Annotated in this window: 49 protein-coding genes, 1 tRNA gene and 1 other RNA gene (1 of these 51 only partly in view); 31 read left to right on the forward strand and 20 right to left on the reverse strand. The window is 68.8% G+C overall.

Annotation, left to right across the window (positions count from 1 at the left end):
• The 3 genes in view from FU260_RS06075 to FU260_RS06085 are tightly spaced (at most 7 nt apart) and all read left to right on the forward strand, a layout consistent with a single transcriptional unit that may run on beyond the window.
• On the forward strand, positions 1–203 hold the final stretch of the coding sequence (locus FU260_RS06075) for an ABC transporter ATP-binding protein (protein WP_147916246.1). It extends 763 nt beyond the left edge of the window; 203 of the gene's 966 nt are visible here — the last part of the coding sequence; its start codon lies beyond the left edge, outside the window; the stop codon is at positions 201–203.
• On the forward strand, positions 200–1,423 hold the full coding sequence (locus FU260_RS06080; RefSeq protein ID WP_147916247.1) for an ABC transporter permease: 1,224 nt from the start codon (positions 200–202) through the stop codon (positions 1,421–1,423). Before FU260_RS06075 ends, FU260_RS06080 begins: the two co-directional genes overlap by 4 nt.
• A 7-nt stretch (positions 1,424–1,430) precedes the next feature.
• Positions 1,431–2,666: an MFS transporter gene (locus tag FU260_RS06085; protein ID WP_147916248.1), complete on the forward strand. Its 1,236-nt coding sequence runs from the start codon at positions 1,431–1,433 to the stop codon at positions 2,664–2,666.
• 21 nt (positions 2,667–2,687) lie between these two features.
• Here FU260_RS06085 and FU260_RS06090 read toward each other — a convergent pair whose 3' ends face one another.
• The gene (locus FU260_RS06090) at positions 2,688–4,502 is read right to left on the reverse strand and encodes an ABC-F family ATP-binding cassette domain-containing protein (protein ID WP_147916249.1); all 1,815 of its coding nucleotides are present in this window, start codon (positions 4,500–4,502) and stop codon (positions 2,688–2,690) included.
• Positions 4,503–4,708: 206 nt separating this feature from the next.
• On the opposite strand from FU260_RS06090, the gene FU260_RS06095 reads away from it, so the two are divergent.
• From FU260_RS06095 to FU260_RS06115, 5 genes are all read left to right on the forward strand, one after another.
• Positions 4,709–5,215, forward strand: a complete 507-nt coding sequence (locus FU260_RS06095; RefSeq protein ID WP_147916250.1) for a hypothetical protein — start codon at positions 4,709–4,711, stop codon at positions 5,213–5,215.
• Positions 5,216–5,405: 190 nt separating this feature from the next.
• Positions 5,406–5,861, forward strand: coding sequence for a hypothetical protein (locus tag FU260_RS06100; protein WP_147916251.1), 456 nt, complete (start codon positions 5,406–5,408; stop codon positions 5,859–5,861).
• Positions 5,862–5,979: 118 nt separating this feature from the next.
• Positions 5,980–6,711 carry a TetR/AcrR family transcriptional regulator gene (locus FU260_RS06105; protein ID WP_147916252.1) on the forward strand — a complete coding sequence of 244 codons (732 nt, stop codon included), beginning with the start codon at positions 5,980–5,982 and terminating at the stop codon, positions 6,709–6,711.
• On the forward strand, positions 6,711–7,982 hold the full coding sequence (locus FU260_RS06110; protein WP_147916253.1) for a glycosyltransferase: 1,272 nt from the start codon (positions 6,711–6,713) through the stop codon (positions 7,980–7,982). The genes FU260_RS06105 and FU260_RS06110 overlap by 1 nt, the downstream gene beginning before the upstream one ends.
• 98 nt (positions 7,983–8,080) lie before the next feature.
• Positions 8,081–8,539 (forward strand): hypothetical protein, encoded by a 459-nt coding sequence (locus FU260_RS06115; protein WP_147916254.1) that lies wholly within the window; start codon positions 8,081–8,083, stop codon positions 8,537–8,539.
• An 84-nt stretch (positions 8,540–8,623) separates the two neighbouring features.
• Here the strand turns inward: FU260_RS06115 and FU260_RS06120 are convergent, their stop codons facing one another.
• Positions 8,624–9,118: a MarR family winged helix-turn-helix transcriptional regulator gene (locus FU260_RS06120; RefSeq protein ID WP_147916255.1), complete on the reverse strand. Its 495-nt coding sequence runs from the start codon at positions 9,116–9,118 to the stop codon at positions 8,624–8,626.
• A gap of 154 nt (positions 9,119–9,272) precedes the next feature.
• The gene (locus FU260_RS06125; RefSeq protein ID WP_147919347.1) at positions 9,273–9,890 is read right to left on the reverse strand and encodes a TetR/AcrR family transcriptional regulator; all 618 of its coding nucleotides are present in this window, start codon (positions 9,888–9,890) and stop codon (positions 9,273–9,275) included.
• A 208-nt stretch (positions 9,891–10,098) separates the two neighbouring features.
• Here FU260_RS06125 and FU260_RS06130 point away from each other — a divergent pair.
• The 7 genes from FU260_RS06130 to mfd all read left to right on the forward strand — a co-directional run bounded on the left by FU260_RS06130 (position 10,099) and on the right by mfd (position 20,353).
• A tRNA-Gln gene (locus FU260_RS06130) sits at positions 10,099–10,170 on the forward strand.
• 212 nt (positions 10,171–10,382) lie between these two features.
• The gene (gene glmU / locus FU260_RS06135) at positions 10,383–11,873 is read left to right on the forward strand and encodes a bifunctional UDP-N-acetylglucosamine diphosphorylase/glucosamine-1-phosphate N-acetyltransferase GlmU (protein WP_147916256.1); all 1,491 of its coding nucleotides are present in this window, start codon (positions 10,383–10,385) and stop codon (positions 11,871–11,873) included.
• A 54-nt stretch (positions 11,874–11,927) separates the two neighbouring features.
• Positions 11,928–12,908 carry a ribose-phosphate diphosphokinase gene (locus FU260_RS06140; RefSeq protein WP_147916257.1) on the forward strand — a complete coding sequence of 327 codons (981 nt, stop codon included), beginning with the start codon at positions 11,928–11,930 and terminating at the stop codon, positions 12,906–12,908.
• Between the two features lie 436 nt (positions 12,909–13,344).
• The gene (locus FU260_RS06145; protein ID WP_147916258.1) at positions 13,345–13,980 is read left to right on the forward strand and encodes a 50S ribosomal protein L25/general stress protein Ctc; all 636 of its coding nucleotides are present in this window, start codon (positions 13,345–13,347) and stop codon (positions 13,978–13,980) included.
• A gap of 14 nt (positions 13,981–13,994) precedes the next feature.
• The gene (pth, locus tag FU260_RS06150) at positions 13,995–14,597 is read left to right on the forward strand and encodes an aminoacyl-tRNA hydrolase (RefSeq protein WP_147916259.1); all 603 of its coding nucleotides are present in this window, start codon (positions 13,995–13,997) and stop codon (positions 14,595–14,597) included.
• A gap of 92 nt (positions 14,598–14,689) precedes the next feature.
• Positions 14,690–16,510 carry a hypothetical protein gene (locus FU260_RS06155; RefSeq protein WP_147916260.1) on the forward strand — a complete coding sequence of 607 codons (1,821 nt, stop codon included), beginning with the start codon at positions 14,690–14,692 and terminating at the stop codon, positions 16,508–16,510.
• A gap of 162 nt (positions 16,511–16,672) precedes the next feature.
• Entirely contained in the window at positions 16,673–20,353 is a 3,681-nt protein-coding gene (mfd, locus tag FU260_RS06160) for a transcription-repair coupling factor (protein ID WP_147916261.1), read from the forward strand.
• A 96-nt stretch (positions 20,354–20,449) separates the two neighbouring features.
• Here the strand turns inward: mfd and FU260_RS06165 are convergent, their stop codons facing one another.
• The 3 genes from FU260_RS06165 to FU260_RS06175 form a co-directional block, all read right to left on the reverse strand.
• Entirely contained in the window at positions 20,450–22,093 is a 1,644-nt protein-coding gene (locus FU260_RS06165) for an ABC transporter permease (RefSeq protein WP_147916262.1), read from the reverse strand.
• Positions 22,090–23,088 (reverse strand): ABC transporter ATP-binding protein, encoded by a 999-nt coding sequence (locus tag FU260_RS06170; RefSeq protein WP_147916263.1) that lies wholly within the window; start codon positions 23,086–23,088, stop codon positions 22,090–22,092. The genes FU260_RS06165 and FU260_RS06170 overlap by 4 nt, the downstream gene beginning before the upstream one ends.
• Before the next feature lie 161 nt (positions 23,089–23,249).
• On the reverse strand, positions 23,250–23,930 hold the full coding sequence (locus tag FU260_RS06175; protein WP_147916264.1) for a TetR/AcrR family transcriptional regulator: 681 nt from the start codon (positions 23,928–23,930) through the stop codon (positions 23,250–23,252).
• A 239-nt stretch (positions 23,931–24,169) separates the two neighbouring features.
• Between FU260_RS06175 and FU260_RS06180 the strand changes: the two genes are divergently transcribed.
• Complete coding sequence (locus tag FU260_RS06180) at positions 24,170–25,180, forward strand: NADP-dependent oxidoreductase (RefSeq protein ID WP_147916265.1); 1,011 nt, start codon at positions 24,170–24,172, stop codon at positions 25,178–25,180.
• Between the two features lie 41 nt (positions 25,181–25,221).
• Here FU260_RS06180 and FU260_RS06185 read toward each other — a convergent pair whose 3' ends face one another.
• From FU260_RS06185 to FU260_RS06205, 5 genes are read right to left on the reverse strand one after another with little or no spacing between them, the layout of a single operon-like run.
• Complete coding sequence (locus tag FU260_RS06185) at positions 25,222–26,391, reverse strand: cysteine desulfurase family protein (RefSeq protein WP_147916266.1); 1,170 nt, start codon at positions 26,389–26,391, stop codon at positions 25,222–25,224.
• Between the two features lie 4 nt (positions 26,392–26,395).
• Positions 26,396–27,265: a carboxylating nicotinate-nucleotide diphosphorylase gene (gene nadC, locus FU260_RS06190; protein WP_147916267.1), complete on the reverse strand. Its 870-nt coding sequence runs from the start codon at positions 27,263–27,265 to the stop codon at positions 26,396–26,398.
• On the reverse strand, positions 27,265–28,968 hold the full coding sequence (locus FU260_RS06195; protein ID WP_147919348.1) for an L-aspartate oxidase: 1,704 nt from the start codon (positions 28,966–28,968) through the stop codon (positions 27,265–27,267). Before FU260_RS06195 ends, nadC begins: the two co-directional genes overlap by 1 nt.
• A 2-nt stretch (positions 28,969–28,970) precedes the next feature.
• Positions 28,971–30,254, reverse strand: a complete 1,284-nt coding sequence (gene nadA / locus FU260_RS06200) for a quinolinate synthase NadA (RefSeq protein ID WP_147916268.1) — start codon at positions 30,252–30,254, stop codon at positions 28,971–28,973.
• Complete coding sequence (locus FU260_RS06205; protein ID WP_147916269.1) at positions 30,251–31,018, reverse strand: NUDIX hydrolase; 768 nt, start codon at positions 31,016–31,018, stop codon at positions 30,251–30,253. The genes nadA and FU260_RS06205 overlap by 4 nt, the downstream gene beginning before the upstream one ends.
• Positions 31,019–31,193: 175 nt before the next feature.
• Here FU260_RS06205 and FU260_RS06210 point away from each other — a divergent pair, with 175 nt between their 5' ends.
• Complete coding sequence (locus tag FU260_RS06210) at positions 31,194–31,766, forward strand: hypothetical protein (protein ID WP_147916270.1); 573 nt, start codon at positions 31,194–31,196, stop codon at positions 31,764–31,766.
• Between the two features lie 42 nt (positions 31,767–31,808).
• Here the strand turns inward: FU260_RS06210 and FU260_RS06215 are convergent, their stop codons facing one another.
• Entirely contained in the window at positions 31,809–32,321 is a 513-nt protein-coding gene (locus FU260_RS06215) for a GNAT family N-acetyltransferase (RefSeq protein WP_210418213.1), read from the reverse strand.
• Positions 32,322–32,548: 227 nt separating this feature from the next.
• Here FU260_RS06215 and FU260_RS06220 point away from each other — a divergent pair, with 227 nt between their 5' ends.
• Positions 32,549–34,630, forward strand: coding sequence for a heavy metal translocating P-type ATPase (locus tag FU260_RS06220; protein ID WP_235912222.1), 2,082 nt, complete (start codon positions 32,549–32,551; stop codon positions 34,628–34,630).
• A gap of 141 nt (positions 34,631–34,771) precedes the next feature.
• Here FU260_RS06220 and ehuA read toward each other — a convergent pair whose 3' ends face one another.
• Genes ehuA through FU260_RS06240 form a run of 4 tightly spaced genes read right to left on the reverse strand, consistent with a single transcriptional unit; the run spans position 34,772 to position 37,832 of the window.
• A complete protein-coding gene (gene ehuA, locus FU260_RS06225) occupies positions 34,772–35,572 on the reverse strand; it encodes an ectoine/hydroxyectoine ABC transporter ATP-binding protein EhuA (protein ID WP_280527388.1) in 801 nt (266 codons plus the stop codon).
• Complete coding sequence (locus tag FU260_RS06230; RefSeq protein WP_147916273.1) at positions 35,559–36,209, reverse strand: amino acid ABC transporter permease; 651 nt, start codon at positions 36,207–36,209, stop codon at positions 35,559–35,561. The genes ehuA and FU260_RS06230 overlap by 14 nt, the downstream gene beginning before the upstream one ends.
• Before the next feature lies 1 nt (position 36,210).
• Positions 36,211–36,924 carry an amino acid ABC transporter permease gene (locus tag FU260_RS06235; RefSeq protein ID WP_147916274.1) on the reverse strand — a complete coding sequence of 238 codons (714 nt, stop codon included), beginning with the start codon at positions 36,922–36,924 and terminating at the stop codon, positions 36,211–36,213.
• An 11-nt stretch (positions 36,925–36,935) separates the two neighbouring features.
• Complete coding sequence (locus FU260_RS06240; RefSeq protein ID WP_147916275.1) at positions 36,936–37,832, reverse strand: transporter substrate-binding domain-containing protein; 897 nt, start codon at positions 37,830–37,832, stop codon at positions 36,936–36,938.
• Positions 37,833–38,336: 504 nt separating this feature from the next.
• Between FU260_RS06240 and FU260_RS06245 the strand changes: the two genes are divergently transcribed.
• Both FU260_RS06245 and FU260_RS06250 read left to right on the forward strand, forming a co-directional pair.
• Positions 38,337–38,921: an HhH-GPD-type base excision DNA repair protein gene (locus FU260_RS06245; protein WP_147916276.1), complete on the forward strand. Its 585-nt coding sequence runs from the start codon at positions 38,337–38,339 to the stop codon at positions 38,919–38,921.
• Positions 38,922–39,301: 380 nt separating this feature from the next.
• Entirely contained in the window at positions 39,302–40,690 is a 1,389-nt protein-coding gene (locus FU260_RS06250; protein WP_235912223.1) for a multidrug effflux MFS transporter, read from the forward strand.
• 249 nt (positions 40,691–40,939) lie between these two features.
• Here the strand turns inward: FU260_RS06250 and FU260_RS23520 are convergent, their stop codons facing one another.
• Both FU260_RS23520 and FU260_RS06260 read right to left on the reverse strand, forming a co-directional pair.
• Positions 40,940–41,077 (reverse strand): putative transporter small subunit, encoded by a 138-nt coding sequence (locus tag FU260_RS23520; protein WP_168211677.1) that lies wholly within the window; start codon positions 41,075–41,077, stop codon positions 40,940–40,942.
• A gap of 30 nt (positions 41,078–41,107) precedes the next feature.
• Positions 41,108–42,799, reverse strand: a complete 1,692-nt coding sequence (locus tag FU260_RS06260; protein WP_147916277.1) for a sodium:solute symporter family protein — start codon at positions 42,797–42,799, stop codon at positions 41,108–41,110.
• 407 nt (positions 42,800–43,206) lie between these two features.
• Here FU260_RS06260 and FU260_RS06265 point away from each other — a divergent pair, with 407 nt between their 5' ends.
• The 11 genes from FU260_RS06265 to FU260_RS06315 all read left to right on the forward strand — a co-directional run bounded on the left by FU260_RS06265 (position 43,207) and on the right by FU260_RS06315 (position 55,129).
• Entirely contained in the window at positions 43,207–44,697 is a 1,491-nt protein-coding gene (locus FU260_RS06265; protein WP_168211678.1) for an aldehyde dehydrogenase family protein, read from the forward strand.
• 56 nt (positions 44,698–44,753) lie between these two features.
• A complete protein-coding gene (gene prfB / locus FU260_RS06270) occupies positions 44,754–45,866 on the forward strand; it encodes a peptide chain release factor 2 (protein WP_147916279.1) in 1,113 nt (370 codons plus the stop codon).
• A gap of 275 nt (positions 45,867–46,141) precedes the next feature.
• On the forward strand, positions 46,142–46,831 hold the full coding sequence (gene ftsE / locus FU260_RS06275; RefSeq protein ID WP_147916280.1) for a cell division ATP-binding protein FtsE: 690 nt from the start codon (positions 46,142–46,144) through the stop codon (positions 46,829–46,831).
• Positions 46,832–46,842: 11 nt separating this feature from the next.
• Positions 46,843–47,757, forward strand: coding sequence for a permease-like cell division protein FtsX (gene ftsX, locus FU260_RS06280; RefSeq protein WP_147916281.1), 915 nt, complete (start codon positions 46,843–46,845; stop codon positions 47,755–47,757).
• Between the two features lie 5 nt (positions 47,758–47,762).
• Positions 47,763–49,148 (forward strand): M23 family metallopeptidase, encoded by a 1,386-nt coding sequence (locus FU260_RS06285; RefSeq protein WP_147916282.1) that lies wholly within the window; start codon positions 47,763–47,765, stop codon positions 49,146–49,148.
• 78 nt (positions 49,149–49,226) lie between these two features.
• Positions 49,227–51,020 carry a glycerophosphodiester phosphodiesterase gene (locus FU260_RS06290; protein ID WP_147916283.1) on the forward strand — a complete coding sequence of 598 codons (1,794 nt, stop codon included), beginning with the start codon at positions 49,227–49,229 and terminating at the stop codon, positions 51,018–51,020.
• A 93-nt stretch (positions 51,021–51,113) separates the two neighbouring features.
• A complete protein-coding gene (gene smpB / locus FU260_RS06295) occupies positions 51,114–51,635 on the forward strand; it encodes an SsrA-binding protein SmpB (protein WP_147916284.1) in 522 nt (173 codons plus the stop codon).
• A gap of 86 nt (positions 51,636–51,721) precedes the next feature.
• Positions 51,722–53,566, forward strand: coding sequence for a DUF2207 domain-containing protein (locus tag FU260_RS06300; protein ID WP_147916285.1), 1,845 nt, complete (start codon positions 51,722–51,724; stop codon positions 53,564–53,566).
• A 105-nt stretch (positions 53,567–53,671) separates the two neighbouring features.
• Positions 53,672–54,082, forward strand: a complete 411-nt coding sequence (locus FU260_RS06305) for a DoxX family membrane protein (protein ID WP_147916286.1) — start codon at positions 53,672–53,674, stop codon at positions 54,080–54,082.
• A 115-nt stretch (positions 54,083–54,197) separates the two neighbouring features.
• Positions 54,198–54,569: a transfer-messenger RNA gene (gene ssrA, locus FU260_RS06310) on the forward strand.
• 182 nt (positions 54,570–54,751) lie between these two features.
• Positions 54,752–55,129: an ankyrin repeat domain-containing protein gene (locus FU260_RS06315; RefSeq protein ID WP_147916287.1), complete on the forward strand. Its 378-nt coding sequence runs from the start codon at positions 54,752–54,754 to the stop codon at positions 55,127–55,129.
• Positions 55,130–55,243: 114 nt separating this feature from the next.
• Here FU260_RS06315 and FU260_RS06320 read toward each other — a convergent pair whose 3' ends face one another.
• Complete coding sequence (locus FU260_RS06320) at positions 55,244–56,755, reverse strand: catalase (RefSeq protein ID WP_147916288.1); 1,512 nt, start codon at positions 56,753–56,755, stop codon at positions 55,244–55,246.
• A gap of 17 nt (positions 56,756–56,772) precedes the next feature.
• Positions 56,773–57,213, reverse strand: a complete 441-nt coding sequence (locus FU260_RS06325) for a Fur family transcriptional regulator (protein WP_147916289.1) — start codon at positions 57,211–57,213, stop codon at positions 56,773–56,775.
• Positions 57,214–57,281: the final 68 nt, after the last annotated feature.

Below are 57,281 nucleotides of genomic sequence, written 5' to 3' on the forward strand. Positions count from 1 at the left end.
TCGTCCAGCTCACCGGAGGCCAGCCGGGAGTGGAGCAGCCGCTGTTGCGGGCGGCGGTCGCCGCGGGCGAGCTGCGCGAGTTCAGCCAGGTGCGGCCTACCCTCACCGAGCTCTTCCGAGACGTGGTCAGCGATACCGACGAGAGCGCAGGCGACGATGAGCCCCCCGAGCCAGGTCGCCCCGACGGGAAGGAGGCGGCGTGAGCCGGCCGCAGGAGCCAGCCCCCGCCACGGGCGCGCTGACCACGATCGCACTGGTGGCCAGGCGGGAGTTCCGGGCCCGCTTCCTCACCAAGTCCAACCTCATCTCGCTCGCGGTGATGGTGGTGGTGATCGTCGCCGGTGTCCTGGTGGCGAACTACTTCGTCAACCAGGACGACGGCAGCGCCGACTACACCGTCGGCGTCGCCGCCGAGGTCGAGGACCTGGGGACTCAGCTCGAGGCCGAGGGTGCGGCAGCCGGCAGCACCATCGACGTGCAGGTGATGACCCGCGACCAGGCAGAGCCTGCGCTGGCGGAGGACCTGGACGCATTCCTGGCCGGAGATCCGGCGCGGCCGGAGATGCTTGTCGAGGAGACCGCCGATGGGCAGCTGCTCTCTCTGGTGAGCAGTGCGGTCCGGGCGCACGTGCTCGCCAGCGCGGTGGCCGAGCTCGGCGGCGACCCGGACGAGGTCTCCCAAGCGGTGAACAGTGCGGCGCCGCAGGTCGAAGCGATCTCCACCGACGGTCCCTCCGGACAGTTCGGCCCCGCCTACCTGATCGCCATGGTGACGATCGCCCTGATGCTGTTCGCGCTGATCAGCACCGGTTCGCTGATCGCGATGGGAGTGGTGGAGGAGAAGACCTCACGAGTCGTGGAGATCCTGCTCGCCACGATCCGCCCGTCCCACCTGCTGGCCGGGAAGATCCTCGGGATCGGACTCGTGGGCCTGACCCAGGTGGTGCTGCTGGGCGCCGCCGCCGCGGTTCCGACCGCGCTGACCGGCCTGCTCTCCGGGTTCGAGATCAACCTCGGGGTCACGATGCTGCTGCTGGTCGTGTGGTTCCTGCTGGGCTTCGCCGTCTACGCACTGCTCTTCGGTGGGTTCGCCGCGCTCGTCTCCCGGCAGGAGGAGATCGGCGCGGTCACCACCCCGCTGATGCTGCTGATGTTCGTGCCGTTCTACGTGTCGATGTTCCTGGTCACCAACAATCCCGACGGCATCGCGGTCAGGGTGATGTCGCAGATCCCGTTCTTCTCCCCGTTCATGATGCCGGTGCGCGGCGTCTTCGACGCGGTGGCGGTCTGGGAGCTGCTGCTTGCCATCGTGATCGCGTTGGCGACCATTCCTGTGCTGGTCTGGCTCGCCGCCCGGGTCTACCACCGCGGGGTGCTGCACACCGGCGCCCGGATGAAGCTGCGCGAAGCGCTGCGGAGCTGAACCGTCGATGACCTCTGTTCTCCGGCGCCGCAATGCGCTGTGCCTGCTCTTCCTGCTGCCCGGTCTCGGGATCTCCTCCTGGGTGACTCGCACCCCGGACATCCGGGATCAGCTCACCGCCTCGACGGCACAGATGGGCTTCATCCTGTTCGGCCTGTCCGTCGGGTCGATGATCGGCATCCTCGGCGCTGGCTCGCTGGTGGCGCGGTGGGGCACCCGCCGGGTGATCGGAGCCGGGATGCTGGCGAACGTGCTCGGCGTCGCCGTGGTCGGCCTCGGTGCGTCCGCCGGTGAGGGTGTGCTGGTGGCAGTCGGGCTGGCGATCTTCGGCTTGGGCATGGGTGGCGGCGAGGTCGCGCTGAACGTCGACGGGGCCGAGGTGGAGCGCCTCTTCTGCCGGTCGGTGATGCCGGTGATGCATGGCTTCTTCAGCCTCGGCACGGTGATCGGTGCCTGCGCGGGGATGGTGCTGACCGCCGCTGACTTTCCAGTGGCCGCGCATCTGGTGATCGCCAGCGCGCTGATGGCCGGCGGCCTGGCGGTGGCGCTGCGAGGTATCCCTGCCGGGTTCGGCCGCCGTCGCGCCGTGACCTCGGCGCAGGTCACCGGCAGCACTCGGCCGGCGGTCTGGCGGGACGGGCGGCTGCTGCTGCTCGGCTGCGTCATCCTTGCCCTGGCGATGGCCGAGGGTACGGCGAACGACTGGCTACCGCTGGTGATGGTGGACGGGCACGGCTTCGACGCCGCCTGGGGGTCCGGAGTGTTCGCGGTGTTCGCCGCCTCGATGACGCTCGGCCGGTTCACCGGCGGCCGGTTCGTGAACCGGTACGGGCGCACCGCGGTGCTGGTCGCCAGTGCGCTGGTCGGTGCGGTCGGGATCGCCGGTGTGGTCTTCCTCGACCACGGCGGTGCGGCTGTCGGTGCGGTGGTGCTCTGGGGGCTCGGTGCCTCGCTCGGCTTCCCGGTGGCGCTCTCCGCTGCCGGCGCCGGGGCTACCGACCCCAGTCAGGCCGCCGCCCGGGTGTCCTTCGCCGCGACGATCGGGTACATCGCCTTCCTCGTCGGACCGCCGGTGCTCGGCGTGCTCGGCGAGAACCTCGGGCTGCGCCAGGCGCTGATCCTGGTGCTGGTCCTGGTGGCGCTGTCCGCTGTGCTCGCCGCTCTGGCGCGCACCCCGGGCACGGCTCGCGAGCCCGGCGCTGCCGAGGGGGAGCCACAGGCCGCCGAGCGCAGCGGCCGCTGACCACTGCGGGGCCGATGGCCCTCAGCCGACCTGGTCGGAAACCTCCAGCCACTGCTCCTCCAGCTCGGCCACCTCGCTCTCCAGGGCCCGCAGCTCCTCCGTGCGGGTCTGCAGCCCGGCGTAGTCGCTCTGGTCGTGCGCAGCGAGCACCTCGTGCTGGCCGGCGATCTGCCCGGAGAGCTTGTCCAGCCGGCGCTCGATCGAGGTGAGCCGCTTCTGCGCCGCGCGCAGCGCCGCGCCGGTGAGCCCCTCACCGGCTGGACCGGCATCGGCGGTGGCAGCCCCAGACGAGGCCTGATCAGGGCGAGTGGACCGATCCGGCCGCGCTGCGCCGTCGTCGGCCCGGAGCCTGAGGTACTCGGCGACTCCGCCGGGCACGTGCCGCAACCGCCCGCCGAGGATCGCGTATTGCTGGTCGGTGACCCGTTCGAGCAGGTACCGGTCGTGGCTGACCACGATCAACGTGCCCGGCCAGGAGTCCAGCAGGTCCTCCATCGCGGCGAGCATGTCCGTGTCCACATCGTTGGTGGGCTCGTCCAGGATCAGCACATTCGGCTCGGAGAGCAGCACCAGCAGCAGCTGCAACCGGCGCCGCTGGCCGCCGGAAAGGTCGGCCACCCGGGCGGAGAGGTGCGCGCGGGAGAAGCCGAGGCGCTCGAGCAGCTGCGCCGGAGTGAGGTCCTTGCCGTCGACGGCGAAGGTCGTCTTGGTCCGGGCCAGCACCTCCCGTACCCGGTCGGTGGCGATATCGGCGAGCTCGGTGAACTGCTGGTCCAGGATCGCCACCTGCACGGTCTTGCCCCGTTTGACCCGCCCGGTGGTGGGGGCCAGAGTGCCGGCCACCAGGGAGAGCAGCGTGGACTTGCCGGCTCCGTTGGCGCCGAGGATGCCGGTGCGCTCCCCGGGGCCGATCCGCCAGGTCACGCCGCAGAGCACTTCGTGCTCGCCGTAGGAGACGGAGACGTCCTCCAGGTCCACCACGTCCTTGCCGAGGCGGGCGGTGGCCATCCGGGTGAGCTCCAGCCGGTTGCGCACCTCCGGGACGTCGGCGATCAGAGTGTTCGCGGCGTCGATACGGAACTTCGGTTTGGACGTGCGGGCGGGTGCACCGCGGCGCAACCAGGCGAGCTCTTTGCGCATCAGGTTCGCCCGCTTGGCTTCCACAGTGGCGGCCTGTCGGTCCCGTTCCACCCGCTGTAGCACGTAGGCCGCATAGCCACCATCGAACGGTTCCACGATCTGGTCGTGCACCTCCCACATCGCGGTGCAGACCTCGTCCAGGAACCAGCGGTCGTGGGTGATCACCAGCAGGGCCCCGGCAGTGGCCGGCCAGCGGCGCTTCACATGGTCGGCGAGCCAGGCGATGCCCTCGACGTCCAGGTGGTTGGTGGGCTCGTCGAGCGCGACCACGTCCCAGTCCTGCACCAGGAGTACGGCCAGGGCCACCCGGCGGCGCTGCCCGCCGCTGAGGTCACCGATGCGCGTGGCCCAACCGATGTCGCTGACCAGCCCGCTGATCACATCCCGGATCCGGGCGTCGCCGGCCCACTCGTGTTCCGGGGTGTCACCGACGATCGCATCACCGACCGTGGACTCGGGGTCCAGGTCGTCGCTCTGGCTGAGCAGGCCCAGGCGCAGGCCGCCGCGGTGGGTGACCCGGCCGCCGTCCGGCTCCAGCCGTCCGGCGAGCAGGTTCAGCAGGGTGGATTTGCCGTCTCCGTTGCGGCCGACGATGCCGATCCGCATTCCCTCCTCGACGCCGAGGGTCACCGAGTCCAGGACCACACGGGTCGGGAACTCCAGGTGCAGGGATTCAGCGCCGAGTAGATGAGCCACGGGTCTAGCCTAAGTTCGCGGCACCGGTGCCTCGACACCTCGACGTGCCACGCATTGACTGGCGCACGTGTGCCCAGCAGACTGGACGCTGCCAACTGAAGGGGAAGGCGGCCGGCCCAGGGGGGCACAGGCCGCAGGGGACCGCCTGGGCGCTGCGCCCGGGCTGGTGCGCCGCGGAGCCGGTCGCACGAACGAAGGAGCTTGTCATGTCCGAGCCACACCCGTACCAGCAACCGCCAGGGCCACATCCGTATCAGCCCGCGCCCGGGCCGCACCAGCAACGGCCAGGCCCACCCGCGGGATACCGCACCCTCTACGGTCCGTTCGCGATCGCAGGCCTCCTGCTGAGTACCACCCAGCTGTACACACGGCAGGTGACCGAGGGGTACCAGGAACGCCAAACGCTGTGGACGCTGCTGTCCGACCCCAACTGGGCGGGCACCTCAGCGATCGCGCTGATGCTGATCTTCATGCTGGTCGGGCTCGCCGTCGGCGGGGCAGTGCGGAATGTGCGCACGATCGCGCTGCCGATCACCGTGGCGGTGCTCTCCCTGCTCGGGGTGGTGATGCTCGCGGCCAAGATCGGATACTCCGACCCGGCCCCGCCCTTCGATGACGGCGGAGCCATGCTGGTCGCGCTCGCCGGGGCCGGGATACTGCTCGGGCTTGTGCACACCGTGCACCTGGTTCTCTGGCGGACGCGCAACCGCTGATCGAACGGGTGCCCGCGGGTCCGGGTCCCACGTCGGCGCCAGCCCGGTGCTCGAACGGGATGGTGAGCCGGCGCCGGACGGCAGACAGCTGTTCGTCGTCGACCCCGGCAGTTGTCCCGTTGACACCTCGCACCGGTCCGGACACCTTGTGCGTGTCCGGGGGAGACAGCACAGAAGGGAAACGCTTGCAATGACCGCAGCTCAGGAACATGACCATGCCGACCCGCTGCCACGGTACGGGAGCCTGTACGGGCCGCTCGGTGTGCTGGCGCTGGCGCTCAGTGGAACGAACCTCTTTCTGGTCTATGACTCCGACGGCCAGGTCGATCGGGACTCGCTCTGGGACATGCTGCACACCAGCTGGGGAACCGAGATCGGCTTCATCTCCCTGCTGCTGATCTTCGTCCTGGCGGGACTGTGCGCCTACGCCGCGGTGCGCCCGGTGCGCAGCATCGCCTTGCCAGTGGTGATCGCGGGTCTGGCCTTCCTCGGTGCTCTGATGCTGATGTTCAAGATCGGCTGGGGCGATCGGAATCCGCCGTTCGACGACGGCGCGATCATGCTGATCAGCACCGCCTGGGGTGCCGTGCTGCTCGGGCTCGTGCACGCCATCCACCTGGCGATCTGGCGGCGACACAACCACTGACCGGTTGCCCGGACCAATCAGCGCGGGCGGGTAGCGCATCAGCGGATGGGGCGCGTGAGTGGTGAGCAACTCGCCAGCACTGATGCAAATAGCGTCCGATGGACGCTATTATTGTTCGATGGTCACGGATACCAGTCCCGGTCGCGGTGGCGCAGGTCGTGCCCTGGCACAACTGTGGGGTGTGACGCCGGCGGCGCGACCGGGTCCCAAGCCGAAGCTCTCGATCGACGCCATCGTCGACGCCGCCCTCGGGATCGCCCGCAGCGACGGGCTGGCGGCGGTGACCATGCAGCGCGTCGCCGAGGCGGCCGGATGCGCGAAGATGGCGCTCTATCGGCACGTCAGCGACCGCAGCGACCTGCTGGCCGCCGCACTCGATACCGCGCTCGGCGAACCGCCCGCCCTCCTCGGGGGATGGCGCGAGCGGTTCGCGATCCTCTGGGAGGGCCTGGCGGACCTCTATCGCCGAGATGCCTGGTTGCTCGATCTTCCGCCGGACCTCGACGCGCTCACACCGCGAAACGTTGCCTGGATCGACGCGGGGCTGTCGCTGTTCGACACGACCGGCCTATCCTCCGGCGAGCGGTGGGGCCTCGTGCTGCTGATCACGGAGAACGCACGTTTTGTCGCCCGGCAGCAGCGTTCGGCGGGCAGCCCCATCGATGATCTCGACCGCCTTCTGCTGACCACAGCATCGGCCGGTGCGCAGTTGCCGGCTGCACGTTATCCGCACGTGGCGAGGGCTGCGGCCGCTGTCCGATGCGATCCGGAGACCATCGGGTCGGCTGGTCTGGTGCGCGAGGCGATGGTCCGCGCCATCGCGATCTACTTCCCACCGGAGGTGCCGTGATGGCTGCCGATCACCCGCTTCGCATCCTGTTCGCACCGGAGACGTTCAATCTCGGTGAGACCTCCCGTGCGGTCGAGGTCGCCAAGCACCTCACCCGGTGGGGCCATGACGTGCTGTTCATGGGCTACTCGAGGCGATTCGCCGATTACGTCCGTCGTGCCGGCTTCACCCTGGAATTCCTCGATCCCGAGCTCAGCGAGCGCCAGGCCGACCAGCTGATCGCTGCCGATCAGGGCCGCAGCCTGCGCCACCCGTTCTCCACCGACATGGTGCGACGCCGAGTCGCGAGCGAACGAGCACTGATCGAACACTGGCAGCCGGACTGCGTGGTGATCGGAACCACGCTCACGCTGTTCATCTCTGCCCGAGCTGCCGCAATACCGCTGGTCTACGTCCGGCCCTATGCGATGAGCAAGGGACACCTCGCTCAGATGCGCACCTTCCCGCTGTGCCAGGGGAATTCACGGCTCGGCGAACGGGTGAACCGCATCGCGGGGCGAGTCGTGCGAACCGTCGTCCCGCGAGTCCGCTGGAAGCCTGCGTCGTTCAGCCGGGTTGCCGCCGAGCATCGAGTGTCGTTGCCACCGCGCACTCTCGATGCACTCGATGCTGACCTCACCCTGATCGCCTCCTTGTTCCCGCACCTGGACCAGCGGCCGCTGGCCCCGGGTGAGGTCGCTGTCGGACCGGTCTATGCCCACGGCGCCGGGGAACTGCCGGAGCGGGTCCGAGCGCTCGCCGACTCGGATCGACCTGTGGTCTACGTCGGCCTAGGATCCTCGGCCCGGGGCCAGCTCGCGGTCGATATCCTGCATCAGGTCGGCACGCTCGACGTCGAGGTCGTCTCGAGCGCTGGCCGCTACCTGAGCGAGGCTGAGCGCCACCGGCTACCGGGCAATGTGCAGGTCCACGACTTCCTGCCGGCGCACCTCCTGGCCGGGATCATCGACGCGTCGGTGATTCACGGTGGTGAAGGCACCGTCCAGACAGCATGCGCCTCGGGAGTGCCGTTCGCTGGGATCGGGCTGCAGTCCGAGCAGCGGTTCAACATCGATGAATGTGTCCGATACGGCAATGCGGTGCGGTTCACGCCCGGAGATATTCGTTCTGGCCGGCTCCCGGAGCTGCTCACCGGCCTGCTGAGGGACGACGACGCGCGGCAGGCGGCACAGCAGCTGCACCGGGCCGCGCACCCGGTCGGTGGGTCGAACGCGGCCAGCGCGATCCTCACCTTCATCCGCGGTGACGTAGGCGCGCCGCCGGGTGGCTGAGGCGGGCGCATCCGCTCAATAACCGTTGACACCCTCGGCAGGACCCCAGACACTCTGTGCGTGTCCAAGGGGGACATGACGAGAGGGGAATGCTCGCAATGACTGCACCTGATGAACCGGGGCGCGTCCAGGGACCACCACGCTACGGCAGCTTGTACGGCGCGATCGCTGTGCTCGCACTGGCGCTGAACGGGACGTCGTTCTACCTCGGCGAACCGAACTCCTCCGGTGAGGTCTACCGGGAGTCGCTGTGGAAGATGCTGGAGCGCCCGTACGGGATGGATCTCGCCCTGGTCTCGCTGCTGATGGTCTTTGTGATGGTGGGGTTGTGCGCCTACGCCGCGGTCCGTCCGGTGACCAGCGTGGCGGTACCGGTGATCGTCGCACTGATTTCATTGGGCGGCGCGGTGATGCTGATGCTGAAGGTCGGCTGGGGGGACAGCGACCCAGCATTCGACGACGGCGGCATCATGCTGATGAACACGGCGTGGGGTGCGGTGCTGCTCGGGATCGTGCACACCGTCCACCTGATCGTCTGGCGGGCCCGCTACCGCTGAGGTTTCCGACCGGAGAACACCGCCACGCCGTTGAGCGGGTGAAGCCAGCGGGCTTGGCGTCCGTGCCATGGACGCCAGCGGGCTTCAGTGCTCGAACTGGGTGAGCAGCTGGCGCAGGATGGCGGAGAGCTCCTCGCTCTGCGTCCCATCGATGCCGGCGAGCAGTCGGGACTCCCGGCGCAGCAGATCCTCCATCGCAGCGTCTACCACTGCGCGTCCGGCGTCGGTGAGTCGCACCAGCACCACCCGGCGGTCTTCCGGTGCCGGTGCGCGGACCACCAGGCCGTGTGCCACCAGCCGGTCGATCCGATTGGTCATCGTGCCCGAGGAGACCAGAGTCTGGGTGAGCAGCCGGCCGGGGGTGAGCTGGTAGGGCTCACCGGCGCGGCGCAGCGCGGAGAGCACGTCGAACTCCCACACCTCCAGGCCGTGCTGGGCGAAGGCTGCCCGCCGGGCGAGGTCCAGATGCCGGGAGAGCCGGCCGATCCTGGAGAAGACGCGCAGCGGTGTGACGTCCAGGTCGGGGCGCTCGCGCTGCCACGCCTGGACGATCCGGTCGACCTCGTCCTCAGCGGTCATGGGTCGAGATTACTCGACGTCGAGAGATCGGCCGGGACCTCCGGCGTGCGCAACGGTGTGCGGTCGCATCCGCGAGTGGACCACCTCCGTGCCCAGATCGGCTTCAGCACAGGATTCTGGCCAGTCGGTGGGCGGTTCGGCGCCAGCGGGCAGTTCAGCCTCTGCGGGTGCGGGTAGCGGCCGGGGTGAGCCGCGGCTGGGTCTGCAGCCCGGACAGCCCGTTCCAGGACAGGTTGACCAGGTGCGCGGCGACCTCGTCCTTCGCCGGTGTCCGGGTTTCCAGCCACCACTGCCCGGTGAGCGCGATCATCCCGACCAGCATCTGCGCGTACATCGGTGCCGTGTCCGGGTCGAAACCCTGGCGCTCGAACGCATCGGCGAGCACCTGCTCGACCTGGGTGGCGACATCACCGATCAGCGAGGAGAACGTGCCGGTGGCCTGGGCGACGGGGGAGTCGCGGACCAGGATCCGGAAGCCGTCGGTGTTCGTCTCGATGTAGTCCAGCAGTGCCAGCGCCGTGCGCTCCACGGTCACTCGGGGGTGGCCCCCCTGGCGCAACGATCCGGTCAGCGCCGCGAGGAGGGTCTCCACCTCGCGGTCCACGATCACGGCGTAGACGCCTTCTTTGCCACCGAAGTGCTCGTACACCACCGGCTTGGAGACCTCCGCCCGGGCAGCGATCTCCTCCACGCTGGTGCCGCCGAAACCCTTCTCGGCGAACAGTGAGCGAGCTACCCGCAGCAGCTGCTCCCGGCGCTGGTGCCCGGTCATCCGCGGTCGGGGCGTGCGTTTGGATCCGTCACTCACGCCTCCCATCATGCCGTGTTGTGGCCCGGCGGTGGTCTGGCCCGGGGTGCGAAACTGTGCCCGCGGGGCCACGACCGGGTGCCTCGCCGGCTGCACCGGGCACTGCGAGACGCCGGTATGCTCGATGCCGGCGCCGGTTCGCAGGACCTCGGCCCGGCCGCCACGCAGGCGATCCGCCCTGGTGTAATGGCAGCACGCCGGCCTTTGGTGCCGTGTGGTCCAGGTTCGAGTCCTGGGGGCGGAGCCCGGTGGGGGACCCTCGGTTCTCCCCTCGCGATCGAGTTGCTGGAGTTGCTCGAGTTGCTCAGGCTCGATTCGTCACCAGGCCCTTCGCGTCACCAGGCTCTTCGCGTCACCCTGCGCATCCGGGCGAGGTCGATTCGACTCGGAGCGATCTCTCACCGGTGAGGGACAACACGTCAGGCGAGCCAGTCGGTGGCGGCTACAGTGGAGCGCGTGAGCCTGACGCCACCTGCAGCAGTGATCGTTCTCGCCGCCGGCCAGGGAACGCGGATGCGATCCGCGACCCCCAAGGTGTTGCACCCTATCGGGGGCCGTAGCCTCCTCGGCCATGTGCTGGCCACGGCGAGAGACCTCAGCCCCGGAAGGGTCGCCGTCGTGGTCCGCCACGAACGCGACCAGGTGGCCGCGCACGTGCAGGAGCTGGACCCCGCCGCCCTGATCGCCGACCAGGACGAGGTCCCCGGCACCGGCCGCGCCGTGGAGTGTGGGCTGTCCATCCTGGACTCGGCCGCGCAACCCGCCGGGAGCGCAGGCGGTGTCCAGGGACCGGTGGTGATCCTCGCCGGTGATGTGCCGCTGCTGGACTCCGGCACGCTGACCGCTCTGCTCGAAGCGCACCACACCGACGGCAACGCCGTCACCGTGCTCACCACGAACCTCACCGATCCGAGCGGGTACGGCCGGGTGGTCCGCGACGGCGGCGGCCAGGTCGCGAAGATCGTGGAGCAGAAGGACGCGACGGCAGCCGAGCTCGAGATCAGCGAGATCAACTCTTCGGTGTACGTGATGGAGGCCGCGGTGCTCCGCGGCGCACTCGGCCGCCTGGACCGGGACAACGCCCAGGGGGAGGTCTACCTCACCGACGTGATCGAGCTTGCCCGGGCCGACGGTGGCGCGGTGCGCGCTCTGGCCACTGAGGACCCGATCCTGGTGGAGGGTGTCAACGACCGGGTACAGCTGGCCACTCTCGGCGCCGAGCTGAACCGCCGCGTGGTCACCGCCTGGATGGAGTCCGGGGTGAGCGTGGTGGACCCGGCGACCACCTGGATCGATGTTGATGTCCAGATCGAGCAGGACGTCACGCTGTTGCCCGGTACCCAGCTGCACGGCGGCACTCAGATCGCGAGCGGTGCTGTGGTCGGCCCGGACAGCACGCTGACCGATGTGGTGATCGGTGCGGGCGCGAGGGTCACCCGCACGCACGGATCCAGCTCCCGGATCGACGCCGGAGCCACCGTGGGCCCGTTCACGTACCTGCGCCCAGGGGCGCACCTGGGCGAGCGGGGCAAGCTCGGCGCGTTCGTGGAGGTGAAGAACTCCGAGATCGGCAACGGCTCCAAGGTGCCCCACCTGTCCTACATCGGCGACGCCACCATCGGCGAGGAGACGAACATCGGCGCGGCCAGCGTCACCGTCAACTACGACGGGGTGCACAAGCACCGCACCGTGATCGGTTCGCACGCGCGCACCGGGGCGGACAACATGTTCGTGGCCCCTGTCGAGGTGGGCGACGGTGCCTACACCGGCGCCGGCACCGTGCTGCGCCGGGACGTCCCGGCCGGGGCGCTCGGCGTCAGTGGCGGGTCGCAGCGCAACATCGAGGGCTGGACGATCAGCCGGCGCCCGGGCACGGCGGCGGCCGAGGCTGCCCAGCGCGCGGCCCAGGACCGGGGCGATGCAGCCGATCAGCACGACGATGACTGACCGACCTGCAGTGACTTCGACCATCGACCCTGAACCGGACAGGAGCACTCTGTGATGACCGGCATCACCAGCCACGGCGAGAAGCGCCTTGTCCTCGTCTCCGGCCGGGCGCACCCCGAGCTCGCCCAGAACGTGGCCAGCGAGCTGAACATCGAGATCGTGCCCACCACGCTCTACGACTTCGCCAGTGGCGAGATCTATGTGCGGTTTGCCGAGAGCGTGCGCGGTACCGACGCGTTCGTGCTGCAGTCGCACACCGCGCCGATCAACCAGTGGATCATGGAGCAGCTGCTCATGGTCGACGCGCTGAAGCGGGCCTCGGTGAAGTCGATCACCGCCGTCATCCCGTTCTACGGCTACGCCCGGCAGGACAAGAAGCACCGCGGCCGCGAGCCGATCTCCGCCCGACTGATGGCGGACATGTTCTTCACTGCCGGAGCCAACCGGCTGATGAGCGTGGACCTGCACGCCGCGCAGACCCAGGGTTTCTTCAACGGCCCGGTGGACCACCTCTGGGCGATGCCGATCCTCACCGACTACGTGCGCACCCGGATCGACCTCGGCAACGCCGCCGTGGTCTCCCCGGACGCCGGTCGAATCCGGGTCGCGGAGCAGTGGGCCGCCCGGCTGGGCGGGGTGCCGTTGGCGTTCGTGCACAAGACCCGGGACATCACCCGGCCGAACCAGGCGGTCGCGAACCGGGTGGTCGGCGACGTCGAAGGGCGCGACTGCATCCTGGTGGACGACCTGATCGATACCGGCGGCACCATCACCGAGGCGGTCAAGGTGTTGATGAATGACGGCGCTCGCAGTGTGATCGTGGCCGCTACCCACGGGGTGCTCTCCGATCCGGCGATGCAGCGACTCACCGAATGTGGTGCGAGCGAGGTGGTGATCACCGACACGCTGCCCATCCCGGCGGAGAAGCGGGTCGGTCCGCTGACCGTGCTCTCGATCGCCCCGCTGGTGGCCCGGGCCATCCGGGAAGTATTCGACGATGGATCGGTCACCAGCCTCTTCGACGGCAACGCCTGAGCTGGCGCGCGGGCCCGGATGCCACCTGCCGGGTACCGCGGAATCCACGGCGCACCGGCCGGCGCACCATCGGAATCCACGGCGCACCGGGTCGCCGCACGATCGGAATCCACGGCGCACCGGCCGCCGATCCCTCGGAATCCACGGCGCACCGGCCGCCGATCCCTCGGAATCCGGTTCCAACTGGACTCCGAGGGCGCAAGTGGATTCCGATGCGGGGCAGTTGAACCGGCGGTGCTGAGCCCGGCTCCCGGCGGCGTCACCCATGGCCACTTTGCGGGTACACTTGTGCGGTTGCCTCGGCGAGGGAGGACGGGCGCCAGCCCGGCTCCGTGATCGACGCGGTGGAAGCGCCTGTGCTGTGCGATCCTCTGCGTGACCGCCCGCCCACCGCCGCAGGCCCGCCCCGATGCCTCGACAGTGGAGAGAGAACACCATGGCTGACACCGACACCGCCCTGGCGGCAACCCGCCGCACCGAATTCGGCAAGGGCGCTGCCCGCCGGATCCGCCGCGAGGACAAGATCCCCGCGGTGCTCTACGGCCACGGCACCGACCCGGTGCACCTGACCCTGCCCGGCCACTCCACCTGGCTGGCGCTGAAGGACAACGCGAACGCGCTGCTGACGATCAACTTCGACGGGGAGCACGAGCTCGCCCTGGCCAAGGACGTGCAGCGCGACCCGGTGCGGCACACGATCGACCACATCGACTTCATCCTGGTCCGCCGCGGCGAGAAGGTGGTCGTCGACGTGTCGGTGATCCTCGAGGGCGAGTCCGCCCCGGGCACCATCCACATGCTTGAGTCGCAGACCCTGAGCGTGCTGGCTGACGCCACCAAGATCCCCGAGTCTCTCGAGGTCTCCATCGAGGGACTGGAAGAGGGCGCTATCATCCGCGCCGGCGAGGTGTCGCTGCCCGCGGGGGTGGAGCTGGAGACCGACCCCGAGTACGAGGTCGTCATCATCTCTGTGCCGCGCGCTGAGGCCGAAGAGGACGAGGACGAGGACGAGGAGACCGAGGAGGGCGCTGCTGAGGCGGCCGAGTCCGAGGCTCCCGCCGACGAGGACTGAGAGCTCGCTTCTCGATGAGCAACACGCCATGGCTGGTGGTGGGGCTGGGCAATCCTGGCCCCACCTACGCCGGCAACCGGCACAACGTCGGTCAGATGGTTCTCGACGTGCTCGCTCGGGAGGTACCCGGCTCCTTCACCGCACACAAAGCTCGTGCCGCGGTGCTCGACGGCCGGCTCGGCGTGACTGCCGGTGGGGCGCCCGGCCCGCGGGTGGTGCTGGCCAAACCGGGCAGCTACATGAATCTCTCCGGCGGACCGGTGTCCGCACTGATGCAGTTCTACCAGGTGCCGATCGAGCAGCTCCTGGTGGTGCACGACGAGCTCGACCTGCCCCCGGAGACGCTGCGCCTCAAGCGCGGCGGTGGTGAGGGCGGCCACAACGGGCTGAAGTCCATCTCGCAGTCCCTCGGCAGCCGCGACTACCTCCGGCTGCGGGTGGGTATCGGCCGTCCACCTGGGCGGATGGAGGCGGCCGACTACGTGCTCCGGGACTTCTCCACGATCGAGCGGGTCGGCCTGGCGGTCACTCTGGAGGAGGCGGCCGAAGCGGTCGCGGACCTGCTCGCTGATGGTCTGGAGAAGACTCAGACCCGGCTGCACGCCGCCCGCGACTAGCGACTGGTGCCGCCCGCGACTAGCGACTGGTGCCGCCAGCGGGACTTCTCGCCGCGGAGGAATCCCGTTGACGGCATTGCTAGCCTCCCCGCATGGGGCTTTCAGGGGATATGGGGTACGCGCGTGCCCAGGGGCAAAGAACAACGCCGGCGCAGCGAATCATCGGACTGCTGTTGCTGGTGCCGGCACTGGTGGTGCTGGTCACCCAGCAGTTGATTCCCGCAGTGCGGACAGTGCTGCTCAGTGTGACCGGCGCGGGCTACGCACAGATCCAGCCCACCTGGCTCTCCACCGTGGCGAGCACCTTCGTGGTGGGCCTGGGCGTCGGGATCGTGGGTGCCGGTGTGGGCGTGATGCTCGGTGTGCAGCTGCGCCGGGCTCCCATCCGCCTGCGCCGGGTAGGCCTGGGAGTGCTCGGTGCAGCACTGGTCACCTACGGCCCAGCAAGCATGATTCTCAGTGTCTTCTGGACCACGAGCAGCGATCTGCTGCTGCATTTTCGTAGTCACGCCGCTGTGCTTGCACTGCTGGTGCTGATCGGCGCCATCAGCGGCGCCCTGATCCGTTCCAGTCGTGTGCTGCTGGCGATCGGCGCGGTGACAGCCATCGGTGCAGCGGCGATGGCGATGCAGACCGAGCTGAGTCTGTCCGCCCGAGAGGTGCCGGGCACGCTGATCATCTCCACCGCCCTAGGTGCCGAGGCGGGAGGACCCGGTGCGGCGATGAGCGTCCTGCTCGGTGTGCTGCTCGGCATTCTGGGAGTCGGCGCCGGGGTGCTGCTCCTGGCCGTCCGCCCGCGGTTCGACGTGACCACCGATATGGCCGAGCACCTCCCACCGGTAGCGGCCGGTTCGGGACCGGCCGGTGGCTCGCCCGCGGGCTTTGGACCACCCGTCGGCTATGGCCCACCCGTCGGCTATGGCCCGCCCGCCGGCTATGGGCCGACTGCGGACGGTGCACCACCGGCGGGCTATCGCCCGACCGTCCCGAACGGCGCACCGCCCGCCGGCTTTGGCCCGCCTCCGGACAGCGCACCACAGGCGGGCTATCGCTCTCCTGTCCCGGACGGCGCACCACCGGCGGGTTATCGCCCGCCCGTCCCGAACGGCGCCGGCGGGCAGCAGTTCGCGGTCCCGGGATACTCAGGCCCGCCGCCCAGCAGCTCTTCACCGGGTGTGCTGGCCGTGGTGCTGAGCGTCGTCGTCGCACTCGTCCTGGTGATCCTGGCCTTTCCCTGGCTCAGCCAGGTGGGAGTCGGAGCGGGGGACCTGGAGAGCGGGCAGGCTGAGGCGGTGTCCGCGACCTGGCGAACTGTCGGCATCCGCGCGCTGGAGGTGACGCTGACGGTGCTGGTCACCGGTGCTGCGGCGTTCGGGCTCGGCTACCTCCGCCCGTTCGGCGAGCACAGCCGCCGCGCTCTGATCGTGGTGGCACCGTGGTTCTTCGTCGGGCTGCTTCCCCTGGTCGCGGCCATCTATGCGGCCTGGAGCCTGGACGCCGCCGGACCGCCGTACGCCGGACTGACGCCGCAGATGCTGACTGTGCCGCTGTTGTTCGCCTGGACCTACCTTGCCGACGGACTGCGCACGGCTCGCGAGTCCGATCACTCGATCCGGTGGCTACCCGTTCTCGGCCTCACCGCGTTGACCATCGGCATGCTGATCGTGGTGCGCAGTCAGCAACAGCTCTGGGACATGCTGTTCGCGTTCGGGTCCGGCAACGTCTCTGCGGTGCAGATGGTGCACAACCTGATGGCCCAATACTTCGGCGGCATCATGCCGATCGGCATCCTCACCCCACCGGCGTTGCTGATCGTCGGGGCACTGGTGTTCGGTGCCGCGGCTGCGTTGGTGCCAGGTATCGCAGTGCGAGCAGCCGAACGGCGGAATCTTCCAGGCGGAAGCCGTCGGTAGCGGCAACACCTGTTGCTACGTTCACCCTCATGCCCCAGCACCCGCAACGCATCAGCGGAAGGGGCGCTCCGCCGTCGGGAGTAGACTGGATCCCCTCAATCCCACCTCCCCTCTGCCGGCGGAGATGGGCCATTCGTGCTGCCCTGAAGGGACCTCCCACCGATGAACCTCACAGGTGTGCTGCCCGCGCTCCGGGCTGATTCCGGCCTGGCCGAGCTGGTCGAGAATGTGCCGGCGCGCGGCCCGCTGACTATCACCGCATCCGTGGGAGTGCGCGCACCGATGCTCGCCGAGCTCGCCAGCCGGGCCGACCGGCCACTCGTGGTGGTGGTGGCCACCGGCCGGGAGGCCGACGAGCTCGCTGAAGCGCTGGCCGCCTATCTGCCGAGCGAGGGCATCGCCGTTCTGCCGTCCTGGGAGACCCTGCCGCACGAACGGCTCTCCCCACGCAGCGACACCGTCGCCCGGCGGATCGCCGTGCTGCGCCGCCTCGCTCACCCGGACACCGCGCAGGTGGGCCCGGCCGGCTCCTCCGCCCCGATCCGGGTGCTGGTGCTGCCGGTGCGGGCACTGCTGCAGCCGGTGGTCGCCGGCCTCGGTGACCTGGAGCCGGTGGCGTTGCGCGCCGGGGACACCGCCCCGATGGAGGACGTCATCGCCGCGCTGGTCGATGCCGCCTACACCCGCGTGGACATGGTGGAGCGGCGCGGCGAGTTCGCGGTCCGCGGCGGTCTGCTGGACGTGTTCGCCCCCACCGAGGCGCACCCGCAGCGGATCGAGTTCTGGGGCGACGACATCGAGGAGATCCGCTGGTTCTCCGCCGCCGACCAGCGCTCCCTGGAAATCAGCGAGGACGGGATGTGGGCCCCGCCCACCCGGGAGGTGCTACTCACCGAGAGTGTGCGCGAGCGAGCCCGCGAGCTGATGGCCACCCTGCCCGGGGCCACCGAGATGTTGGAGAAGCTCAGCGAGGGTATCGCCGTGGACGGGATGGAGTCCCTCGCTCCGGTGCTGGTGGATGAGATGGTCCCGCTGCTCGACCTGGTTCCCGCCGACGCGCTGCTGCTGGTGGACGACCCGGAGCGGATCCGCCGCCGGGCGCACGATCTGGTGGCCACCACCGAGGAGTTTCTCGCTGCGGCGTGGACGTCCGCCGCCGCAGGGGCGAACTCTCCGATCGACCTCTCCCGTGCCTCGTTCGCCACCCTGGAGGACACTCGGGACATTGCCCGCCGCCGCGGGCTGGGCTGGTGGCAGGTCTCGGCCTTCTCCGCCGACGCCGAGCTCGAGGAGCTCGCCGAGACCGCTGCACCGTCCGAGACTGCTGCACCGTCCGAGGAGGGCGACGGCGCGGGCCGGGCTGTGCAGATCGCCTCCCGGGACGTGGAGGGTTACCGGGGCGAGACCGACCGCGCGGTCGCCGATCTGCGCCAGCTCACCCGGGACGGATGGCGCCTGGTGCTGGTCACCGAAGGGCCCGGACCGGCCCGGCGGATGGTGGAACAGCTGCTCGACGCCGACGTGCCCGCCCGGCTGGTCGCCGAGGTGGAACCCGCCGGCTCCGACGCCCGCGCGGGGGAGGACCCGGACCTACCGGTGGCCGGGATGGTGCTGGTCACCACCGCCAGCGTCGGGCGTGGGTTCGTCTCCGAGACACTCCGGCTGGCAGTGTTCACCGAGGCGGACCTGACCGGCCGCGCCGGCACCTCCACCCGGGACATGCGGACCCTGCCCGCGCGCCGACGCAACGTGGTGGACCCGCTGGCGCTGCGTCCGGGGGACTACGTGGTGCACGAGCAGCACGGCGTGGGCCAGTTCGTGGAGCTGCTGCAGCGCACGGTCGGGACCGGCAAGACCGCGGCCACCCGTGAGTACCTGGTGATCGAGTACGCACCGTCCAAGCGCGGGCACCCCGGGGACCGGCTGTACGTGCCCACGGACTCCCTGGACCAGGTGACGAAGTACACCGGTGGCGAGGCACCGAGCGTGAACAAGCTCGGCGGCTCCGACTGGGCGAAGACCAAGTCCCGCGCCCGGCGCGCGATCAAGGAGATCGCGAACGAGCTGATCCGGCTCTACGCCGCGCGGATGGCCACCCGGGGGCACCAGTTCGCCCCGGACACCCCGTGGCAGCGCGAGCTCGAGGATGCCTTCGCGTATGTGGAGACCCCGGACCAGCTCTCCTCGATCGATGAGGTCAAGGCGGACATGGAGAAGTCCATGCCGATGGACCGGCTGATCTCCGGGGACGTCGGCTACGGCAAGACCGAGATCGCCATTCGTGCCGCATTCAAGGCGGTGCAGGACGGTAAACAGGTGGCCGTGCTCGTGCCCACCACGCTGCTGGTGCAGCAGCACCTGGACACGTTCGCCGAGCGGTACTCCGGGTTCCCGGTGGTGGTCAAGGCGCTGTCCCGGTTCCAGACCTCCGCCGAGGCCGAGGCGGTGCGCGAGGGGGTGCGCAGCGGCGCCGTGGACGTGGTGATCGGCACCCACCGCCTGATCACCGGGGACGTCCGGTTCAAGGACCTCGGCCTGGTGGTGATCGACGAGGAGCAGCGCTTCGGGGTGGAGCACAAGGAGACGCTCAAGCAGCTGCGCACGAACGTGGACGTGCTGGCGATGTCGGCCACCCCGATCCCGCGCACCCTGGAGATGGCGGTGACCGGGATCCGGGAGATGTCCACGCTGGCCACCCCGCCGGAGGAGCGCCACCCCGTGCTCACCTTCGTCGGGCCGTACCAGCAGAAGCAGATCGCCGCCGCGATCCGCCGCGAGCTGCTCCGCGAGGGGCAGGTCTTCTACGTGCACAACCGGGTGGAGTCGATCGACAAAACCGCAGCGAAACTGGCCGAGCTCGTACCCGACGCACGAATCGCCGTCGCGCACGGGAAGATGAACGAGCACCAGCTGGAGCAGGTGATCGTGGACTTCTGGGAAAAGCGGTTCGACGTCCTGGTGTGCACCACGATCGTGGAGACCGGGCTGGACATCTCGAACGCGAACACGCTGATCGTGGAGCGCTCCGACGTGTTCGGGTTGTCCCAGCTGCACCAGCTGCGCGGCCGGGTGGGCCGCGGGCGAGAACGTGCCTACGCCTACTTCCTCTACCCGCCGGAGAAGCCGCTCACCGAGACGGCACACGAACGGCTGCAGACCATCGCCGCGCACACCGATCTCGGCGCCGGGATGCAGGTGGCGATGAAGGACCTGGAGATCCGTGGCGCGGGCAACCTGCTCGGCGGGGAACAGTCCGGGCACATCGCCGGTGTGGGCTTCGACCTGTATGTGCGGATGGTCTCCGAGGCGGTGGCCAAAGCCAAGGGGGAAGAGACGGAGGAGCTGTCCGAGCTCAAGCTCGAGCTACCGATCGACGCGCACATCCCGCACGACTACATCGCGCATGAGCGGCTCCGGCTGGAGGCGTACACCAAGCTCTCCCAGGTGAGTGGTGAGGAGGCGCTGGCCCAGGTGCGCGAGGAGCTGGTGGACCGGTACGGGCCGGTACCGGAGCAGGTGGAGCGGCTGTTCGCCGTGGCGGGCCTGCGGATCAAGGCCCGCTCCGCCGGTCTGGTGGATATCACCGGGCAGGGCAAGTACATCCGGTTTGCACCGGTGGAGCTGCCCGAATCCGCCCAGCTGCGGCTGAAGCGGCTCTACCCGGGCACTGTGCACAAGCCCGCGATCCGCACCGTGCTGGTGCCCGCGCCGACCACCTCCCGGGTGGGTGGGGTGGCGCTGCGGGACGAGGCGCTGCTGGACTGGGTCAGCCAGCTGATCGACGCCGTGCTCGCCCGAGAGACGTCGGTGGCTGCGGCGGCCGGTGTGGCTGCCGGGGACTGAGCCGGTCGGTCGCCGCACTGCTCCCACCCTGTAGGTGCCAGTTTTCGTCGCTTCGCGGCAGGCGGCGCGACAACAAGTGGCACCTACAGGGTCGGGTCACACCGAGCGCAGGTCGCGGCGGCCGAACGCCCAGATACCCGTCGCGGCCAGGCCTGTGAACACCGCCAGCTGGACGACCAGCGGTAGTGCCGTGACCGACTCCACCGGGTAGGTGGGCGTGTAGTGCCAGGGCGAGATCGCTTGCGCCGCCTCGGGCAGCTCCATCATCTCCCCGAAGAACGCGGCGAGCCCGCTGAACGCCAGCACCGCGGACGCGATGCCGAGGAGCCGTGGGTTCAGGCCGTACAAGGCGGCCGCGAGGCCGAGCACCACCAGCAGGGCAGGGGAGTAGACCAGGCCCGCCACGGTCAGCTCACCGAGCAGTGACCAGTCACCGGTCCCCGCGGCCGCTGTCAGCCCCATGCTCGCGGTGGACAGCACCAGCAGCACTACACCGGCCACCGCCACCACCCCCAGGTGGGCGCCCAGCAGGCGTTGCTTGCTCACGGCGGTGGCCAGCACCGGCTCGGTACGCCCGTCGGTCTCCTCGGTGCGCACCTTGGACACCGCGAGGACCTGGAAGATCGCGGTGGCGATCACCATCATCACCACCATCATGTTCAGGTACCCGGTGAGCAGGTCGCCCTGACCGCCGGCCAGGACCTGGCCCAGCGTGCCGGACAGGTCCTGGAACGAGTCCGCGAGTGGTTGCGCGGTGGACCCGTAGATCAGCCCGCCGGCGATCAGTCCGATCGCCCAGCCCCGGACCGAGTCGCGGTGCAGCCGCCAGGCGAGCGCGACCGGTGAGCTCAACCAGGCGCGTGCCCGGTCATGCCCGCGCCGAGTGGCCCGCAGGCCCGCACCCAGGTCCCGTCGGGTGGAGAGCACGAAGCCGAGAATGGTCAGGGCGACCGCCGCCGTCAGAGAGATTAGTAGCGGCCACCAGCGTTCGTCCACGAAGGCACGGGTCTGTTGGGACCAGGCGAACGGTGTGATCCAGGACAGCGCGCTACCGTGATCGCCGATCAGGTCGCCAGCAGCGCGAAGCACGAAGGCGCCGCCCAGGACCGCACCTGCGATCCCGCTGGCTACCCGCGAGTACTCGCTGATCTGCACCGCCGTGATGGTCACGGCTGCGAACACCAGACCGAACACACTGATACCTGCCGCCACGAGTGCAGCACCGGACATCGGCGCATCGAAGCCGCGCAGGCCGGCGAGGACGAGGACGAAGAGCGCCACGTTGCTCGCCACGGCGAGGATGGTGGTGGCCGCCAGGGCTGCGTGCCGGCCCAGGACGTTCGCTCGGACCAGCTCCGCCCGGCCGGTCTGCTCCTCCACCCGGGTGTGCCGGGACACGAGCAGGATGTTCATCGCCGCTGCCGCGAGCATGAAGTACAGCACGTAGATCGCGTTGAAGAAGGTGAAGTACGTCAGCTCGGCGCCCAGGCCGTAGCCCGGGCCACCGAGCAGACCGATCATCGGTCCGGTGGTGAATGCGGCCACCTCGGCCAGCTCGGTGGCGCTCGGGAACAAGGTCTGGAACGCCGTGAAGAAGTACGGAACGAAGATGCTGATACCGACGATCCATGCGGGCAGCCGCACCCGGTCCCGCCGCAGCATGAATCGCAGCAGGGTTCCGGTGCCGGTCAGCGCGGAGCCGTGGTCGGTGCGGGCGACCGGTGCGGCGACGGTGGTCACTGTGCCCCCTTGGTCGTAGCGTGCCGCCTCGAGTCCCTGGCCGGCTCGCGATCGGCCCGTTCGCTCGCGGCGGCTTCGGCCGTCTTCTCGTCGGCGACTGCGGTGCCGGCATCACCGTCGCCGTAGTGCCGCAGCAGCAGTTGCTCCAGCGTGGGCGGATGGGCAGTCAGAGACGCCACCTCCATCGGGCCGAGTGCGCGGACCACGGCGCCCATGTGCTCGCCGTCCACCTCGAACCGGGTCTGGTCGTCAGCGGTGGTCAGACTGTGCACACCGGGCAGGTCCGCCAGGGGGGAGGTGTTGCCTGCGGCGGTGACCTGCACCGAGGTCCGGGTCAGGTGGCGCAGCTCTGCCAGGGTGCCGGACTCGATGATCTGCCCGGCCCGCACGATGGAGACACGGTCGGCCAGAGCCTCCACCTGGCCCAGGATGTGGCTGGACAGCAGCACCGAGGTGCCACGCTCCGTCGCGTCCCGGATGCACTCCTGGAACACCGCTTCCATCAGCGGGTCCAGACCGGCGGTCGGCTCGTCCAGGACGAGCAGCTCTACCTGACTGGCGAGTGCGGCCACCAAGGCCACCTTCTGCCGATTGCCCTTGGAGTAGGTACGGCCCTTCTTGCTCAGGTCCAGATCGAACCGGCCGGCGAGGTACTCGACCAGGTCGCGGTCGGCGTGCCCGCGCAGCCGGGAGAAGATGTCGATCGCCTCACCGCCAGTCAGGTTCGGCCAGAGCTCCACATCACCGGGGACATAGGCGAGCCGGCGGTGCAGGTCGACGGCGTGGGTCACCGGGTCCTGATCGAACACTTGGGCGGTGCCCGAGGTGGGGCGCAGCAGTCCGAGCAGGATGCGGATAGTGGTGGTCTTCCCAGCGCCGTTCGGGCCGAGGAAGCCGTGTACTTCGCCAGCGGACACGGTCAGGTCGAGCCCGTTCAGGGCGCGGACCTTGCCGTAGTCCTTGACGAGATTGCTGGTGGTGATGACGTCTGCCATCTCGGAACTCCTTTTCGCGGGGCGGAGAGGACTCCGCGGGATGCTGTGTGGCACCCGAACTGTCCGCAGCGGCAGTCAACTGCCGTGCGTACGGGAGGTAGGCGGCGGGCCGCGCCAGGCTCCGAGAGCCGGTGCGGACCAGGGTGCCGGTGACCGCGCCCTCACCCCGGTGGGTCGGTCGCGACGTCGTGCGGGACGGTGGTCGGTTCGTGGCGGGTAGGTGGTACGTGGTCAGCGTCGCTGACTTCTAGCAGGGCGTCCAGATAGCGACCGTCCGTGAACAGACCCTCGGAGTAGACCTCGAGCATGGGCAGCATCTGCTGGTCCATCACGGCGCGGAGCACTCCGACCGCATCGACCGACTCCCCCTCGGCAAACTTCAACTGCATGAGCATGGCGCCGAGTCCGGCGTAAGTCAGGTAGCGGGCCCGGGCCTGCGGATCGCGGGAGAGTCGGATCAGGCCCGCCCGCTCCCCATGGGCCATGTAGTTCGACGCATCGGTGACCATGTGCTCGATCAAGGAACGGGCCAGCGCTCCGCCGTCCAGCAGGCTCTGCACGACGTATGCGGTGATGTGGGTGTACTCGTCCAAGTGCGCCAGGTGAGCGAGCACGCTGCGTCCGTCCTGCTCGACGATATGCTCCTCCTTCACCCGCACGATCTCCGCCCGGATGTGCTCGTCGCAGGCTCGTCGCAGGCCCTCCTTGGAGCCGAATTGCCGAACCACCAGGGCGGCGCTGAACCCGGCTTCGGCGCCGATCTCGCGCAGGCCGACGTCGAAGCCGTCGCGGCCGAAGCAGACGACGGCCGCGGCAAGGATCCGCTCGCGGGTGGTAGCCATACCGCAAAGGTAAACCTTCGTTCACCGTTAGTCAACGGCTGTTTACACGCGGATTCCCAGCGGCTCGCGGTAGTAGTGGGCAGCGCGGATGCCCGAGGCCGGTTTGGCGTGCGGGCCGTCGGCGCCTTGACGTCCAGCTGACGTGGCCGCCGTCGTACGACGGAGGTAGCCTGCTGTGGTCGAAAACGCCACCCGAGGCATCATCGACACGACCCTCCCCGCCACCCAGGACTGATCACATGACGCAGACGCCCACCACCACCCGCCAGATCGCCCTTGCGTCGCGGCCGCACGGCAAGCCGGAGACCCACGACTTCCGAGTCGAGACCGTCGATCTGCCCGAGCTCGGCGCCGAGGAGATCCTCGTGCGCAACACTGTCATGTCCGTGGACCCGTACATGCGCGGCCGGATGAACGACGTGAAGTCCTACGTCGCCCCGTTTGACGTGGGATCCCCGCTGGATGGCGGCGCCGTGGGCGAGGTCATCGCATCCCGCTCCGCCAAGGTCGCCGTCGGGTCGCAGGTCCTGCACGGGTCCGGGTGGCGTGAGCACGCGATACTGCCGGCGGCAGCGGCCTCTGTCGTGGACGTCGGGGCCGCTCCGGCGTCCCGGTACCTCGGGATCCTCGGCATGACCGGGCTGACCGCCTATGTCGGGCTGACCGCAGTAGCCGAGATGCGCGAGGGGGATACCGTCTTCGTCTCCGGGGCCGCGGGGGCCGTCGGCCAGGCGGCCGGTCAGATCGCCAGAGCGTTAGGTGCGGGGAAGGTGATCGGTTCGGCCGGCTCGGCGAACAAGGTCGCCCGGATCCGCGAGCTCGGCTACGACGAGGCCTTCAACTACAAGGACGGCCCGGTGCACGACGGCCTGCGTGCTGCGGCTCCGGAGGGTATCGACGTCTACTTCGACAACGTCGGCGGCGACCACCTCGAGGCCGCGATCGGTGAGTTGAGGCTGTTTGGTCGAGTAGCGATGTGCGGTGCCATTTCGCAGTACAACGCCACCGAACCACCGCCCGGACCACACAACCTCTCGCTGGCTATCGGCAAGAACCTCACGCTGCGCGGCTTCATCGTGGGGCAGTACGCGCACCTCGCGCAGGAGTACCGGGGCAAGGCGGCCGAGTGGCTCGCCGGCGGCCGGCTGCAGGGCGACGAGACGTTCCGCGATGGACTCGAGAACGCGCCCCAGGCGTTCATCGACATGCTCGGTGGGGCCAACACCGGGAAGATGCTCGTCCGGCTCTGACGGTTCGGATCCCTCGCCGTAGGTGGGCTGAGTCGCGGTGCTCAGATCGCGGTGACCGCGGCCACTGCCTCGCCCACGGAGTCCGCCGCGGAGAGTAGGCCCGTGACGTCTACGTCGGAGCCGAAGGTGAAGCGCACCGAGGTCTGTGCGATCTCGGGGTCGATCCCGCAGGCGAGCAGCACGTGCGAAGGTTCGTCGGAGCCAGCCGCGCAGGCCGACCCGCTCGAACTGATCACCCCGCGCCGCTCCAGCTCTAGCAGCACCGCCTCACCGGAGACGCCCGGAAAGCAGAACGAGGCGTGGTTCGGCAGCCGGCCGAAGCCCTCGACGCCGACAACAGCAGTGGCAGAACCCTGCTCCGCCCCGGTGAGCACCGCCGTCGGCACCAGCTCACGCACCCGGGCGATGAAAGCATCGCGTGCCGCGGCGATCCGCTCAGCCCGTTCACCGCACTCCGCATCCGCCAGGCTCAACGCTGCCCCCAGCGCCGCCGCACCGGCCACGTTCTCCGTCCCCGACCGGCGCTCGCGCTCCTGCCCACCACCGTGCAGCACGGGCTCCACCGGCAGCCGCCCACGCAGGAACACCGCGCCAATGCCCTTCCCGGCACCTACTTTGTGCCCGGACACACTCAGTGCGTCCACCCCCAGTTCGCGCACGTCCAGGTCCAGCCAGCCCGCGGCTTGCACGGCGTCGGTGTGCACCAGTGCCCCCACCCCATGCGCCACCCCAGCCAGCGCCGCCAGGTCCTGCACGGTCCCGATCTCATTGTTCGCCAGCGCCACGGACACCAGCGTGGTGTCCTCGCGCAGCACGGCGGTCAGGGCGTCCGGCGTCACCACGCCTGCGCGTGTCACGTCCACGAACGAGACCTCGAACCCGTGCAGCCGGCGCAGATAATCCACCGATTCGAGCACGGCCTCGTGCTCGGTCGCGGCCGTGACCAGATGCCGCCCCCGCGGGTTCGCCAGCGCCAGTCCTTTGATCGCCAGGTTCGCGCCCTCGGTGCCGCCGGAGGTGAACACCGCCTCACTGGCCCGGCAGTCCAGCACCCCCGCCACCTGCCGCCGCGCCGCGGTCAGCCCGGCCGCCGCCCGTTCGCCCAGGCTGTGCTGGCTGGAGGGGTTGCCGAACTCCCCGGTCAGGTAGGGCCAGGCGGCCTCCAGGGCTTCCCGGCGCATCGGCGCGGTTGCTGCAGCGTCCAGATACATCGGCTCAGTCCTGCGCGCCCGGACCGGCCACCGTGACGTCGAGCCCGAGGTCGAGCGCCGGTGCGGAGTGGGTCAGCGCCCCCACCGAGATCACGTCCACCCCGGTTTCGGCCACGGAACGCACCTGCTCCAGCCCGATGGTGCCGCTGGCCTCGACGATCGCCCGGCCGGCCACCTGCGCCACCCCCGTGCGCAGGTCCGCCAGGGAGAAGTTGTCCAGCATGATCGTGTCCACCCCGGCGGCAAGCACCGGTTCGATCTGGTCCAAGCGGTCCACCTCCACTTCCAGGTGGGTGGTGTGCCCCAGCCGCTCGCGCGCGGCCAGCAGCGCCTCGGTCACCGAGAGCCCCTGGTTGGCGGCCACCGCCAGGTGGTTGTCCTTGACCATCACCGCATCCGACAGCGAGAACCGGTGGTTAAATCCGCCGCCGGCCCGCACCGCATGCCGCTCCAGGGCCCGCAGCCCTGGAGTGGTCTTGCGAGTGTCCACGATGCGCGCCTTCGTCCCCGCCGCCTCGGCCACGTAGCGGGCCGTGAGCGTGGCGATACCGGACATTCGCTGGGCGAAGTTCAGCCCGATCCGCTCGGCACGCAGCACGGCGGCTGCCGGCCCCTGCACCTCGGCGAGCACTTCTCCGGAACGGAACCGGGCGCCGTCGCCGGTGTGGAACTGCACGGCGACACCCGGATCGGTGAGCCTGAACGCCGCAGTGAACACCTCAGCCCCGGCGAGCACGCCGTCAGTGCGGGCGCGTAGCTGCGCTACGGCCGTTGCCGACGGCGGTACGAACGCCTCGCAGGTCACGTCACCCCACGGGGCGTCCTCGGCAAGCGCCGCGGCGACGACAGAGCTAACAGTGGTGGGAGTGAGCATCAGTGGGTCTCCAGAACGAGCTCGGGGGAGAGGATCGACCCACCCGTGGCCGGAGCGGGGGCGTCGCCGCGGAAGTGCGCACCGAGGGAGGAGGTCCGCGTGCGGGCGGCACGGACCACCAGACGAGCGAGCAGAAGCAGGTTCGCGTTCTCTTGCGCGGCCAGAGGGTCGGCTTGTGCAGCGGGATGCTGCACAAACTCCGACTCGTCTTCGTGTGCGGCTAGAGGGTCGGCAGCACTGGTCGATTCGGCTACCGCGGCCCTGCGCTCGAGCACGGCTTCGGCGTGGGCGAGTCCGTTCTCGTCCCGGATCAGCCCGGCGTGGGTCCACATCAGTTCCTGTAGCGCGGCGCGGCTGAAGGGTTCCGGCGCTCCCGCGGGGGCGCCGGTCACGAAAGCTCCCGCGGGGGCGCCGGTCACGAACGCTCCCGCGGGAGCGCCCGTTGCCCGGCCAAGCGCTTCAGCGGAAGCGCCTGCGCTCGCGTCGGCGAAGACCAGGCCCGCGCGCTGCGGGCCTGCGGGGTCATCCTCGGCCGCCGGGTCGCCGAGCAGCACCCGCGCGGCCCGATGACCGAACACCGCCCCCTCGAGCAGCGAGTTCGACGCGAGCCGGTTGGCCCCGTGCACCTGGGTGCAGGCCACCTCGCCCACGGCCAGCAGACCCGGCACCGAGGTCCGCGCCCACAGGTCGGTGGCCACTCCGCCCATCCAGTAGTGTGCCGCCGGGGTGACCGGTACCGGCTGGTGCGCCCAGTCCAGCCCGGCCGCCCGCACGGCAGCATCGATGCTCGGGAACCGCCTGCGCAGGAAGTCCTCGCCCAGAGCGGTGGCATCGAGGGTCACTGGCGCTCCGGTGCTGAGCATCTGCGCCGCCACGGCACGTGCCACCACATCCCGTGGGGCGAGCTCGGCGTCCGGGTGCACGCCGAGCATGAACCGCTGACCGGTCACGTCCCGCAGCACCGCACCCTCGCCACGCACCGCTTCGGAGACCAGGAAGTTGCCGGGCAGCGCCAGCGTGGTCGGGTGGAACTGGTAGAGCTCCAGGTCCGCCAGCCCGGCACCGGCCCGCGCGGCGAGCGCCACACCGTCACCGGTGGCCACCCCCGGGTTCGAGGTGTACGGGTACAGCTGTCCGGCCCCACCGCTGGCCAGCACGACGGCGTCACTTTCGTGGCACTCGAGGCGCCCCGTGGTCAGGTCCACCAGCCTCGCCCCGACCACCCGCCTGCCGGCGCGCAACAGCTCGGTGACCAGCACCTGCTCGCGCACCTGCACCCCGGCGCGCGCAGCGGCAGCGAGCAGCCCGCCGGCGATGACGGCGCCGGTGGCATCGCCACCAGCGTGCAACACCCGAGCACGCGAATGGGCGGCTTCCAGACCACGGGCGAGTGCGCCGTCGTCGGCGGTATCGAAACGCACCCCGGCCTCGATCAGGTCGGCGATCCGGGCCGGCCCTTCTGCGCAGAGCACCTGCACCGCGGCACGGTCGGACCAGCCCGCACCCGCGGTGAGCGTGTCCTGCACGTGTAGAGCCACCCGGTCATCAGCGGAGGTCACCGCGGCGATCCCGCCCTGGGCCTTACCCGTGTTGCTGACGGCGGCGCCAGCCTTGGTCACCACCGTCACCTCTGCGCGCCCGGCCAGGGTGAGGGCAGCGGTCAGTCCGGCAATCCCGGTGCCGACGATCAGCACGCGCGGCATGCTCACGCCCGCGGCTTCGCGGCGAGCATCCGCTCCAGCGCGAGCCGCGCTGGGTCGGCCACGTCCTGGCTGACCTGCACCTGGTTGACCACCTCACCGGCCACCAGCGACTCCAGCACCCAGGCCAGGTAGCCGGGGTGGATCCGGTACATCGTGGAGCACGGGCAGATCACCGGGTCCAGGCAGAAGATGGTGTGCTGCGGGTACTGGGCGGCGAGGCGCTGCACCAGGTTGACCTCGGTGCCGATCGCGAACGTGGTGGGTGCGGTGGCGGCGTCGATCGCCTTGCGGATGTAGTCGGTGGAACCTGACTCATCCGCCGCGTCGACCACCGGCATCGGGCACTCCGGGTGCACGATCACGCGGACGTCGGGGTGGGTGGCTCGGGCGTGAGCGATCTGGTCGGTGGTGAACCGGCGGTGCACGGAGCAGAATCCGTGCCAGAGGATCACCTTCGCGGCGTCCAACCCGGCCTCGTCGTTACCGCCGAGCGGCTTGTTCGGGTTCCACATCGGCATCTGGTCCAGCCCGATGCCCATCGCTTTGGCGGTGTTGCGACCCAGGTGCTGGTCCGGGAAGAACAGCACGCGCTGCCCACGCTCGAACGCCCACTCCAGCACGGTGGCGGCGTTCGAGGAGGTGCACACGATCCCGCCGTTGCGGCCGCAGAACCCCTTCAGCGCGGCGGAGGAGTTCATGTAGGTCACCGGGATCACCGGCTGACGGCCCTCGGCGTCGCCTTCGCTGCCGAAGACCTCCATCAGCTGCTCCCAGCACTCCTCCACCTGGTCGATATCGGCCATATCCGCCATCGAGCAGCCGGCAGCCAGGTTCGGCAGGATCACCGCCTGCTCGGGCCGGGAGAGCAGGTCCGCGGTCTCGGCCATGAAGTGCACTCCGCAGAAGACGATCGCTTCCGCCTCGGGCCGGGTCAGCGAGGCGTTCGCGAGCTGGAAGGAGTCACCGACGAAGTCCGCGTGCTGGATGACTTCGTCTCGCTGGTAGAAGTGGCCGAGCACCACTACCCGCTCACCGAGGGTGGCTTTGGCGGCGCGAATGCGCTCGTGCAGCTCGGCAGTGTCGGCCTCGCGGTAGGCGGCCGGCAGCTCGCCCTGGCGCGGGGTGGCGGCGGGGATCGCATCGGCCATCGAGGCGCCCGGGCCGTACCCGGGGGGTTGGGCGTCGAACTCCCATGGACCGGAGGCGAGGTCGTCGCTGCAGGTGCTGCCCGGTTCCTTGCCGGTGGCGATGAGCTGGATCCGGGTGTCGACGGAGGCCGTGGTCATGGCCTGCTCCTTTGGTCGGGGGAGGAGGGTGGTGCGTTGCGCGGGGCGAGTGGGCCGAGGTCCACCGGTTCGATGGCGCTGTTGTAGCGGTACAGCCGCGCCGGGCGGTGCCGCCCGCCAGTGCGGAACTCTTCGGTGCGGACGACGGCGTTGCTCGCCTCGATCTGACGGCGGAAGTTCGCCGGGTCCAGGTCGCGTTGCAGCACGATCTCGTGCACCTCGCGTAGCTCGCTCAAGGTGAAGGTCTCGCCGAGGAACGCGTGCGCGATCCGGGCGTACTCGATCTTGGTGCGCAGCCGCCAGAGGGCGTACTCGACGATCAGGTTGTGGTCGAAGGCGAGGCGGGGGAGGCGTTCGGCGGTGAGCCAGCGTACGTTCTGACCCACCCGCGCCCGGGCTGCCTCATCGCTGCCGAGCAGCGCCCAGTAGACGATCGAGACCATCCGGTCGGCGGCTGATTTCGGGGCACTGGCGGAGGTGCGGCGGGTGACACCGCCGGCGCCGGCGCCGCGCTCGGGCTCGCCGAAGGCATAGAGCTGTTCCAGGTAGGCGGGGCGCAGGCCGGTGGTCTCGTCCAAGGTACGGGCCGCCGAGTCGGCGAGGCCCTCGTGGTCGCCCAGCGGGCCGCCGGGGAGCGCCCAGTAGCCGTCGTAGGGATCACGAACCCGGCACACCAACGGCAGCCAGAGTTCGGGGCCGCGCTGCTTCGCGGACTGCTCGTCCGCGCGCAGGGCGAAGATCACCGTGGAGACCGCGAGCTGCATGAGTGCTGCTCCTTCGCCGATCGGGACCCTGATGAACGAGTAAGGGTTATCAAGACACATACTAGCCCCTTCAGTTAGAGTCGCAACTACATTTACTTGATGTGATGGCGAGACCCTCAGGCGGCAGGCGCAAATCTGTTGCGCCGGCGCCCGCGGTCAGGCTGTAGTGGACCGGATGATTGAACGCTCCACACCGCACTCCGCCGGCTGGTCGCGACCACTGGTGTTGATCACCGGGATCCTGTTCGCCCTCGGCCTCGTGCTCGGTGCGCTCACTCTCGGGGCGGACGTGCCGGAGGAGCCGCACCGCCCAGAAGACAACGCCATCGCTGCTCATCTGGTGGTCAGCGCGATCGTTGTTGCCGCCGGGGTGCTGGCCACCCTGCTGACCGGGTCCCTGCGCTGGCTGGTCTCGCCCTGGACCCGGCGCACCGGTGCGCGGATCCGGCTGACGTTCTCCCGTAGGTCGTTCACCGGGGTGCTGCGGTGCACCGTGTTCGTTCTGATCGCAGCGCTGATCGGCTACCTGGTGTTGCGGATGGGCATGCAGGTGACCGCGGGGCTGGATCCTGAGTTCACCCGCAACGCCTGGGGCGGGCCGACCGCGATCGGTGCCTTCCTCGCCCATGGGGTGGATGCCGTGTTGTGCGTGGGACTGGCCGGTCTGGTCGCTCATCTCGTGCTGCACCGCGTGGAGACGTTGGATGCCGATGACCGTCCAACCACTGCCGAGGCCGGGACCGCCTGAGCTTCTGACCCCCGGACCGGATGAGCGTCCGGCGCGATCCGGCTACGGCGAGGGTTGTAGGCGCATCCCCATCACGGTGCGGAGCTCTCCACTCGGCGACCGGTCGTCGATGCGGTGCGCCATCCCGATCTTCTCCGCCACCCGCCGGGACGCGACGTTCTGCGGATGGATGATTGCCGCGAGGCTATCGACGCCGATGCTGCCGGCAGCGAGATCGCGGCACGCGGCCGCAGCCTCGGTGGCGTATCCGCGCCCCTGGAGTGCGGCCCGCACGTGGTAGCCGACCTCGAGCATCGGCGTGCCGCCGACCCGCTGCCACGTGAGCCCGCAGTCGCCGACGAACTCGCCGTCGCGGGTGCGCATCAGCCACAGGCCGTAGCCGTGTGCCGCGTAGTTGGCCTGGTTCCACGTGATCCACGCCAGTGCCTGCTCCCTGGTCTTTGGCGCGGAGTAGTAGGTCATCACCGCCGGATCGCCCAGCAGTGCGGCCATCGCATCCAGATCGTCCTCGGTCATCTCCCGGAAGCACAGCCGGGCGGTAGCAGCAGGAAGCACGTCCCGACCGTACCGGCCCGAGGACCTGGCCTCCTCAGTGACCCGGTACCGGCCCCCGGGCGCAGCCATCTGCAGCGCTGTCTCCAACGGAGGTAACTTCCGGGATCGGAGAGAAGTCACAGATTGGCTCCGATCCCGGAAGGTACCTCCGATGCGCCAATGACGCGCGTCAAATACCCTAGGGGGGTATCCTTTGTGCCAGGACGGCGATGGAGGGAGTCACCCGGATGAATATCGGAACCGATCGGTCCCACGAGGCGCACCACGACGGTGCGGATCACGGCGATCACCAAGGCCACGGCGGCCACGCTGACCACCAGGACCACACCGGCCACGGGGGCCACGGCGACCACGTCGCCCAGTTCCGCCGGTTGTTCTGGATCATGCTCGTGCTCGCAGTCCCGACGGTGGCGCTGAGCCCGATGTTCGCCGAACTCCTCGGCTACACCCCACCCGCCGGTACCGCCTGGATCCCGGCGGTCCTGGGCACCGTCATCTTCTCCTGGGGCGGCTGGCCGTTCCTCACCGGTGCAGTCGACGAGCTCCGTGCCAGGGCGCCAGGGATGATGCTGCTGATCGGCACCGCGATCACCGTTGCGTTCGCCTCCTCGCTGGCCGCCACGGTGGGACTGCTCGCGCCTGACCTGGAGTTCTGGTGGGAGCTGGCGCTGCTGGTGGTGATCATGCTGCTCGGGCACTGGATCGAGATGGGTTCGCTGGCGCGCACCTCCTCGGCGCTGGACAGTCTCGCCCAGCTCCTTCCCGACGAAGCGGAACGGCTCGAGACCGACGGGAGCTCCGCCGTCGTGCCGGTCGCAGAACTGACCACCGACGACCTGGTGATCGTCCGCCCCGGTGGGCGCATCCCCGCCGACGGCGAGGTCACCGAAGGCCGCGCCCACGTGGACGAGGCGATGATCACCGGCGAGTCCACCCCAGTGGCGCGCCAGGCCGGGGACCAGGTAGTTGCCGGCACCGTAGCCACCGACTCTGCGCTGCGGGTCCGGATCACCGCAGTGGGGGAGAGCACTGCGCTGGCCGGGATCCAGCGGATGGTCACCGAGGCACAGTCCTCCACCACCAAGGTGCAGCGCCTCGCCGACCGCGCCGCCGGCTGGCTGTTCTACTTCGCCTTCGGAGCTGCTGTGCTCACCGCGATCGCCTGGCTGCTCCTGGGCAGCCCGGCCGACGCTCTCACCCGGGTGATCACGGTGCTGGTGATCGCCTGTCCGCATGCGCTCGGCCTGGCGATCCCGCTGGTGGTCTCCATCTCCACCGAACGTGCCGCCCGCGCGGGGGTCCTGGTCAAGGACCGGCTCGCGCTGGAGCGCGCCCGCACAGTGGACATGGTGCTCTTCGACAAGACCGGCACGCTCACCACCGGCTCACCCGTCCTCACCGGCATCACGACGGCGGAGGTCGGCTCGGGCGTGATCGGTTCCGTTGACGAGATGCTCGCCTGGGCCGCTGCCGCCGAGTCGGACAGTGAGCATCCGCTCGCGCGGGCGATCGTCGCCGCTGCGGCCGAGCGTGGGCTCGAGCTGCCCGGCGTGAGCAACTTCCAGGCGCTGACCGCCAGTGGTGTCACGGCTCAGATCGACGGGCGCGAGGTCCGGGTGGGCGGCCCGCACATGATCGGCGAGCTGGGCCTCGAGCCGCTGGCGGAGACCTCCGCCTGGGGTGAACGGGGGCGGACCGTGCTGCACGTGCTGGTCGAGGGACAGATCGTCGGTGCGCTCGCCCTGGCGGACGAGGTGCGGGCGGAGTCGCGGCAGGCAGTGGCTGAGTTGCACGAGCAAGGAGTGGGCGTGGCGATGGTCACCGGTGACGCCGAGCCGGTGGCCCGCGCGGTGGCTGCGGAGCTGGGCATCGACCAGGTCTTCGCCCAGGTCCGCCCGGAGAACAAGAGTGCCAAGGTCGCCGAGCTGCAGGAACAGGGCCGGACCGTGGCGATGGTCGGCGACGGGGTGAACGATGCCCCGGCGCTCGCTCAGGCGGATGTGGGCATTGCGATCGGCGCCGGCACCGATGTCGCGGCAGCCTCGGCGGGGGTGATCTTGGCCGGCGACGACCCGCGCAGCGTGCTCTCCGTGCTGCGCTTGTCCGCGGCGAGCTACCGTACGATGCAGCAGAACCTCTGGTGGGCCTCGGGCTACAACCTGGTGGCTGTGCCGCTGGCGGCCGGCGTGCTGGCCCCGGTCGGGTTCGTGCTGCCGATGGCGGTGGGTGCGCTGCTGATGAGCGCTTCGACCGTGGTGGTGGCGCTGAACGCGCTCCGGCTGCGCCGCCTGGATCTGCAGCCCGCCTGACTCCCGCCCGGCCCGCCGCCCTGCCCGCCGCCCGCCCGGCCCGCCGCCGGGGCGCGGTTGAATCCATGCACTCGCTACTTCGCCCGCCGATTCGACCACTCAGTGATCGGACCGACGGGCGAACTCTCGAAGCGCTGCGACCTAGAGGACGGCCTTGAGGAACTCCTTGGTGCGGTCGTGCGTCGGGTTGGAGAACATCACGTCCGGCTCGGCGTCCTCGATGATGTGTCCGCTGTCGAACATCAGCACACGGTGCGAGACGTCCTGAGCGAACTGCATCTCGTGGGTGACGATCAGCATGGTGATGTCGGTGGACTCCGCCAGGTCACGGAGCACGTTGAGCACATCGCCCACCAGCTCGGGGTCCAGGGCGGAGGTCACCTCGTCCAGCAGCAGGATCTCCGGGTCCATCGCCAACGCACGGGCGATGGCCACCCGCTGCTGCTGACCGCCGGAGAGCCGGGTCGGGTGCTGGTCGGCCTTGTCCTTCAGGCCCACCTGGTCGAGCAGTTCCAGGCCACGATTGCGGGCCTCTTCTTTGCTCTTCCCGAGGACGTGTACCGGCGCCTCGATGATGTTCTCGATCACGCTCATGTTCGGGAAGAGGTTGAACTGCTGGAACACCATCCCGATCCGACGGGTCAGCTTGGCGACATCCTTGGGCCGCCGTGCCACTCGCTTGCCGTTCGACTCGAGGTGGGTGAGCGGAACGCCATCGACCGAGATGTAGCCACCGGTGAGTGACTCCAGGGTCATCACCAGGCGCAGGATCGTCGTCTTCCCGGAACCCGAGGGCCCGATCAGGGTGACGCGCTGGCCGCGCTCGACCTGGAAGTTGAGGTCGTTGAGCACGGTCAGGTCGCCAAACTTCTTGACGACGTTGTCGAAGGTCAGTGCCGGAGCACCCGGCACCGGCTGCAGGGATTCGTCAGTAGGTGGCAAGACGGTTCTCCAGTTTCCGCATCAGGACGGCAGTGGGGTAGCTCGCCACCAGGAAGATGAGGCCGGCGAGAGTGATGGACTCGAAGTAGCTGAAGTTGTTCGCGCCGAGGTCCTGGGCCACGGTGACGAGCTCCGGTACCGAGATCATGATCAGGAACGGGGTGTCCTTGAACATCGCGATCGCCCAGTTGCCGAGCGAGGGCACAGTGGCCCGCAGCGCCTGCGGGATGATGACTGCCTGCCAGGTCCGAGTCTTCGACATCGACAACGCCGTGGCAGCCTCCCACTGACCGGGACGAATCGACTCGATCCCGGCCCGGTAGGACTCGGCCATGTAGGTGGAGTAGTGGATTCCGAAGACCACGATCCCGATCGACAGGGTGGAGACGTCGGTAGCGATCAAGAAGGAGTACACCGCCGCCAGCTGCAGCGGGATCGGGGTCATCCGAATGATGTCGAGGATCCGGAAGACGACGGCCGAGACCGGCCGAGGTCCCTCCCGGAGGAGGATCGCCCAGACGATCCCGAGCACGGCGGCGGCCACCGAAGACACCACGGTGACCAGCAAGGTGATCTTGACGAACGCCTCAAGCAGGTCCGGCAGCATCTCGAGGGCTAGGCCCATGTCCCATGACATATCAGTTCACCCCCGCCAGTGCCGCTGCCCGTTTCGCTTGCTTGCCGCTCGGCGGCTTCAGGCCCAGCTTGCGCTGCGCGTGCCGCTCGAGGATCCGCATCCCGCTGGAGAGCAACTGGTTCAGTGCGTAGTAGAGGGCGAAGGCGATTCCGAAGGCGAGCAGCTTGCCGATGGTCCGGCGCAGATCGTCGGCCACGAACGTGATGTCGTGCAGGAAGATGAAGCTCGCCAGTGCGGTGCCCTTGACCAGCATCACCAGCAGGTTGTTCAGACCGGGGAGCATCAGTGCCCAGCCTTGCGGCCAGATGATCCGAACCATTCGGTGCACCGGGTTCATCGAGAGTGCGACCGTGGCCTCCCACTGCGCCTTCGGAACAGCGGCCAGCGAGCCGCGGACCACCTCAGCGCCGTAGGCACCGTAGTTGAGGCCCAGGGCGAGGATCCCGGCTGGGATGGGTTCGAGGTCGAGCCCGAGCTGTGGGAAGACGAAGAAGAAGAAGAAGAGCTGCACCACCAGCGAGGTGCCGCGGAAGAACTCCACGACGACGCGTCCTGGAGCCCGTAGCCAGAGGTGCTCACTGAGGGTGAGCAGACCTAGGACTACGGAGATCACAAAAGCCAGGACGGCGCCGCCCAGGCCGAGCTGGAGAGTAATCACCAGCCCGTCCAAGAAGCGCGGCGCCGCCAGGCTCAGTTGGTCGAGGAGACCGTCCACGGTAGAGCTACTCAGCCTTCGACTTCGGGGAGGTCCCCGTTGCAGAGCATCTCGGTGGTGACGTCCTCCGGCGGGAACTCAGCGTCGGTGAAGCCGAACTCGCCAGCGATGCCCACGAAGTCTTCGGCACTGCCGACTACGCTGTGGTACGCCTCGTTGTACGCGTCCCGGAGTTCCTCGTCGCCCTGCGCGAACACGGTGGCACCGGCACCGACCTGCTCCACGCCGTTCACCACGGCGACGAACGGATCGGTCACCTCGACCGGAGCATCGGCATTGCGCTCGGCCAGGGCCCGCAGCGAGATACCGGTGAGTGCGAATGCGTCGGCGCGCCCGGCGACCACGGCCTCCAGGCCGTCCTCAGGGGCGTCCACCGTCATCAGGTCGATACCGGTGTCCTCGGCGTAGCCCTGCTCGATGGCCGCGGTCATCGCTGCCACCGTGAGGTCAGTGCCCTCCATGTCCTGCATGGTCTGCAGGCCTTCGGGGTTGCCCTCCGGCACCATCAGCGCCGTGGTGTAGCTGATCTCCGGGTCGCTGAAGAGTGCGTTCGCACAGCGGTCCGGAAGAATCGACATACCGGCGGACACGGCATCGAAGCGGCCGGCGTTCAAGCCCGGGATGAGTGAGTTCCAGTCCACGACGGTGGCCTCGACGGTATCGATGCCCATCTCGGCGAACACTGCTTCGTGCAGGGCGATCGTGGCCCCCGTGGGCTCACCGGAGTCATCGAGGAAGCTGTAGGGCTCCTCGCCGGCGATACCGACGGTGATGGTGCCGGAGTCCTGAAGCTCGGCGAGGTGGCCGTCGCCAGCCTCACTCTCGCCGCCGCCGTCGCCGTCGCCACAGGCGGCTAGCCCGAGAGCGAGGGCACCCGCGGTCGCCGTCACTGCGACCGTACGTCGCATCCTATTTGCCATCATGGTCCCTTCGGTTGGACGAGGGCGTCGCCTGGTGGTCCTCCCCAGTGGAGAGGTCCACTCCAAAGTATCGAAAGGACCGCGCAATTGGGCAGGATTCATCCGACGGGCTACGCCGACAGGTCGTGATGCCTGGTAACGCTAGGGAACCTCACCCTCAGCCTCAACCGGAACATTCGTCGGCGCGCCGCGGTTTCCTGCTCTGATCCGCATGCTCTCGGCGTAGTGACATCTGGCGGGATCCTGCCAATTTCGGGACCTTGAGCCAAAGGCGGAGCGCAGGCAGAATCGGCCTTCGGCATCGTTACGGTGTTGAAACAATCTCCACAACTCCGAAGGTATTGACGGGGACTTCATTGACTATCACTTGACCGAGGGTGGGTGAGGGTCCGAGCGTGAGCACCTCCTGCCGCCTGATCCCTCGCCGCTCTCGTCGCTCGTCGGTGCTGGACCGCTGGCCCGCGATCGACCGGATCGTGGCAGCATGGAGCGATGGGAGACTCGCTCTGGCTGACCGGTGATGACGCTGCCGACCGCTTGCTCGCATCCGACCCGCTCGCGCTACTGATCGGGATGTTGCTCGACCAGCAGGTCGCTATGGAGACCGCGTTCGCCGGGCCGGCCAAGATCGCCGACCGGATGGGGGAGCTCAGCGCAGAAGGGATCGCCGTGGCGGACCCGGACGAGTTCGCCACGCTCTGTGCCACTCCGCCCGCTGTGCACCGGTTTCCGGGGTCGATGGCGGGGCGGATCCAGACGCTCTGTCAGGTGCTGGTCAGTGAGTACGACGGCGATGCGGCGGCTGTGTGGACCCGCGACGAGCCTACCGGCGCGGAGATCCTCCGCCGGCTCAAGGCACTCCCTGGCTTCGGGGACCAGAAGGCGAAGATCTTTCTCGCGCTGCTGGGCAAGCAGCGTGGCGTGCGGGCGCCCGGCTGGCGTGAGGAGGCGGGCGCGTACGGCGACGAGGGTGCTCGTCGCTCGATCGCTGACGTCCGTGACGCCGAGTCGCTGGTGGAGGTCCGCGCCACGAAGAAGGCGGCGAAAGCGGCGGCGAAGGCTGCTAAATCGCGCTGACCACCAGGCGGCGGGCAGGTGGCCAAGCGGCGGGCAGGCGGCCAGGTGAGAGGGTCGCTCGGCCGCCAGGAGGGCGTTCGTTACCGGGCCCGGTGAGGCGATACCCGCGAGCACTACTCACTGCAGGAAGTAACGACTGATTCGATTCAACCCGATGGTCGATTCAGTCCCGTGGTCGATTCAACTCGGTCGTGGGGCGGCGTGGACGGGATTGTCGCGGGAATCACACCGAATGTTCACGAAACGATTCGACCGTGGTCACATGGACCGAGCACAATAGGACCTGGGTCGCTTTGCGCCCCCATTATCCTGCCCGCGCGCCGGTCCCGTCTCATCCGGCCGCCTCGGCCCGCCCCGCCTGCTCCCCGGAATGCTGCCCTGTGACTACTGACGCCTCCGTTCGCCCCGCTATGTCCGCCGTCGACGGCGCCCCGCACCGTGCCCCGGTGGAGGAGACCTCCGCTGTGGTCGCCGCTGCGGGCGTTACTGACGCCCCCGTCGCCACTGACGCCCCCGTCGCCACGGCCCCCACCCCTGACGCTCCAGCCACTGCGACACCGGCACCCCCGGCGCGCCGGCGATCCTCCACGGTCAAGCTCGTCCTCCTCCTCGGCGCGATGGCCGCCCTCGGGGCATTGACCACGGACATGTATCTCCCCTCGCTCCCGGAGGTGGTCGTCGACCTCGCCGCCGGTGAGGCCTCGGTGCAGTTCACCATCACCGCCACGCTGATCGGTGGTGCACTCGGCCAGTTGCTGATCGGCCCGCTCTCCGACCGGTTCGGACGCCGGGCGCCGGTACTGGTCGGGGTGAGCGTGCACATCGTCGCCTCCCTGCTGTGCCTGTTCGCCCCGTCAGTGGCGCCGCTGATCGCGCTGCGGATCATCCAGGGGATGGGTAACGCGGCAGCGGCCGTCGTGGCCGTCGCGGTGATCCGGGACCGGCTGATCGGTGCGGAGGCATCCGCGATGCTCTCCCGGTTGATGCTGGTGATCGGTGTCGCTCCCTTGCTCGCCCCGACGATCGGCGGGCTGATCGCCTCGGTATGGGACTGGCGGGCGGTCTTCGTCGCCCTCGCGCTCTACGGGGTGGTGCTGGCGGTGATCGTGTGGAAGTTCTTGCCCGAGTCACTGCCGGCGGAGAAGCGGATCCGGTCCAACCGGGCAGTGGTCGGCTCCTACCGGGTGCTGCTGAAGGACCCGCAGTTCCTCGCCCTGGCGCTGCTGCCCGGTCTGGCGATGGCCGCGCTGTTCGCGTACGTCTCCGGCTCCCCGTTCGTGATCCGGGACGGCTACGGGCTGACCGAGCAGCAGTTCGCCATCCTGTTCGCGGTCAACGGCCTCGGCCTGGTGCTCGGTGCCCAGGTGAACGCAGCCCTAGTGCGCAAGTTCGCCCCGGTACGGATCATGCGCCTGGCGCTGCCCGCCTCAGTGCTGACCTCGATCGTCCTGCTGGTGATGGCGGCGACCGGTGCAGGCGGCCTGATCGGACTGTGCATCCCGCTCTGGCTGATGCTGGCGATCAACTCGCTGATCCCGCCAAACGCCTCCGCGCTGGCGCTGACCCGGCACGGGGAGCGCGCCGGTGCCGCGGCAGCGCTGATCGGCTGCTCCCAGTCCGGTGTCGCCGGGCTGGTGGCCCCGCTGGTCGGTCTGGTCGGCGCGAATGCTCTCGGCATGTCCGTGGTGATCGTCGGGGCGATGGTGGCCGCGCTCGCGGTGCTCGCCCTGGGCACTCCCGCCTACCGTCGCGGCGGCTGGGTGATCTGAGCCGCCCGGCCCAGCCGATCACCTGCCCCCTGGCCGCTCCGGTTCTCCGGAATGGCCAGGGGGTAGTCGTTTCTGCCCAGCAGAACAACGACGGCGCCGCTCACCTGGGCAGGTGAGCGGCGCCGTCGTACCGGGCACAGTAGGCCGAACCAGGCCGGCTCAGAACTGGCCGGCTCAGAACTGGCCGGCTCAGACCAGGCCGGCTCAGAACAGGCCGGCTCAGACCAGGCCGGCGGAGAGCAGGCCGGCTCAGACCAGGTCGCGGCCTTCCTTGCGGGCGGTGCGCCACTCGGAGAAGAACGCCTTGCAGATGACGAACAGCACTCCGGCCACCAGCACCGGCCAGATCAGCACGTACGCGGTGAGCAGCACGGTGGAGAGGGACATATCGGGCTCCTTTGTTGGCAGGGAAGTGGGTCAGCGGCCGGGGACCGCAGTCGCGTCGGAGGGCTCGTCCCCGTCGCGCAGCTCCGCGCTCGGATCGAAGTCGCCCACGCGCTGGGCGATCACGGCGAAGTCGAACCGGCTCGTGCTTCGCCAGGACAGTGCCACGCACACCAGCGTGGACACCGAGTAGGCGACCAGGGACGCGCTCAACGTGGCGTAGTCGTGCAGCGTGCCCAGTGCCCATGGTGCAGCGGCCAGCACGCCCAGTACCGCGACGATCTTGCCCACCTTGGCGCCGAAGAAGCCGAAGGCCATCAGCCCGAGCACCACGCCCACGCCGAGCACGGCCAGCACGTCCACGACGATCCCGACCGCACCGGCCATCGGGATCAGCTCGAAGCGCACCGGCAGGAAGCAGGCGATCGCGGCGATCACGGAGATCGTGAAGGCCTTGTTGGTGACCTTGTCCCAGTAGAAGCTCGCGATCACCGGGAACACCAGGGCACCCCACAGAGCGCCGACGAATACGAGCAGGTCCAGGATGTTCAGCTGCAGGCTGGCGAACGCCACGGCCGCGGCGGTGGCCACGATCATCGTCAGGCGTCCCACCAGCAACATCACCTTCGGGTCGGCCTTGTCCTTACCGGCCACGTTCTGCCCGTAGACGTCGGTCATCACGATCGAGGACAGCGCCGCCAGGTCCGAGTCCGCCGTGGAGGACAACGCCCCGATGATCATCACGAAGAACAGCACCAGCAGCACCGGTGGCAGGTACTGCGCCGCCATCTGCGGGATGATGTTGTTCAGGTCGCCGCCGGTGGGCTCAACACCCAGGTAGAGCGCGAGCACGCCGAGCATGCCGACGCCGATCACCATGGCGCCGTAGCCCACGGTCGCGGTGACGAAGGTCCGCTTGATCAGGTCCTCGCGGACGGCGAACAGCCGCTGGGCAATGGTCTGGTTGCCGATCGCATAGGCGAGCACGGCGGCGATATAGGGCGCTCCCTGGTGCAGGAACGCCTCGCTGGAGAAGAAGTTGCCTTGCTCGGCGGTGAGGTTGGCCCCGCCGGTCTCGAACGCCGTCGGGAAGTCGGCGGCGAAGAAGATGAACGGCACGATCACCGCTACGGCGCCGAGCATCGCGACCACCTGGACGAAGTCGGTGAGCACCGAGGCCCGAAAGCCCGACCACAGCGTGTAGAGCAGCACCCCGCCGGCAACCACGAATACGCCCTGGAGGAAGGTGAACGGGGAGAGTAGGGCGACCAGCGCACCACCGGCGATGAAGTTGGACATCAGGCTGATCACCGAGCCCACTACGTTCGATCCGGCCAGCATCAGCTGGCTGGACCGGCCGTGCCGGGCGAACATCACTTCGGCGAGCGTGTGTGCTCGTGGTGCCACCGCGCGGATGCGCTTGCCGAACGGGTAGATGAACAGGATCATCAGCGCGCCCCACAGCCCGTAGTGGATCGGGCCGGAGATGCCGTAGGTGTAGCCGGAGGTGGCCGAGGCGTACATCGACGAGGCCCAGATCCAGGTCGCCGTCATGCTCGCCGCCGAGACCCCGAAGCCGATCTTGTTGCCGGCGGTCATGTAGCCGTCGGCATTCTCCTGCTTCTTCCCGATCCGGGTGGAGATGAGGAACGTCCCGCCGTAGAACAACAGCAAGATGAGAACGACCGTGACCGCGCCGAGCGCGGTCGTAGACGGGTGAGCCACGAACACTTTCCTTTTGTCGGGGGATTCTTCTCTCGCGAGGGCGCCTGGACAGCACGAAAGCGGGTGCGGCGTGGTCCGGGCGCTGCGGACGCGCCGGCCTCGACCGCTGCCGAACCGGGGCGCTCACGGGGTGCTCTGGGTGTGCAGGCCTCTTGGCACTCACCTGATGCGAACTTGGTCAGTGGCTGTCCCACTCTTGACCAGAAAGCGGCGAATCCTTGGGATTCGCCTGCGGTCCGTTGATGACGCGCCTAGGGGCAGGCGGCTGCAGCCCATGGCAGTTCCGAACCATGACACGCGTTCGGTGTCCATTCAACTTTGCCTCCCTGCCCGCAGTGCGGTACGTACGCCCGCGTGCGCCGGCGCCGATGTTGGCGCGAGCGGTGGGAAAGGGGCACAGTGGAGGGATGAGCGCCACCACCACCTCGACCCCGATGTCGGAGGTTCTGCACCTGCAGCGATCCGCCTTCCACCGCGACGGACCCCCGTCGGCCGGCGTCCGGCGGGACCGCATCGACAGGTTCACCAGCGCCGTCGTCGCCCGCACCGACGAGCTGGTGGAGGCGATCTCCACCGACTTCGGCCACCGGTCCCCGGTCACGACCCTGGTCACCGACCTGGCCACGTTCGCGATCGAGGCGGAGCATGCTCGCGCCCGAGTGGCCGCCTGGATGCGCCCCTATCGCCCCTGGGGTCGAGTCGGATCGCTGGCGGCTCGAGCCGGCGGTCTGGACGCCGCCGTGCACCCCTCACCACTCGGTGTGGTGGGGGTGATGGGCATCTGGAACTTCCCGCTGAATCTCACCGCGATCCCGGCGGTGTCCGCGCTCGCAGCCGGCAACCGAGTGATGATCAAGATGCCCGAGCACCTGCCGCTCACCTCGGAGGTGTTCGCCAACGCCGTGCACGACGCATTCGACGTCGAGGAGATGGCCGTGTTGACCGGGGACGTGAGCGTCTCCCGCGAATTCGCCTCGTTGAACCTGGACCACCTGTTCTTCACCGGGTCCGCTCGGACCGGCTCGGCGGTGATGGCCGCGGCGGCGAAGCGCCTCACCCCGGTCACCCTCGAGCTCGGCGGGAAGAACCCGGTGGTGGTCTCGCCGGTCGCCGCCGAGAAGCGCTCGGTGCTGCGCCGCGCGGCCGAACGGGTGGCGCAGGCGCGGGTGGTGAACTCCGGGCAGGTGTGCATCTCCCCGGACGTGGTGCACGTACCCAGCTCGGCCACCCGGGCGTTCGTCCAGGACGTGTTCGCGACCTGGGGCGAGGTGATGCCGGAGATGTTCGCTGCCGACGACGTCACCACCTTGATCGACGACGACGCCTACGAGCGGATCTCCGCGCTGCTCGAGGATGCCGAGTCCAAAGGTGCCCAGGTGCTGTCTTCGGTGCGCTCGGACGAGTCCGGGCAGGAAGCGCTGCGGGCGGCGCGGATCCTGCCACCGACCGTGGTGCTCGGGGTCACCGAGGAGATGACCATTTCCTCCGAGGAGGTCTTCGGGCCGGTACTGGCCGTGCACTCCTACACCGATGTGGACGAGGTGATCGACTCTTTGGCCGAGCAGCCCGCCCCGCTGGTGGCCACCTGGTACGGCCCGGACGATGCCGACTACCGGCGGTTCGTGTCCCGCACCCGCTCCGGTGGGGTGGCACGCAACGACTGGGCACTGTCCCAGTCGCTGCCCGGGCTGCCGTTCGGCGGGGTCGGCGGTTCGGGGATGGGGCAGTATCACGGCAAGTTCGGGTTCGACACCTTCTCCCACCACCGCACGGTGGCCAGCTCGAACCTGCCGTTCTCGTTCGCGTCGCTGGCCATCCCCGGTGACGAACGCATTCCGGCCGCCGTGCGGTCCCTGCTCGGCCAGTACCGGCGGATCGTGGCGCGCCGGCTGCGCTGAGCTGCTCATCGGCCGACGACCAGGGCCGGCGGTGACGTCGCGTACCCTTGCCAACTGTGGCTATCGACTTCTCCGAGGAGATCCAGAATCTCCGGCATACCCTGGACCAGATCACCGCGGTCACTGACCCAGATGAGCTGAGGGCCCGGATCGCGGAGCTGTCCGAGCAGGCGGCCGCACCGGACCTCTGGGACGACCCGGACTCCGCCCAGCAGGTCACCAGCAAGCTCTCCCACGCCCAGCACGATCTGGAGCGACTGGAGAGGCTGGCCGCTCGGATCGAGGACCTCGGGGCTCTGGTGGAGCTCGCACACGAGGAGGACGACGAGGACACCCTTCAGGAAGCGGGCAACGAGCTCACCTCGATCCGCAAGGCGCTGTCCGAGCTGGAGGTCCGCACGCTGCTCTCCGGTGAGTACGACCAGCGGGAGGCCGTGGTGACCATCCGGGCCGGTGCCGGCGGTGTGGACGCCGCAGACTTCGCCGAGATGCTGATGCGGATGTACCTGCGCTGGGCCGAGCGCAACGGTTACGGCACTGCTGTGCTGGACACCTCCTACGCGGAGGAGGCCGGCCTGAAGTCCGCGACCTTCGAGATCAAGGCGCCGTACGCCTTCGGCGTCCTCTCCGTGGAGGCAGGCACCCACCGGCTGGTGCGCATCTCGCCGTTCGACAACCAGGGCCGCCGGCAGACCTCGTTCGCCGCAGTGGAAGTAGTTCCGTTGATCGAGCAGACCGACTCGATCGAGATCCCGGAGGCGGATATCAAGGTGGACGTGTTCCGCTCCTCCGGCCCCGGCGGGCAGAGCGTGAACACCACGGACTCCGCCGTCCGGATGACGCACCTGCCCACCGGGATCGTCGTCTCGATGCAGAACGAGAAGTCCCAGATCCAGAACCGCGCCGCTGCCCTGCGCGTGCTCCAGTCCCGGTTGCTGCTCAAGCGCCAGGAGGAGCAGGACGCTGCGAAGAAGGCCCTCGCCGGCGATGTGAAGGCCTCCTGGGGTGACCAGATGCGCTCCTACGTGCTGCAGCCGTACCAGATGGTCAAGGATCTGCGCACCGAACACGAGTCCGGCAACACCGCGGCGATCTTCGACGGCGAGATCGAGGACTTCATCGATGCCGGCATCCGCTGGCGTAAGCAGCAGGAGGTCGACGGCGAGTAGTCGTCTCTCCCGGCCCGCTCGCGCGGGTTGGCGCTGCTGGTGCTGCCCGCTCGGCCGGGCCTTTCGTGCACCCTGGCACGCGAGCGAGGCAGATCCGCCTCGATGGCGCTGACCGGCCGGAGAATCCGGGCTATTCTGCGATCCAGGGTACGAAGGACGCCACCTTTGCCCAGGCCACCTTCGGCGTGTCACAGCAGACAGGAGCGAATCGCTGTTTATGGTGCCAGTGGCCAGGGTTTGTCCTTCCCCCATCCCCGAGACTGGCCAGGCAGCACGTGATTCGGTTCAAGAAGGTGTCCAAGGTCTACGCCCGCGGGGCTCGGCCTGCATTGGACCAGGTGTCCCTCGAGGTCGAGCGAGGCGAGTTCGTCTTCCTCGTCGGCGCCTCTGGTTCGGGCAAGTCGACGTTCCTGCGGCTGGTGCTGCGCGAGGAACGGCCCACCTCCGGGTCTGTGTTCGTGGCCGGCCGCGATCTGGCGCACGTCTCCACCTGGAAGGTGCCGCACCTGCGCCGCCAGATCGGCTGCGTGTTCCAGGATTTCCGGCTGCTGCACAACAAGTCGGTCTTCGACAACGTGGCGATCGCCATGCAGGTGATCGGCAAACCGCGGCACCAGGTGATGACCACCGTGCCGGAGACCTTGGAGATGGTGGGGCTGGCCGGCAAGGAGAAGCGGCTGCCGCACGAGCTCTCCGGCGGTGAGCAGCAGCGGGTCGCGATCGCCCGTGCATTCGTGAACCGGCCGGCGATCGTGCTCGCCGACGAGCCGACCGGCAACTTGGACCCGACCACTTCGGTGGGCATCATGCGACTGCTGGACCGGATCAACCGGACTGGCACCACGATCGTGATGGCCACCCACGACGACGAGATCGTCGACCAGATGCGCAAGCGCGTGGTGGAGCTGGTGGACGGGCAGATGGTGCGTGACCAGGACCGCGGCGTCTACGGCGCGGCGCGGTAAGGGGGCTGATCATGCGAGCACGCTTCGTCCTCTCCCAGATCGGCAACGGTCTGCGCCGGAACATCGCCATGGCCGCGTCGGTGGTGCTGGTCACGTTCATCTCGCTGGCGTTCGTCGGCGCCGCGATCTTGCTGCAGATGCAGATCTCGAACATGAAGGACGACTGGTACGACCGGGTCGAGGTGTCGATCTTCCTCTGCCCGGAAAGCTCCAGCGTGCCCAACTGTGCCAACGGAGAGGCCACTGAGGACCAGGTGGCCGAGCTGCAGACGCTGCTCACCTCGGATGCGCTCAGCGACTACGTCGACGAGGTGTACGTCGAGACCAAGGACCAGGCGTACGAGGCCTACCTGGAGCAGTTCGGTGACCAGGAGTGGGCGCAGTCGATCACGGCCGAGCAGATGCAGATGTCCCTGCGGGTGTCTCTGGTGGACCCGGAGATGTACCAGGTGGTGGCCGATGAGGTCACCGGCCGCCCCGGGGTGGAGTACGTGACGGACCAGCGTGCCATCCTCGAGCCGCTCTTCCTCATCCTGAACCGGTCGACGATGCTCGCCGCGGGACTGGCCGGTCTGATGACGATCACCGCCGTCATGCTGATCACCACCACGATCCGGCTCTCCGCGATGAGCCGGCGCCGGGAGACCTCGATCATGCGGCTGGTGGGTGCCTCGAACTTCTTCATCCAGCTGCCGTTCATGCTCGAGGGTGCGCTTGCCGCCCTGCTCGGCGCTGTGCTCGCAGGCGGGGGACTGTGGCTGGGGGTGAGGTATGTCATCGAAGACTGGCTGGCCGGCTCGGTGCGCTGGGTGAATTTCGTGGATACCTCCGATGTGCTTCTGGTGGCGCCGATTCTGCTCGGTATAGGGATCGTGCTTGCCGCGATCAGCTCCCTGGTCAGCCTCAGCCGATACACGAAGGTGTGAGAACGATGCGACTGTCCTCGACGACCGCCGGGATCCGTGCCCGCGTTCTGGCCGTGGCGCTGCTCGCTGTCTCCGCGCTGCTGGTCGGGCTGCCCAGCGCCAGCGCGGACAACCGCGACGACCTGGAGCAGCAGCAGGAGCAGAACGAGGCCGAGCGCGAGGAGCTGTCCGCACAGCTCGAGGGCACCAACTCCGAGCTGGCGGACGTCTATCTGGAGCTGGACGACATCGAGCGGCGCCTGCCGGTGGCCGAGACCGAGCTGGCCGCTGCCAACGACGAGCTGGCGGCCGCGCAGCGGGAAGCCGAAGCGGTGCAGAACCGCCTCGAGGTGGCCCAGGCGCAGCGTGCAGACCTCGAGGATCAGATCGCCGAGTCGGAGTCGGAGATCGCGCACACCGAGACGGCGATGGGCGAAGTGGCCCGATCCGCCTACCGCGGCGGCCAGCAGGCCTCCACGCTCTCGGTCGTCCTGGAGGCCACCTCCGCCGAGGACTTCGTGGACCAGTACTCGGTGATGAACTCCGCGATGCGCAGCCAGAACCAGGCCCTCACGGACATGGAGTCCCTGATGGCCGTCAACCGGAATCGCCAGGCCCGCCTGGATGCGGTCGAGGAGCGGGTCAACGAGCTCAAGGAAGAGGCCGATGCCGCGGTGGTCCGGGCCGAGGAGGCTCGCCAGCACGCCGCCGACCTGCTCGCCGAGATCCAGCAGCTGCAGCAGCAGCAGCAGGCGCGCAAGTCTGAGCTGCAAGACCTGCGCACGCAGTACCGGGACCAGATCGGTGAGATCGAAGAGGACAACGACCGTATCGCCGACGAGATCGCCGAGATCGACCGGCGCGAGCGCGAGGCGGAGCGGCGCCGCCAGGCTGAGGCGCGCCGGCAGGCGCAACAGCAGGCGCAGAGCTCGCGTGGCGACCGGGACACCGGCTCCTCGGGTTCCTCCGGTTCGTCCGGGTCCTCCGGCAGCAGCGGTGGCAGCTCGTCCCTGATCCCGCCGATCAGCGGACTGCGCGTCACCTCGCCGTACGGGATGCGCTGGTACCCGATCACCGGCGGCTACTACATGCACCAGGGGGTCGACCTCGGGTCGGCCTGCGGGCAGGCGCAGGGCGCCTCGGCGGCAGGCACGATCTCCGCTGTGCGGCCCGCCCCGAACGGCACCCACGGCAACCAGGTGATGATCAACCACGGCACGATCAGCGGCAACACCTACGTGACCGTGTACAACCACCTGTCCCGGTTCGCGGTCTCCACCGGGCAGAGCGTCTCCCAGGGGCAGACGATCGGCTACACCGGCGCGACCGGGATGGTCACCGGCTGCCACGTGCACTTCGAGGTGTGGCGCAACGGCTCCACGATCGACCCGATGGGCCTTCCCGGCTTCTGACCTGTCGGCCAATCTCGTCACCGAGGCGCCCTACCGCCAGTTGCTGAATGACCTTGCGATCGTCCCTAGCCTGGTGCGATGAGTGCAGTCACCGCTCGCGGCACGTCTGTCGCCACCTGGCGGTCGGTGCGCAGCGCGGCCGGGATGCTTCGCGCCCGTTGGTTCGCGGTCCTGGTGGGGATGGTCTGCGTCCAAGGAACGCTGGTGTGGTCGATGCCGTTCCTTCTCGCGCTGGTGCACGCGACCCTGCGGCAGCTAGATCTCGGCGGTGTGAATCAGTACACCGCCGCGACCGTGCTCACCTCGCCACTGGCGATCCTCGTCCTGGTGGTAGTGGCGGTGACAGCCACGGTTCTCGTGCTCGCCGAAGTGACACTGTTCGCGGTGATCGGACACCTCACGCTGGAGGGCGAACGGGTCACCTTCACCAGTGTCCTGCGTCGATCGAGAGCGACCGCACGCAAGATGGCCGGCTGGCAGGGTCTGCTCCTCATCCCGTACCTGACCGTGCTGCTGCCGATCTCCGAGGTCGGCTTCTCCTCGTTCCTGACCGAGCACGTCGCGATCCCGAAGTTCATCAGCGGTGAGCTGCTGAAGACCCCTTCCGGCACCGTCCTCTACCTCCTGGTGATGGGCGCGGTGGTGTACGCCATGCTGCGCTTCCTGCTCTTCCCCGCCATCATCTCCGGCTTCGAGGACAGGATCGTTCCCGCGCTGGGGCGCAGTCTGCGCCTGACTCGGTGGCGGGCGCTGATCGGCTTCGGACTGGTCATGCTGGCGACGTCGCTCCTGGCGTGGATCATCCTCGTGCTGCTGGGCGGGCTGGGACTGGCGCCGGTCGCTTGGGCTCGAAGCCACACCGCGGCCGGGGTGGTGCTGGGGCTGCTGGAGCTGGCCCAGTTCCTCGTCGCTGGCTTCGCGGCCGCGTTCCTCGCGTTCTCCTTCGTCGCCTCCGTTCGGGCCAGCGCGGACCGTCCGATCGAGGTTCCCTCGAGCTCTCCCTCCGGCCACCGCACCCGAGCGGTATCGGGTGCGGTGCTCGTCGTGGCCGTACTGAGCGCTACACCCCAGGTGGTTGCCGCGATCAACGGCGCCGCGGCGGCAGCGCAGACGTCACCGGAGATCATCGGTCACCGTGGTTATCCGGCACGCGCTGTGGAGAACAGCCTTGCGGGACTGCATGCCGCCGACAACGCCGGAGCAGACATGGTCGAGATGGATATCCAGGAGACTCGCGACGGTGGCTTCGTGGTCATGCACGATGTCGGCCTGCGTCGGCTCGCGGGCGTGGACCGCGCCGTGTACGAGCTCACCGAAGACGAGGTCACCGCACTGACCCTGCGGCAGGGCGGACACACCGCACCAGTTCCGACGCTCGCCGAGTTCGTCCGCGAGGCCGACGCTCGGGGTGTCCGTTTGCTGGTGGAGGTGAAGCCGCACGGTCACGAGCAGCCAGAGTTCGCGCGCCGGGTCGTTGCCGAGCTCGACCGGCTCGACCCGGACCGCACCCACATGATCCAGTCGCTCGACCGAGACTTCATCGAGGAGATCTCCCGGCTCGATCCGGACCGGCCGACAGCCTACGTCGTCGGTTTTCAGATCGGGAACCTCCCCACCGCCAGTACCGATGCCGTGGTGATCGAGGACTGGTCCGTCCACGACCGCATGCTCAACGAGGCGCACCGGCAGGGTCGCGATCTCTACACCTGGACGGTCAACGAGGTCGGTCTGCTCAGTGATCACATGGCCCGTGGTGCGGACGGCGTGATCACCGACGAGGTGGATCGAGCGGTCGCTGTCCGGGAGCGTCTGACGGCCGACCCCCTGACGTTCTATCGTGAGCGTGCCCGCGGGCTCGTCGCTATCCGATAGCGACGAGCCGAATTCGGCTGGGGTGGAGCCGGTGCGGGGGCCTAGGCTGGTACCGCTGCAGGTCAGCAGCAGCGATGAGGAGACGACAGGGCGATGAGTAACGCGGCCAAGGGCGCGAAGAAGAAGAACAAGAAAGACGCTGCCGTTGATCCGCGCGAGGTCAAGACCGTGGTGGCGCGGAACAAGAGGGCACGCCACGATTACCACATCGATGCCACCTACGAGGCCGGTCTGGCACTCACCGGGACCGAGGTGAAGTCGCTGCGCGCCGGCAGAGCGTCCCTGGTGGACGGCTGGGTGAACGTGGACCGCGGTGAGGTGTGGCTGGAGAACGTGCACATCCCCGAGTACACCGAAGGCACCTGGACCAACCACCTGCCGCGGCGTCGGCGCAAGTTGTTGCTGCACCGGGAGCAGATCGCGAAGCTCGCGTCCCAGAGCCGGGAGAAGGGCCACACCGTGGTGCCGCTGGAGCTGTACTTCCGCGGTGGGCGGGCGAAGGTGCAGATTGCGCTGGCCCGAGGCAAGCAGGAGTGGGACAAGCGGCAGGCGCTCCGGGAGAAGCAGGATCTGCGCGAGGCGCAGCGAGCGATGAGCCTGCGCCAGCACCGCTGACGTCCCTCGCACCGCGGAGCAGATCGTGACCAGGATCGTCCGCGCGGGGGAGGTAGAGCAGCCCGTGGGCTCTCTACGATGAGGACATGCAACGGCTGAGAATCCTGGGGAGAACGCTGCTCGCACTGGGTCTGCTGACCGGTGTGGCACTGGTGCTGCAGGTGGCAGGGGCACCGCCGGCGCACGCCGATGCCGACGACTGGGCGATCACCCGCTACGACGTCCAGGCCCAGGCCGATGCCGACGGCACAGTGCAGGTGCAGCTGGACTTCGACTTCGACTTCGGCGACGAGGAGGGCCACGGGCCGTACCTGACCTTCGTCACCCGACAGGAGATCGAGGGCGACCCGGACCACTACCGGGTGCTGGAGTACTCCGATATCACCGCCAACTCACCCAGCGGCGCACCAGCGGACGTGCGCGAGGAGGAGGAAAGCGGCGGGCTGGCCGTCTACATCGGCGACGAGGACGTCGACGTCGAGGGAGTGCAGCACTACCGGGTGAGCTACACCGTGACCGGTATCCCCACCCCCGGGGTGGGCGCGGACGGCACCGACGAGATCTACTGGAACGTCGTCGGCTCCGGCTGGGACGTTCCGCTGCAGAACGTGACGGTCTCCCTCGCTGGTCCGGCAGATGTGCTCGACGTCGCATGCTTCACCGGCGGAGTAGGGAGCGGGCGCAGCTGTGAGCAGCACGCCGCGAGCGGCCCGGTGGCCACCTTCGGCCAGCAGCAGCTGGACGACGGGGAGGGGATGAGCATCGTGGCGGCCTTCCCCCCGGAGACGTTCGCCGGGGTGGAGCCGATCCTGGTGGAGCGGACCACCTGGGGTTCGTTCATGGGCTGGGCCGGCCCGGCGGGCATCGTTGCGGCGCTGATCGCCCTGATCGGCGGGGGTGGGGCGATCTGGCGTGCGCGGACGCGCGGCCGTGACCGTGCCTACCTGGGCCTCACCCCCGGTCTGTTTCCCACCTCACCTGCCGCGGAACAGACTGGTCCGGCACGACGGCGTCCCGTGGCTGTCCAGTTCACCCCACCTGAGGGGGTGCGCCCTGGGGTTGCGGGGACGCTGTTGGACGAAGTGGCCAACACCCATGACGTGACCGCCACGATCGTCGACCTGGCCGTGCGCGGCTACCTCACCATCGTCGAGCGGGAGCCGGAGAAGGACGGCGCCGCCAAGGAGTGGGACCTGCGCCGGTCGACCGACCCCGAGCGGTCGGACTGGACCGGGCTGGCTCCGTTCGAGGAGACGGTGCTGCGGGCGCTGTTCCCGGGGAGTGAGCCGCAGGTGGAGATGAAGACTGCGGGCAAGTCCCTGGCAGAGTCGATGTCCCAGGTCCAGGCAGAGCTCTACGACCGGGTGATGGAGCGCAAGTGGTTCACCGCCTCGCCGCAGCGGGTGCGCCGCCGTTGGGCCAGCTGGGGGGCGGTCGCACTGCTGCTCGGGATCGCACTGACCTTCCTGCTCGGCCTGACCCTCGGCCTCGGCGTCGTGGGCGTGGCGGTCGCGTTGGTGGGCATCGTGGTGATGTTCGCTGCCCTGGCAGCGCCGGCGCGCACGGCCGCGGGCACCGCGGTGCTGGCGCAGACCCTCGGCTTCAAGAAGTACCTGGAGACCGCCGAGGTGAACCAGCTGAAGTTCGAGGAGGAGAACGACATCTTCTCCCGCTATCTGCCGTATGCGATCGCGTTCGGCGCAGCGAAGCACTGGACCACGGTGTTCGCGGACGCAGCGGCCCAGGGATACCCGGTGGCCACCCCCACCTGGTACGTCGGCACGGCAGCGTTCTGGAGCACCGGTGGGTTCGACGGCTTCACCGAGTTCACCAGCGGCGGCGGTCTCACCACCGTGGCGTCCGGGGGGTCCGGCTTCTCCGGCGGTTCCGTCGGCGGGGGAGTGGGCGGTGGTGGAGGCGGCGGCTGGTGAGCCGCTGCTCCGGCTACCGTCAGGGAGCCGACGGCCCAGCGAGCGAGGGCGAGCGCGATGTAGGTAGATTGGACCCGCACCGGACTCGATCACAAGGAGCACATGATGGCTTTCGCCCTGCACCGACTTCCCCTCCGGCTCGTTTCGGGGGCCTTCATCTTGAACTCCGGTTACAGCAAGCTCGGCCTGGACGAGGAGGGCGCCAAGGGGCTGCAGCAGATGGCGGTCAACGCGATCCCGCAGCTGGAGCAGCTCTCCCCGGAGGAGTTCGGCAAGTACCTCGCAGCCGGTGAGATGGCGCTCGGTACTGCGCTGCTCACCCCGATCGTGCCCACCAAGCTCGCCGGCCTCGGCCTGACCGCGTTCGCCAGTGCGCTGGTCTGGGTGTACCTGCGCACCCCGGGCATGACCGAGTCCGACGGTGTGCGTCCCAGCCAGCAGGGCACCGCGATGGCCAAGGACATCTTCCTGCTCGGCATCGGGCTGGCCCTCCTGCTGGACAAGAAGAAGAGGTGAGCCGGCTGGCCGAGGAGGCTGCGCCGTCGGGGGAGGAAATAAACGTGGGCTCCCTGCGGTTGGACCCGGTAGAATGACAGTTGCCGGGCTCGCCCGGTGATTGACAACTCAACAGGGGGGTGATCGGTTTCGACGACGGTCGTCGTTCCAGGAGAAGCGGGTCGAGGATGCAAGGTCATCTCGTCAACGCTCCTTGCAAACCAATAGGTGCCGATTCCAAGCGCACCGACTTCGCCCTCGCCGCCTGAGCGAGCGCAGAAGTCCGTCAGCCCGGGGTAGCTCTCGACCCGGTTCCTGGCGTCATCCAGAGAGCCACTGCGCGTAGTCCGGGTCACTTGGGCTGCGTGAACACCTAAGAGGTGACTGAGCCCGTCAGCGACTTGTTCGCGTGATCGCTGGGGCTGAGAAACTCTGCTAGCGGACTGCACCCGGAGAAGCCCTGGTTCCACTCCGTCGGACGCGGGTTCGATTCCCGCCACCTCCACAGCGTGATGTCGCAGGACATCGGAATGGCCCGAACCCACGATCGTGGGCTCGGGCCATTCGTCGTCTGGGCTGTTGCGGCTGGTAGTCGTGATCTGGGTGGATGACCAGATCGCGCAGGATCTCGACGGTGGTGGCGTTGACATCACCAGCGAGAACAGCAGAACCAGTGCGTACCATGAGTCGATGGAGCCGTTGTCCGAGGAGCAGACCGTCAAGATCGTGGCGATGGCGATGGACCTCGCGCGGGAGGGGCGCACGGCAGAGTTGCTGGAGTTCGTCGACCATGGACTGCCGGTCGACTCCCAGGACGGGGAGGGCAACACTGCGCTGATGCTGGCTGCCTATCGTGGGCATCCCGAGACGGTGCGTGCCCTCCTCGAGCGTGGAGCCGATGTCGATCTGTGCAACAACCGCGGCCAGTCACCGATCGCGGGTGCGTTGTTCAAGGGCGAGGACGAGGTGGTCACGGTGCTGCTGGCTGCTGGAGCAGACCTCGATGCCGGCACCCCGAGTGCTCGGGCAGCCGCGGAGATGTTCGGGCGGGGGCACCTGCTCGAGTAGTTCGGAGGTGACGGCGCGCCTTGGCGTAGGCCGAGGACGTGGCACACAGGACGGAGCCCGGACGACCACGGTCGTCCGGGCTCCGCTGTTGCGTGGCGCTAGGGCCTGAGGACGTCAGGCGTTGGTAGCGTCGTTGTCCGGGTTGGGCTCGGTGTCGTCGAGCGTGCCGGCGGCAAGAGCGTCGATCGCGCGGCGTACACCGGCACCGTAGGCCGGGTCGGCCTGCGTGGCGTTGGCGATGTGCCGCTCGACCGTTGCCTCGGATGCGCCCTGGATCGCGCGGGCGGTGTTGGCAAACAGACGGCGCTGCTCTTCCGGGCTCATCAGTCGGAAGAGGTTGCCGGGCTGCTCGAAGTAGTTGTCGTCGTCCTCGCGGAAGTTGAACCGGTCCGCATAGCCGCCAACCGCAACGCCTGGCTCCCGGTAGGAAGGGTCAGCCTCGAAGCGGGAGTAGGAGTTGGGTGTGTAGCCGGGCGTCGAGCCCTGGTTGCCGTCCATCCGGCCCTGACCATCGCGGTGGTAGGTGTTGACCATCTTGGCGCCGCGCGGGTAGTTCACCGGGATCTGGTGGTGGTTGACACCCAGGCGGTAGCGGGCGGCATCACCGTAGGAGAACAGCCGTCCCTGCAGCATCTTGTCGGGAGAGAAGCCGATACCGGGCACGACGTTCGCCGGGGTGAAGGCGACCTGCTCGACGTCCTGGAAGTAGTTCTCCGGGTTGCGGTTGAGCTCGAACTCGCCGACCTGGATGAGCGGGAACTCCTGCTGCGACCAGATCTTGGTGAGGTCGAAGGGATTGACCCGGTGAGAGTCGGCCTGTTCCGGTGTCATCACCTGGATGTACATCGTCCACTTGGGGAAGTCGCTCCGCTCGATGGCCTCGTACAGGTCGCGCTGGGCGGACTCGCGGTCCTCGGCGACGACGGCTGCGGCCTCGGCGTCGGTCAGGTTCTTGATGCCCTGCTGAGTCTTGAAGTGCATCATGACATAGACGCGCTCGCCCTCCGCGTTGATCATCGAGTACGCGTGGGAGCTGAAGCCGTGCATGTGCCGGTAGCTGGCCGGGATGCCGCGGTCACCCATGACGTAGGTGACCTGGTGCAGGGCCTCGGGCAGGTTGGTCCAGAAGTCCCAGTTGTTCTCCGCCGAGCGCAGGTTGGTGCGCGGGTCCCGCTTCACAGCGCGGTTGAGGTCTGGGAAGTGGTGGGCGTCCCGGAGGAAGAAGACCGGGGTGTTGTTGCCGACCATGTCCCAGTTTCCCTCTTCGGTGAAGAAGCGAAGGGCGAAGCCGCGGATATCGCGCTCGGCATCGGCCGCACCACGCTCACCGGCAACGGTGGAGAAGCGAGCGAACATCTCGGTCTGTTTGCCGACTTCGGAGAAGATCGCCGCGCGGGAGTGCTGGGTGATGTCATGGGTGACGGTGAAGGTGCCCCAGGCGCCCGACCCCTTGGCGTGCATGCGACGCTCGGGGATGACCTCGCGGTCGAAGTGCGCCAGCTTCTCCAGGAACCAGACGTCCTGCAGCAGCATCGGCCCACGGGGCCCGGCCGTCACGGCATTGTCGTTGTCCCAGACCGGTGCGCCGGCGGCGGTGGTCATGGGCTGGGTGTTGTCGGTAGTCATAGGGGCTCCTCCGTGTGTCAGGACGTTGGTTGGGTCTGGGTAGATTGCGTGGCGCACGATCGGCACGTACCCCAGAAGATGACCTCGGCGGCGTCGATGACGTAGCCGTGGTCATCACTGGCGGTCAGGCACGGGGCATGGCCCACCGTGCAGGCAACGTCGTTGACGTCGCCGCAGGTTCGGCACACGACATGGTGGTGGTTGTCGTCGCGGAGCAGCTCGAAGCGGCCGGGCGAGCCGTCCGGCTCGATCCGACGCAGGATGTGCGCATTGGTGAGCGCGTTCAGGATGTAGTAGACCGACTGGACCGTCACGGTCCCTAACCGTCCACGGACCGCTTCAAGGATCGTCTCGGCCGTCGAGTGGGGGTGAGCCTCGACCTCGGCGAGTACTGCCAGGCGCGGTGCCGTGACCCGAAGGTTGGCATTGCGCAACAGTTCGGCGGGTGCGAAGGACATAGGGACAGTCTAGTCCATTTATGAGCAACTCAATACTATGACTATATCCGCGGGGGTGGCTCACGTGC

This window comes from Ruania zhangjianzhongii, assembly GCF_008000995.1.
GTDB classification, from domain to species: Bacteria; Actinomycetota; Actinomycetes; order Actinomycetales; family Beutenbergiaceae; genus Ruania; species Ruania zhangjianzhongii.

Bases quoted from the DNA above. Each gene is read 5' to 3' on its own strand.
- FU260_RS06085 (WP_147916248.1), top strand. From the start codon at position 1,431: ATGACCTCTGTTCTCCGGCGCCGCAATGCGCTGTGCCTGCTCTTCCTG.
- FU260_RS06095 (WP_147916250.1), top strand. From the start codon at position 4,709: ATGTCCGAGCCACACCCGTACCAGCAACCGCCAGGGCCACATCCGTAT.
- FU260_RS06100 (WP_147916251.1), top strand. From the start codon at position 5,406: ATGACCGCAGCTCAGGAACATGACCATGCCGACCCGCTGCCACGGTAC.
- FU260_RS06105 (WP_147916252.1), top strand. From the start codon at position 5,980: ATGGTCACGGATACCAGTCCCGGTCGCGGTGGCGCAGGTCGTGCCCTG.
- FU260_RS06110 (WP_147916253.1), top strand. From the start codon at position 6,711: ATGGCTGCCGATCACCCGCTTCGCATCCTGTTCGCACCGGAGACGTTC.
- FU260_RS06115 (WP_147916254.1), top strand. From the start codon at position 8,081: ATGACTGCACCTGATGAACCGGGGCGCGTCCAGGGACCACCACGCTAC.
- FU260_RS06120 (WP_147916255.1), bottom strand. From the start codon at position 9,118: ATGACCGCTGAGGACGAGGTCGACCGGATCGTCCAGGCGTGGCAGCGC.
- FU260_RS06125 (WP_147919347.1), bottom strand. From the start codon at position 9,890: ATGACCGGGCACCAGCGCCGGGAGCAGCTGCTGCGGGTAGCTCGCTCA.
- FU260_RS06140 (WP_147916257.1), top strand. From the start codon at position 11,928: ATGACCGGCATCACCAGCCACGGCGAGAAGCGCCTTGTCCTCGTCTCC.
- FU260_RS06145 (WP_147916258.1), top strand. From the start codon at position 13,345: ATGGCTGACACCGACACCGCCCTGGCGGCAACCCGCCGCACCGAATTC.
- pth (WP_147916259.1), top strand. From the start codon at position 13,995: ATGAGCAACACGCCATGGCTGGTGGTGGGGCTGGGCAATCCTGGCCCC.
- FU260_RS06155 (WP_147916260.1), top strand. From the start codon at position 14,690: ATGGGGCTTTCAGGGGATATGGGGTACGCGCGTGCCCAGGGGCAAAGA.
- mfd (WP_147916261.1), top strand. From the start codon at position 16,673: ATGAACCTCACAGGTGTGCTGCCCGCGCTCCGGGCTGATTCCGGCCTG.
- FU260_RS06170 (WP_147916263.1), bottom strand. From the start codon at position 23,088: ATGGCAGACGTCATCACCACCAGCAATCTCGTCAAGGACTACGGCAAG.
- FU260_RS06175 (WP_147916264.1), bottom strand. From the start codon at position 23,930: ATGGCTACCACCCGCGAGCGGATCCTTGCCGCGGCCGTCGTCTGCTTC.
- FU260_RS06180 (WP_147916265.1), top strand. From the start codon at position 24,170: ATGACGCAGACGCCCACCACCACCCGCCAGATCGCCCTTGCGTCGCGG.
- FU260_RS06185 (WP_147916266.1), bottom strand. From the start codon at position 26,391: ATGTATCTGGACGCTGCAGCAACCGCGCCGATGCGCCGGGAAGCCCTG.
- nadC (WP_147916267.1), bottom strand. From the start codon at position 27,265: ATGCTCACTCCCACCACTGTTAGCTCTGTCGTCGCCGCGGCGCTTGCC.
- FU260_RS06195 (WP_147919348.1), bottom strand. From the start codon at position 28,968: ATGCCGCGCGTGCTGATCGTCGGCACCGGGATTGCCGGACTGACCGCT.
- nadA (WP_147916268.1), bottom strand. From the start codon at position 30,254: ATGACCACGGCCTCCGTCGACACCCGGATCCAGCTCATCGCCACCGGC.
- FU260_RS06205 (WP_147916269.1), bottom strand. From the start codon at position 31,018: ATGCAGCTCGCGGTCTCCACGGTGATCTTCGCCCTGCGCGCGGACGAG.
- FU260_RS06210 (WP_147916270.1), top strand. From the start codon at position 31,194: ATGATTGAACGCTCCACACCGCACTCCGCCGGCTGGTCGCGACCACTG.
- FU260_RS06220 (WP_235912222.1), top strand. From the start codon at position 32,549: ATGAATATCGGAACCGATCGGTCCCACGAGGCGCACCACGACGGTGCG.
- FU260_RS06230 (WP_147916273.1), bottom strand. From the start codon at position 36,209: ATGTCATGGGACATGGGCCTAGCCCTCGAGATGCTGCCGGACCTGCTT.
- FU260_RS06240 (WP_147916275.1), bottom strand. From the start codon at position 37,832: ATGCGACGTACGGTCGCAGTGACGGCGACCGCGGGTGCCCTCGCTCTC.
- FU260_RS06245 (WP_147916276.1), top strand. From the start codon at position 38,337: ATGGGAGACTCGCTCTGGCTGACCGGTGATGACGCTGCCGACCGCTTG.
- FU260_RS23520 (WP_168211677.1), bottom strand. From the start codon at position 41,077: ATGTCCCTCTCCACCGTGCTGCTCACCGCGTACGTGCTGATCTGGCCG.
- FU260_RS06265 (WP_168211678.1), top strand. From the start codon at position 43,207: ATGAGCGCCACCACCACCTCGACCCCGATGTCGGAGGTTCTGCACCTG.
- ftsX (WP_147916281.1), top strand. From the start codon at position 46,843: ATGCGAGCACGCTTCGTCCTCTCCCAGATCGGCAACGGTCTGCGCCGG.
- FU260_RS06285 (WP_147916282.1), top strand. From the start codon at position 47,763: ATGCGACTGTCCTCGACGACCGCCGGGATCCGTGCCCGCGTTCTGGCC.
- FU260_RS06290 (WP_147916283.1), top strand. From the start codon at position 49,227: ATGAGTGCAGTCACCGCTCGCGGCACGTCTGTCGCCACCTGGCGGTCG.
- smpB (WP_147916284.1), top strand. From the start codon at position 51,114: ATGAGTAACGCGGCCAAGGGCGCGAAGAAGAAGAACAAGAAAGACGCT.
- FU260_RS06300 (WP_147916285.1), top strand. From the start codon at position 51,722: ATGCAACGGCTGAGAATCCTGGGGAGAACGCTGCTCGCACTGGGTCTG.
- FU260_RS06305 (WP_147916286.1), top strand. From the start codon at position 53,672: ATGGCTTTCGCCCTGCACCGACTTCCCCTCCGGCTCGTTTCGGGGGCC.
- FU260_RS06315 (WP_147916287.1), top strand. From the start codon at position 54,752: ATGGAGCCGTTGTCCGAGGAGCAGACCGTCAAGATCGTGGCGATGGCG.
- FU260_RS06320 (WP_147916288.1), bottom strand. From the start codon at position 56,755: ATGACTACCGACAACACCCAGCCCATGACCACCGCCGCCGGCGCACCG.
- FU260_RS06325 (WP_147916289.1), bottom strand. From the start codon at position 57,213: ATGTCCTTCGCACCCGCCGAACTGTTGCGCAATGCCAACCTTCGGGTC.